The organism is Pseudomonas sp. Z3-8, from assembly GCF_051131975.1.
Lineage (GTDB): Bacteria > Pseudomonadota > Gammaproteobacteria > Pseudomonadales > Pseudomonadaceae > Aquipseudomonas.
The window spans coordinates 3623653-3679846 of sequence record NZ_CP071643.1 but is presented as its reverse complement, the minus strand read 5'-3'; the positions used below and the strand labels follow the sequence as shown (position 1 = coordinate 3679846).

At 59.8% G+C, this 56194-nt stretch carries 52 protein-coding genes and 3 pseudogenes (2 of these 55 running past the window's edge); 31 read left to right on the top strand and 24 right to left on the bottom strand.

The window, feature by feature from the left end; all coding sequences use genetic code 11:
- Nucleotides 1–231, top strand: the 3' portion of a protein-coding gene (locus tag J3P94_RS16590; protein WP_305495236.1) for a response regulator. 132 nt of this gene lie to the left of the window's left edge; 231 of the gene's 363 nt are visible here — the last part of the coding sequence; its start codon lies off the left edge, out of view; its stop codon occupies nt 229–231.
- 91 nt (nt 232–322) lie between these two features.
- On the opposite strand, the gene J3P94_RS16585 is transcribed toward J3P94_RS16590, so the two are convergent.
- From J3P94_RS16585 to J3P94_RS16575, 3 genes are all read right to left on the bottom strand, one after another.
- Nucleotides 323–1045 carry an anti-sigma factor gene (locus J3P94_RS16585; protein WP_434568851.1) on the bottom strand — a complete coding sequence of 241 codons (723 nt, stop codon included), beginning with the start codon at nt 1043–1045 and terminating at the stop codon, nt 323–325.
- Nucleotides 1042–1596 (bottom strand): sigma-70 family RNA polymerase sigma factor, encoded by a 555-nt coding sequence (locus J3P94_RS16580; protein WP_434568850.1) that lies wholly within the window; start codon nt 1594–1596, stop codon nt 1042–1044. The genes J3P94_RS16585 and J3P94_RS16580 overlap by 4 nt, the downstream gene beginning before the upstream one ends.
- A 111-nt stretch (nt 1597–1707) precedes the next feature.
- On the bottom strand, nt 1708–2250 hold the full coding sequence (locus J3P94_RS16575) for a DUF3455 domain-containing protein (protein ID WP_434568849.1): 543 nt from the start codon (nt 2248–2250) through the stop codon (nt 1708–1710).
- Between the two features lie 279 nt (nt 2251–2529).
- Here J3P94_RS16575 and J3P94_RS16570 point away from each other — a divergent pair, with 279 nt between their 5' ends.
- The 5 genes from J3P94_RS16570 (at nt 2530) to J3P94_RS16550 (ending at nt 7256) form a co-directional block, all read left to right on the top strand.
- Nucleotides 2530–3213, top strand: coding sequence for a methylamine utilization protein (locus tag J3P94_RS16570; protein ID WP_434574216.1), 684 nt, complete (start codon nt 2530–2532; stop codon nt 3211–3213).
- Nucleotides 3197–5554, top strand: coding sequence for a putative bifunctional diguanylate cyclase/phosphodiesterase (locus J3P94_RS16565; RefSeq protein ID WP_434568848.1), 2358 nt, complete (start codon nt 3197–3199; stop codon nt 5552–5554). The genes J3P94_RS16570 and J3P94_RS16565 overlap by 17 nt, the downstream gene beginning before the upstream one ends.
- A gap of 5 nt (nt 5555–5559) precedes the next feature.
- The gene (locus tag J3P94_RS16560; RefSeq protein ID WP_434568847.1) at nt 5560–6423 is read left to right on the top strand and encodes a DUF3034 family protein; all 864 of its coding nucleotides are present in this window, start codon (nt 5560–5562) and stop codon (nt 6421–6423) included.
- Between the two features lie 11 nt (nt 6424–6434).
- Nucleotides 6435–6842 carry a group I truncated hemoglobin gene (locus J3P94_RS16555; RefSeq protein ID WP_434568846.1) on the top strand — a complete coding sequence of 136 codons (408 nt, stop codon included), beginning with the start codon at nt 6435–6437 and terminating at the stop codon, nt 6840–6842.
- A gap of 114 nt (nt 6843–6956) precedes the next feature.
- Nucleotides 6957–7256: a hypothetical protein gene (locus J3P94_RS16550; protein WP_434568845.1), complete on the top strand. Its 300-nt coding sequence runs from the start codon at nt 6957–6959 to the stop codon at nt 7254–7256.
- 29 nt (nt 7257–7285) lie between these two features.
- Here J3P94_RS16550 and J3P94_RS16545 read toward each other — a convergent pair whose 3' ends face one another.
- Together J3P94_RS16545 and J3P94_RS16540 are read right to left on the bottom strand one after the other, a co-directional pair.
- Complete coding sequence (locus J3P94_RS16545; protein ID WP_434568844.1) at nt 7286–7831, bottom strand: cytochrome b/b6 domain-containing protein; 546 nt, start codon at nt 7829–7831, stop codon at nt 7286–7288.
- Complete coding sequence (locus J3P94_RS16540; RefSeq protein WP_048722823.1) at nt 7831–8097, bottom strand: PepSY domain-containing protein; 267 nt, start codon at nt 8095–8097, stop codon at nt 7831–7833. The genes J3P94_RS16545 and J3P94_RS16540 overlap by 1 nt, the downstream gene beginning before the upstream one ends.
- 97 nt (nt 8098–8194) lie before the next feature.
- Here J3P94_RS16540 and J3P94_RS16535 point away from each other — a divergent pair.
- Nucleotides 8195–8869, top strand: a pseudogene (locus J3P94_RS16535) (ATP-binding protein); the annotation flags it as partial.
- A 108-nt stretch (nt 8870–8977) separates the two neighbouring features.
- Here J3P94_RS16535 and J3P94_RS16530 read toward each other — a convergent pair.
- The 4 genes from J3P94_RS16530 to J3P94_RS16515 form a co-directional block, all read right to left on the bottom strand.
- The gene (locus tag J3P94_RS16530) at nt 8978–10090 is read right to left on the bottom strand and encodes a class II histone deacetylase (protein ID WP_434568843.1); all 1113 of its coding nucleotides are present in this window, start codon (nt 10088–10090) and stop codon (nt 8978–8980) included.
- A gap of 35 nt (nt 10091–10125) precedes the next feature.
- Nucleotides 10126–11289, bottom strand: a complete 1164-nt coding sequence (locus J3P94_RS16525; RefSeq protein WP_434568842.1) for an MFS transporter — start codon at nt 11287–11289, stop codon at nt 10126–10128.
- A 22-nt stretch (nt 11290–11311) separates the two neighbouring features.
- Nucleotides 11312–12193 (bottom strand): transporter, encoded by an 882-nt coding sequence (locus tag J3P94_RS16520; RefSeq protein WP_434568841.1) that lies wholly within the window; start codon nt 12191–12193, stop codon nt 11312–11314.
- A gap of 131 nt (nt 12194–12324) precedes the next feature.
- Nucleotides 12325–13302 (bottom strand): helix-turn-helix transcriptional regulator, encoded by a 978-nt coding sequence (locus J3P94_RS16515; RefSeq protein WP_434568840.1) that lies wholly within the window; start codon nt 13300–13302, stop codon nt 12325–12327.
- A gap of 276 nt (nt 13303–13578) precedes the next feature.
- Between J3P94_RS16515 and J3P94_RS16510 the strand changes: the two genes are divergently transcribed.
- Nucleotides 13579–14901, top strand: a complete 1323-nt coding sequence (locus J3P94_RS16510) for an APC family permease (protein ID WP_434574214.1) — start codon at nt 13579–13581, stop codon at nt 14899–14901.
- A 48-nt stretch (nt 14902–14949) separates the two neighbouring features.
- Here the strand turns inward: J3P94_RS16510 and J3P94_RS16505 are convergent, their stop codons facing one another.
- The 4 genes from J3P94_RS16505 to J3P94_RS16490 all read right to left on the bottom strand — a co-directional run bounded on the left by J3P94_RS16505 (nt 14950) and on the right by J3P94_RS16490 (nt 18745).
- Nucleotides 14950–15996 carry a DUF2955 domain-containing protein gene (locus J3P94_RS16505; protein WP_434568839.1) on the bottom strand — a complete coding sequence of 349 codons (1047 nt, stop codon included), beginning with the start codon at nt 15994–15996 and terminating at the stop codon, nt 14950–14952.
- Nucleotides 15986–17107, bottom strand: coding sequence for an HlyD family secretion protein (locus J3P94_RS16500; protein WP_434568838.1), 1122 nt, complete (start codon nt 17105–17107; stop codon nt 15986–15988). The genes J3P94_RS16505 and J3P94_RS16500 overlap by 11 nt, the downstream gene beginning before the upstream one ends.
- Nucleotides 17108–17180: 73 nt before the next feature.
- A complete protein-coding gene (locus J3P94_RS16495; protein ID WP_434568837.1) occupies nt 17181–17708 on the bottom strand; it encodes a transporter suffix domain-containing protein in 528 nt (175 codons plus the stop codon).
- Between the two features lie 143 nt (nt 17709–17851).
- Entirely contained in the window at nt 17852–18745 is an 894-nt protein-coding gene (locus J3P94_RS16490) for a LysR family transcriptional regulator (protein ID WP_434568836.1), read from the bottom strand.
- Nucleotides 18746–18840: 95 nt separating this feature from the next.
- Between J3P94_RS16490 and J3P94_RS16485 the strand changes: the two genes are divergently transcribed.
- The 5 genes and pseudogenes from J3P94_RS16485 to J3P94_RS16465 all read left to right on the top strand — a co-directional run bounded on the left by J3P94_RS16485 (nt 18841) and on the right by J3P94_RS16465 (nt 25025).
- On the top strand, nt 18841–20007 hold the full coding sequence (locus J3P94_RS16485) for an MFS transporter (RefSeq protein WP_434568835.1): 1167 nt from the start codon (nt 18841–18843) through the stop codon (nt 20005–20007).
- 226 nt (nt 20008–20233) lie between these two features.
- The gene (locus J3P94_RS16480) at nt 20234–21274 is read left to right on the top strand and encodes an ABC transporter substrate-binding protein (protein WP_434574212.1); all 1041 of its coding nucleotides are present in this window, start codon (nt 20234–20236) and stop codon (nt 21272–21274) included.
- Between the two features lie 28 nt (nt 21275–21302).
- A pseudogene (locus J3P94_RS16475) lies at nt 21303–23567 on the top strand (ATP-binding protein); the annotation flags it as partial.
- Nucleotides 23559–24164, top strand: a pseudogene (locus J3P94_RS16470) (ATP-binding response regulator); the annotation flags it as partial. The pseudogenes J3P94_RS16475 and J3P94_RS16470, both read left to right, overlap by 9 nt.
- Entirely contained in the window at nt 24165–25025 is an 861-nt protein-coding gene (locus J3P94_RS16465) for a sensor histidine kinase (RefSeq protein ID WP_434574211.1), read from the top strand. It abuts the pseudogene before it with no gap.
- 58 nt (nt 25026–25083) lie between these two features.
- Here the strand turns inward: J3P94_RS16465 and J3P94_RS16460 are convergent, their stop codons facing one another.
- On the bottom strand, nt 25084–25989 hold the full coding sequence (locus tag J3P94_RS16460; protein ID WP_434568834.1) for a LysR family transcriptional regulator: 906 nt from the start codon (nt 25987–25989) through the stop codon (nt 25084–25086).
- Nucleotides 25990–26076: 87 nt separating this feature from the next.
- Between J3P94_RS16460 and J3P94_RS16455 the strand changes: the two genes are divergently transcribed.
- The 5 genes from J3P94_RS16455 (at nt 26077) to J3P94_RS16435 (ending at nt 31243) form a co-directional block, all read left to right on the top strand.
- Entirely contained in the window at nt 26077–27207 is a 1131-nt protein-coding gene (locus tag J3P94_RS16455) for an alanine racemase (protein ID WP_434568833.1), read from the top strand.
- Between the two features lie 43 nt (nt 27208–27250).
- Nucleotides 27251–27622: a RidA family protein gene (locus tag J3P94_RS16450; protein WP_434568832.1), complete on the top strand. Its 372-nt coding sequence runs from the start codon at nt 27251–27253 to the stop codon at nt 27620–27622.
- A gap of 25 nt (nt 27623–27647) precedes the next feature.
- Nucleotides 27648–28310, top strand: a complete 663-nt coding sequence (locus J3P94_RS16445) for an HAD family hydrolase (RefSeq protein ID WP_434568831.1) — start codon at nt 27648–27650, stop codon at nt 28308–28310.
- A gap of 223 nt (nt 28311–28533) precedes the next feature.
- Nucleotides 28534–29847 (top strand): dicarboxylate/amino acid:cation symporter, encoded by a 1314-nt coding sequence (locus J3P94_RS16440; RefSeq protein WP_434568830.1) that lies wholly within the window; start codon nt 28534–28536, stop codon nt 29845–29847.
- 151 nt (nt 29848–29998) lie between these two features.
- On the top strand, nt 29999–31243 hold the full coding sequence (locus tag J3P94_RS16435) for a serine hydrolase domain-containing protein (RefSeq protein WP_434568829.1): 1245 nt from the start codon (nt 29999–30001) through the stop codon (nt 31241–31243).
- A 140-nt stretch (nt 31244–31383) separates the two neighbouring features.
- Here J3P94_RS16435 and J3P94_RS16430 read toward each other — a convergent pair whose 3' ends face one another.
- Together J3P94_RS16430 and J3P94_RS16425 are read right to left on the bottom strand one after the other, a co-directional pair.
- On the bottom strand, nt 31384–33369 hold the full coding sequence (locus J3P94_RS16430) for a M10 family metallopeptidase C-terminal domain-containing protein (RefSeq protein WP_434568828.1): 1986 nt from the start codon (nt 33367–33369) through the stop codon (nt 31384–31386).
- A 134-nt stretch (nt 33370–33503) separates the two neighbouring features.
- Nucleotides 33504–34430, bottom strand: a complete 927-nt coding sequence (locus J3P94_RS16425; RefSeq protein ID WP_434574209.1) for a DMT family transporter — start codon at nt 34428–34430, stop codon at nt 33504–33506.
- On the opposite strand from J3P94_RS16425, the gene J3P94_RS16420 reads away from it, so the two are divergent.
- Nucleotides 34411–35562 (top strand): LysR substrate-binding domain-containing protein, encoded by a 1152-nt coding sequence (locus J3P94_RS16420; protein WP_434568827.1) that lies wholly within the window; start codon nt 34411–34413, stop codon nt 35560–35562. The genes J3P94_RS16425 and J3P94_RS16420 overlap by 20 nt on opposite strands.
- Nucleotides 35563–35592: 30 nt before the next feature.
- Here J3P94_RS16420 and J3P94_RS16415 read toward each other — a convergent pair whose 3' ends face one another.
- Nucleotides 35593–36495 (bottom strand): bestrophin family protein, encoded by a 903-nt coding sequence (locus J3P94_RS16415; RefSeq protein ID WP_434568826.1) that lies wholly within the window; start codon nt 36493–36495, stop codon nt 35593–35595.
- 367 nt (nt 36496–36862) lie between these two features.
- Here J3P94_RS16415 and J3P94_RS16410 point away from each other — a divergent pair, with 367 nt between their 5' ends.
- The 3 genes from J3P94_RS16410 (at nt 36863) to J3P94_RS16400 (ending at nt 41625) form a co-directional block, all read left to right on the top strand.
- Nucleotides 36863–37303: a hypothetical protein gene (locus J3P94_RS16410; protein WP_434568825.1), complete on the top strand. Its 441-nt coding sequence runs from the start codon at nt 36863–36865 to the stop codon at nt 37301–37303.
- Between the two features lie 168 nt (nt 37304–37471).
- Nucleotides 37472–37804 (top strand): hypothetical protein, encoded by a 333-nt coding sequence (locus tag J3P94_RS16405; protein WP_434568824.1) that lies wholly within the window; start codon nt 37472–37474, stop codon nt 37802–37804.
- Between the two features lie 1109 nt (nt 37805–38913).
- A complete protein-coding gene (locus tag J3P94_RS16400; RefSeq protein WP_434568823.1) occupies nt 38914–41625 on the top strand; it encodes an AAA domain-containing protein in 2712 nt (903 codons plus the stop codon).
- Between the two features lie 285 nt (nt 41626–41910).
- On the opposite strand, the gene J3P94_RS16395 is transcribed toward J3P94_RS16400, so the two are convergent.
- The 3 genes from J3P94_RS16395 to J3P94_RS16385 form a co-directional block, all read right to left on the bottom strand.
- Nucleotides 41911–42171 carry a hypothetical protein gene (locus tag J3P94_RS16395; protein WP_434568822.1) on the bottom strand — a complete coding sequence of 87 codons (261 nt, stop codon included), beginning with the start codon at nt 42169–42171 and terminating at the stop codon, nt 41911–41913.
- A gap of 132 nt (nt 42172–42303) precedes the next feature.
- On the bottom strand, nt 42304–42780 hold the full coding sequence (locus J3P94_RS16390; protein WP_434568821.1) for a M10 family metallopeptidase C-terminal domain-containing protein: 477 nt from the start codon (nt 42778–42780) through the stop codon (nt 42304–42306).
- Between the two features lie 172 nt (nt 42781–42952).
- Nucleotides 42953–43918, bottom strand: a complete 966-nt coding sequence (locus J3P94_RS16385) for an AraC family transcriptional regulator (protein ID WP_434568820.1) — start codon at nt 43916–43918, stop codon at nt 42953–42955.
- A gap of 101 nt (nt 43919–44019) precedes the next feature.
- Here J3P94_RS16385 and J3P94_RS16380 point away from each other — a divergent pair, with 101 nt between their 5' ends.
- On the top strand, nt 44020–45291 hold the full coding sequence (locus tag J3P94_RS16380; RefSeq protein ID WP_434568819.1) for an MFS transporter: 1272 nt from the start codon (nt 44020–44022) through the stop codon (nt 45289–45291).
- Here J3P94_RS16380 and J3P94_RS16375 read toward each other — a convergent pair.
- A complete protein-coding gene (locus J3P94_RS16375; protein ID WP_434568818.1) occupies nt 45263–46165 on the bottom strand; it encodes a LysR substrate-binding domain-containing protein in 903 nt (300 codons plus the stop codon). The two genes, J3P94_RS16380 and J3P94_RS16375, sit on opposite strands and share 29 nt — an antisense overlap.
- Before the next feature lie 239 nt (nt 46166–46404).
- On the opposite strand from J3P94_RS16375, the gene J3P94_RS16370 reads away from it, so the two are divergent.
- The 6 genes from J3P94_RS16370 to J3P94_RS16345 are packed head-to-tail and all read left to right on the top strand — an operon-like array spanning nt 46405 to nt 51681.
- Nucleotides 46405–47250 carry a transporter substrate-binding domain-containing protein gene (locus J3P94_RS16370; RefSeq protein ID WP_434568817.1) on the top strand — a complete coding sequence of 282 codons (846 nt, stop codon included), beginning with the start codon at nt 46405–46407 and terminating at the stop codon, nt 47248–47250.
- A gap of 12 nt (nt 47251–47262) precedes the next feature.
- On the top strand, nt 47263–47925 hold the full coding sequence (locus tag J3P94_RS16365) for an amino acid ABC transporter permease (protein ID WP_305495180.1): 663 nt from the start codon (nt 47263–47265) through the stop codon (nt 47923–47925).
- 7 nt (nt 47926–47932) lie between these two features.
- Nucleotides 47933–48652, top strand: a complete 720-nt coding sequence (locus J3P94_RS16360) for an amino acid ABC transporter permease (protein WP_434568816.1) — start codon at nt 47933–47935, stop codon at nt 48650–48652.
- On the top strand, nt 48622–50124 hold the full coding sequence (gene argH, locus J3P94_RS16355) for an argininosuccinate lyase (protein WP_434568815.1): 1503 nt from the start codon (nt 48622–48624) through the stop codon (nt 50122–50124). Before J3P94_RS16360 ends, argH begins: the two co-directional genes overlap by 31 nt.
- 2 nt (nt 50125–50126) lie before the next feature.
- Nucleotides 50127–50858 (top strand): amino acid ABC transporter ATP-binding protein, encoded by a 732-nt coding sequence (locus tag J3P94_RS16350; protein ID WP_434574207.1) that lies wholly within the window; start codon nt 50127–50129, stop codon nt 50856–50858.
- Nucleotides 50859–50916: 58 nt separating this feature from the next.
- A complete protein-coding gene (locus J3P94_RS16345) occupies nt 50917–51681 on the top strand; it encodes an amino acid ABC transporter ATP-binding protein (RefSeq protein ID WP_434568814.1) in 765 nt (254 codons plus the stop codon).
- 54 nt (nt 51682–51735) lie between these two features.
- Here the strand turns inward: J3P94_RS16345 and J3P94_RS16340 are convergent, their stop codons facing one another.
- The 3 genes from J3P94_RS16340 to J3P94_RS16330 form a co-directional block, all read right to left on the bottom strand.
- Nucleotides 51736–52449: an ABC transporter ATP-binding protein gene (locus tag J3P94_RS16340; protein ID WP_434568813.1), complete on the bottom strand. Its 714-nt coding sequence runs from the start codon at nt 52447–52449 to the stop codon at nt 51736–51738.
- 3 nt (nt 52450–52452) lie between these two features.
- A complete protein-coding gene (locus J3P94_RS16335) occupies nt 52453–53295 on the bottom strand; it encodes an ABC transporter permease (RefSeq protein WP_434568812.1) in 843 nt (280 codons plus the stop codon).
- A 63-nt stretch (nt 53296–53358) separates the two neighbouring features.
- Entirely contained in the window at nt 53359–54351 is a 993-nt protein-coding gene (locus J3P94_RS16330; RefSeq protein ID WP_434568811.1) for an aliphatic sulfonate ABC transporter substrate-binding protein, read from the bottom strand.
- 303 nt (nt 54352–54654) lie between these two features.
- Between J3P94_RS16330 and J3P94_RS16325 the strand changes: the two genes are divergently transcribed.
- Together J3P94_RS16325 and J3P94_RS16320 are read left to right on the top strand one after the other, a co-directional pair.
- Nucleotides 54655–55602: an ABC transporter substrate-binding protein gene (locus J3P94_RS16325; RefSeq protein ID WP_434568810.1), complete on the top strand. Its 948-nt coding sequence runs from the start codon at nt 54655–54657 to the stop codon at nt 55600–55602.
- A 253-nt stretch (nt 55603–55855) separates the two neighbouring features.
- Nucleotides 55856–56194 carry the start of an LLM class flavin-dependent oxidoreductase gene (locus J3P94_RS16320; protein WP_434568809.1) on the top strand. Its footprint extends 1077 nt past the window's final position, so the window shows 339 of its 1416 coding nt (coding positions 1–339); it begins with the start codon at nt 55856–55858; the stop codon falls past the right edge of the window.

Below are 56194 nucleotides of genomic sequence, written 5' to 3'. Positions count from 1 at the left end.
CGTCCAGCGTTGATTGTTACCGACTTCATGATGCCCGTCATGGACGGCTTGGAGTTCGCCACGGCTGTGCGAGCACTTCCGTCCGTCAATCATTTGCCAATCATCCTCATGAGCGGTGCTCAGGCACACATAGGTATGCAGAGATCGGATTTGTTTGATGCAGTCCTGCCAAAGCCATTCGAGATAGGCGCCATCATCGCAGAAGTGAAAAAGCTCTTGTCTGCGCAGTAGTTCGTTCCGGTAGGCGTCACGAGAGCGAGTCTATCGAGTGCCCACCGATGCCCAGCGTGATCAGCGCGGGCTGCATGATTTGAGGAGGGTGCTAGAGGACTTTCACGGCCCGGCCGATGAACTGCACCGGCCCTGTTGGTTTTCCGGTCGGCGAGCCATTGACACTTTCAAGAGTCAGTTCAAAAAGTTGATGGGGCTCCAACGGCGGTAACTTATCGAGCGGGACCGACAGCGTTTGTCCAGGCCGGACCAAACCCAGGGATACCGGCGCTTTCCAGTCATCCGCCTTGGTCCAGAATTGCAATGCTTTATCGCTGGGGACCTGAGCCACCGCCAGCGGTATAAGTTGAATTTCCTTGGAGTCGGTCGCTTGAATGACCCATCCAGGTGCCTGGTTTTGCGGCGCTACCAGCACCACCAGGTAAGTGGTTGGGCTGACCGCGGTCGTGCGCGTCAGTAGCAGCGTTCCCAGCAGCAATGTTGCAACGATGCCTGCCCCGGCGAGCCCGCGCCATAACGGAAGAAAATTCCACAATGATCTCGACCGTGGGGCATTCGGCGCTCGCTGGCCATGACTGTCCAGGCTGTTCTGGATACGCCTCCAGACTAGGGGCCCAGGTGTTTGCGGTTCTGCCTGCTCAGTCAAGGCAGCCAGGCGCTGCTCCCAGGCATCGACCGCGTCGCGCAGGGCGGGTTCTTGCGCGAGACGCTGTCGAACCTGCTTGCGCTGATTGGCCGGCAATGTCCCCAACACATATTCGCTCGCCAGTTCTTCGATGTTTTCGGGAAGATCATCCTCTGCGCTCGTCGTCATCCCATGCACTCCCGCAACGCCACCAGACTACGTTTGATCCACGCCTTTACGGTTCCCAGCGGTGCGCCCACTTTTTTCGATATTTCGGAATGTGAATAACCGTCCACGTACGCATGAAGTATGCAGTTGCGCCGGGCCGGCTCCAATCGTTCAAGGCAGTTATAGATACGACCTGAACGAGTCAGGTACTCAAACGTGTCGCTGTTTGGCGCGTCAACGGACGCCAAAGCGTCCGAGGCTATTTCACTGTGCTCGTCGAGCTGAATTTGCCTGGCGTTGTCACGCACGACATTGAGGGCCAGATGTCGGGTTATGCTGAATATCCAGCCACGGGCCGAGCCTCTGGTCGGGTCGAAACTGGCGGCGCGAGTCCATATTTTGATGAAGACGTCATGGAGGATATCTTCCGCCAACGCCTTATGGCGCACGATTCGCTGAGCAACGCCCATCACGCGTGCGCTTTCCTGATCGTATAAGGCGCGCAACGCCTGTTGGTCGCCTTGGGCGCAGGCCGCAAGGTGGGCTTCATAGTCGAAGTAAGGTTCGGGCAAGGACAGGTTTCCAGCCATTGGCAGCAACATGACCCCAAGCCCGGAGGCAAGGGGGTATTCATGGGAGAAGAGTAGCCGACTTTGCCCTGACCACTGGCCGTCGAGCGTGATCTATTGGGCAGCCCAGAATATATAGTCGGCTTGATACTTCACTACCTCACGCTTGCCTTTGTTGGCGCTGGAGCATTCGGCCATCGGCGCTACGCCGCCCTTCACGGCCAGCCGCTGGATGTAACTGACCCCGCTCATTGCGCCTTTCCCTTCGGCGGGGTTGGCCTTGACCAGCTGCAAGGGGAGGTCTTTGGGGCTGACCGATGCGACCGCCAATTGGGTTCCGGTGATTTTGGAACCGTCGTTGGCTTGCCATGTTGCAGGTGGTCCGAAATAAGTGCCGATAGCCTTGCCGCTTCGGTCGTTCAGCAGCGCTTTCGGGCCGATGAAAAACCATTCTGTCTGCCCTGTGGCATTGGCCTTGTCACGGCATTCATAAGTGATTTCTCCGACTCCTGCAGTTTCGAGCGCGACCTTGTGCCCGGCCGGGACCTTGATGCTTTCAGGCAAGCCTGCTTGCGCGTAAGCAGCAGGCATCGCGACGAACAGGCAACTGGCAGTCAATGCAGTACCGACAATGCGGAACAATCGTTTAGCGTTCATACAAGCTTCTCCTGAGGATTTGATCAGCGCAGCGGTTCATGGCCGCTACATGTACTACCCTCTGGAACGCGGACTGGATGCACTTGGCTGAATAAAAATATCAACGGCCGTTTCAGCGGGGCTCGCAAGGCCGGCAGTCGGTCATGTCGGGCCTGCCTGTTCAGGTTTTTGCTACGCGGTCGATACCTAGGTAAATGGGCGATCAGTGCGTGACTGCCGATGCCGCCATCAGGAGTCTCGTCACCAGGACGATTCACCCTCGTTTTTAATGGAATGGGCATGTCCAGGAATAACCCGCTTTTTGCACTGCTGTTACTGTTCGCGTGCCCTGTCGGGTGGGCGGGGGTGACCAAGCTTGATGTGGCGGTGCACGAAGGCACAGGCCAGCGGCTGCCCGACGCGGTGGTCACGCTGCAAGGCCCGATCGGTGCGCCGTTGGCGCCTCCCTCCGCCAATATGGATCAGCGCAACCAGCAATTTGCGCCCCATGTGCTGGCGGTGCACACCGGCACCCCGATCAAATTCCCCAACAGCGACAACATCCGCCATCAGGTCTACTCGTTTTCGCCGGCGAAGCGCTTTGAGTTGCGCTTGTACGAGGGCACCCCCTCCGAGCCGGTGCTGTTCGATAAGCCCGGCGTGGTGGTATTGGGCTGCAACATCCATGACCGGATGCTCGGCTACGTCTTTGTCACCGACGATCCGCGTTTTGCCGTCAGCGATGCCCAAGGCAATGTGGTGCTGAACGATTTGCCAGTCGGCGAGTACCGCGTGACGCTTTGGCATCCCCGGCTCAAGGGGATGCAACCGATCGATGCCGGTTCTGTGAAACTTTCTGCGGCCGGCCTCAAGCAGAACTACACCCTGACGCTGGAGCCTTTACCTGAGCAGCCCGCAACCGCTCCGGCTTCGAGTGCCTTCGGCGATACATTCAAGCGAGCGGCTCGTGAAACTGCGCAATAGTTTCCAGGCGCAAGTCGCAGCGGTGATGATCCTGTTGTCGCTGGGGGTGATCGGCGTGTTGTATTTCAGCGTCAATGCGGCGACCCGTTCTGCGGTGCGTAGCCAGTCCGAGGCGCAGTTGAACGTCGGTACGCGCGTCTTCGAGCGGCTGCTGGAAGTGCAGGGCCGACGCTTGGCCGATGGCGTGCAGTTATTGGCGGCCGACTTCGGCTTTCGCGAAGCGGTGGCCAGCCGGGATGCTGCAACCATCCGTTCAGTGCTGGTCAACCATGGCAAGCGCATCAATGCCAGCGACATGATTCTGCTGAGCATGGACGGCGAGGTGCTCGCCAGTACCCTCGACAACATGCCGGAAGGTTCATTGTTCCAGTACGATGGCGCGCTGCGCCTGGCACAACGTGCGCGCCAGGCCATGGTAATCGTACCGTTGCAGGGTAAACCGCATCTGTTGGTGGAAACGCCCGTACTCGCACCTCTGCCTGTTGCCAGGGTGGTGATGGGTTTCAGCATGGACAAGGCCTTTGCCGATGAGTTGCGCTCACTTACCAACCTTGAGGTTTCGTTTCTTGCCGTTGATCAACAACGGCCTGGTGAGCTTGTCAGCACGCAACCAGACGTTCTGCGCGGGCCTGTCTCCAGCTTGATGCTCAACTCGTCCAACCGCAACAGCGCGGTACTGACGGAGCACCTGGATCGCAATTTCCTCAGTCAGTTTCTGCTGCTGGCTGACGGTTCGAACGAATACGATGGGCAAGTAATAGCACTTCTGCAGAGTCCGCTGGACGTGGCCATGCAAGCGTTTGCTCCGCTGGACGAAAAAATCCTGGCGATTACCCTGGTCGCACTGATCGCCTCGTTGGTCGGCGCTTTGCTGTTGGCACGAGGTGTGTCGCGTCCGGTCAAGTCACTGGCCCTCGCGGCGGAGCGCATCGGTCAAGGCGATTACCAGACCCCCGTGGTATTGGAGCGGGAGGATGAACTCGGGGTGCTGGCCAAAGCCGTCAATTCGATGCAAAGCGGCATTGCCGAGCGGGAGCAGCAGCTGGCCCACAACGCCCTCCATGACCCCGTCACTGGCTTGCCCAACCGCGCTTTGGCCATGGAGCGCCTGGGCAGTGCAATTGCCGCCAACCGGCCGATTGCCCTGATCTGCATGGGCATCCATAACCTGCGGGCCATCAACGAAACGGTCGACCCCGAAACGGTCGACCGGCTGCTCCGTCAGACCGGCCAGCAAACCCAAGCCCTGTTGCACCCTGGCGACACCGTGGCGCATCTGATCGCCGAGGAATTCCTGGTTCTGCTCGATGGGATGGACAGCGATGCGGCGGTCGCCTTGGCGGACAGGTTGCAGCAAGTATTGCTCAAGCCCCAGCACATCAACGGCCACGACCTGGCCCTGGACTGCAGGCTTGGAATAGCGGCCTACCCGGCGGATGGGCAAAGCGCGCAGACCCTGCTGGAACGCGCCTCCATCGCCATGAAAGACGCGGCGCAGATGCCGGGTCATCTACAGATTTATCAGCACGGGCGTGATTTGGCCCACCGCCGCCAGATCGCCCTGATTCGAGACTTGCGCCACGCGGCAAACAACGGTGAGCTGCTCCTGCATTACCAGCCCAAGATGGACATTCTGAAGAGTCATGTCCGCCAGGCTGAAGGCCTGTTGCGCTGGCAGCATCCGCAACTGGGCCCGATCTCTCCAGCCGAATTCATTCCCTTGGCAGAACGGACCGGAAGCATTCAGGCGCTGACCCATTGGGTGATCAACGAGGGCATGCGCCAGCTGTCGGAGTGGAATGGGCGAGGGTTACGCTTGCAACTGTCATTGAATATATCCGCCGAAGACCTGATCAGCGACGATCTGCCTGTTCGGGTCGTGGCGTTGCTGCGCACGCATCGGCTACCAGCCGAGCAGCTGGTGTTTGAAGTCACCGAAAGCGCTGTCATGCGCGAGCCCGAGCGGGCCTTGAAGAACCTCCATCTGTTGCGCGATTGTGGCATCAGTCTGTCGGTGGATGACTTCGGTACCGGCTATTCGTCCTTGGCGCACCTCAAGCGACTGCCGGTGCAAGAGTTGAAAATCGACCAGTCGTTCGTCCGAGACCTGCATGACACCAGCGAAGATGCGGTAATTGTCCGCTCGACCATCGAGATGAGTCATAACCTGGGGCTCAAGGTCGTTGCCGAAGGCGTTGAATATGAACACAGCCTGAGGTTACTCGAGCGTTGGCATTGCGATACCGCGCAGGGCTACCTGATCAGCCGACCGCTGACCGCCGCGGCGTTCGAGGCCTGGGTGGCGTTGCCTTTGAATCTTCATTCTTCGCTGGTTCATTGAACATCATGAGTTCACGTTTGTGGCTATCGATCGCCTGTTGCACAGGACTCGCCCTTCAGGTTGTTTCTGCCGACGGCGGGCGTTTGATCGCGACCGGTGGCGCCAGCAGCCTGGAGGGTGCCGCCGGCGGCGGGATCACGCCGTGGGCAGTGCTGGCCGGTTACGGCGAAAAAAACGAATGGGGGGCGACTGCCTTCGCGACCTCGGTCAATCTGCCGGATTATCGGCTGGATGTCGCCGGGCTGGCCGTGGCCTACGACAACCGGGTCGAGCTGTCGTTTGCCCGGCAGCGTTTCGACCTGGGTTCGCTGGTGAACAAGCTGAACCTGCCCGACGATAACCTCGGCCAGGACATCTTTGCCATGAAGGTGCGTTTGTTCGGTGACGTGATCTACGACGATTTGCCGCAGGTTTCCCTTGGTCTGGAGTACAAACACCAGAACAACTTCCTGATCCCGAGCCTGGTCGGCGCCAGGCGGGACAGCGACACCGAAGGCTATCTGGCTGCCAGTCGGTTATTCATGGGCGGGGCGTTTGGCTACAACCTGCTGCTCAACGGCAGCCTGCGCTACAGCCGTGCCAATGAGCTGGGGTTGCTCGGGTTCGGCGGTGACCGTCGCGACACTCGTAGCGTGCTGAAGGAGGGCTCCCTGGCGGTGCTGCTCAATCCGCGCTGGGCACTGGGCGTCGAGTATCGGCAGAAACCGGACAACCTGTCCTTTGCCGGGGAAAGTGACTGGGCTGATCTGTTCGTCGGTTACTTTCCCAATAAACATCTGTCGGTGGTGCTGGCCTACGCTCGGCTGGGCGAAATCGCGACGCTCGACCGCCAGAACGGCACATATCTTTCGGTGCAGGGGAGTTTTTGATGCGCATTGCCATGCTGGTGCTGATCGGGCTGTTGAGCGCCTGCACACAACCCTTGTCCAGGGACGACTCGCTCTATCAAGACCTCGGCGCACAGGCCGGGATCACCCGGATCGTCGAGGGCATGCTGCTGAACATCGCGCGTGATGAACGTATCGTAGAGCGCTTTCGCAAGATTGATATCGAGCGGCTGCGCGACAAATTGATCGAGCAATTTTGCCTAGAAACCGGCGGCCCCTGCATCTACACCGGTGACAGCATGGCCGAGAGTCACAAGGGGCAGAACATCAGCCGCAGTGATTTTAATGCCTTGGTTGAAGACCTGATTGCTGCAATGGATGAACAGCGTGTTCCGGTGCCGGTGCAAAATCGGCTGATCGCACGGCTGGCACCGATGCGCGGCGAGATCATCGAGAAGTAAGGGATTCAATCCATGTTTTAAGCCAGACCTGTCTTTGGCTTTCGTCAGACGCCGGGAACGACCCGCTGCGCCTGTAAGTCTACCTGTATCTACTCATTGGCAAGGTACAGCGCAATGGATAAGACAATCACCGTGGATCAGCTGGCTACCACCGACCTTGGACCATTCAACGAGATATGGCTCGGTGGGACTCATACCCAGCTATGCCTATGGCGTGGTGCCCAGGTTTTCACCCACGAAATGCTCAGCGAGGGCACCCATGATCAGAATGTCCGGCGCCTGTGCTTGCAGTGGGTCAACCCTGACGATCAGGTCGCCGTGGTCAGTGTTGAGCTGATCGCGCGCGAACGGCTGGACAAGATGGGGAAGGAGGGCGAGTTTTATCCGGCTGAGGAGGCGGACACCCATCAATAGTCACCCTGCAAGCTCGGCGTCATTAAATGTTACTGCGCACGTTCGTCCGGCAGGCGCTTCCTGCGACCGGTGAGCATGGATAACGGCAAGTTGTCGCGGACCTGGATACTTTCAAAAACGGCTGCCAGCACATGCACACACACCAGACCGAGCAGCGTGTTGGCGGCGGTTTCGTGCAGTTGCAACGGCCAATCGGCGCCCCAGAGGGCATCGACTTCCTGCATCAGGAAGCCGCTGATGCCGATAGTCAGCAATGCCAGCAACATCGACAACATCACCAGCGCGCCAATCGGCGAATGGCCCAGGCGGTGTTGTGGCCGACCGTTGAGCAACGAGCGCACGTGAGCACCCAGACGTTCTGGCGTGGGCCAGAAGTCCGCCCACCGTGCGCTGCGTGGTCCGACAAATCCCCAAACCGTTCGTACCAGCAGCCAGGCCATGGCGTAATAGCCCAGCCAGACGTGCCAGCCGTCGCCTGCTTCGTTGAAGAAGTAGTTGGCGACAAAGACCCCGGCGATAGACAGATGAAACAGTCTCACCAACGGGTCCCACAGGCGTAAGGATTCGCCTGGCATCAGCCTTTTATCTCGGTCTTCACGGCTTTGCCGGTGACCGGGTCATGGTAGATTTCGACCTTGCGCTTGTCCTTGTCGAAGCCGTAGATCTCGTAGCAGTTGCCATCGGTCACCTTGAACTTGCTGATCTCGTAGCCTTCGGCCTTGAGCTTGTCCTGGAAGGCTTTTTCGTCTTGCCATTGCGAACGCTCCGCGGTGGTGCATTGCGGACCGGCGACAGCCAGGGGGCTGGCGATAATCAGGGACAACAGGAGAATTTTGCGCATGGAAAAGCTCTCAGTGGAGGTGGGAAGTTGAACAGTGCGAAACCAACCTTAGAGTAGCCTTAGTTGGCAACGAGCCGTAACATTTTTGCTGAAATGCGGCCTCGACCTGTTGCAACAACTGCGCGCCGAGCAGCACGATTTACCGGTGCTGGTCCTCACCGCCCGCGACGGCACCGCCGAACGCATCGCTGGGCTCGACGCTGGCGCCGACGACTACCTGGTGAAACCCTTCGACGTCGAAGAACTCAAGGCCCGCGCGCGCGCCTTGCTGCGCCGCAGCCAGGGCCGCGCGCAACCGATGCTTGAACACGCCGGCGTCAGCCTTGACCCGGCCACTCAGCAGGTGCGCTACCAGGATGCGGACGTCATCGTCACCCCCATGGAATACCAACTGCTCCACCAACTGATGGTGCGCCCCGGCAAAGTGGTGACCCGCGAGCGTCTGTCCCGCGCGCTGTATGGGACCAATGCCCTCAACTTTTCTCCCCCAGGGAGCGAGGTGGCTGTGGTGGTGCGCAAGGACGAGGCGGGCAGGGTCTGCTTGAGGGTTGAAGACGCTGGCCCGGGGATCGATGAAGGGGAAATCGGAAGGCTGTTCGAGCGGTTTTACAGTCGCGGCAATGCCAATGGCGCGGGCCTGGGATTGGCCATCGTGCAGATGGGCACAAACAAGATCGGCTGCACGTTACGCCTTTACAACCTGGCGGGCGGTGGCGTTTGTGCGGAACTTTGTCTGAACAGTGACCTTGCAAGCCCAACCTCCAACGCTTGACTCAAGGGTTGGCTTCGCAGCATGCGGGCGTAGAAGTGTCAGGCGCGTATCAAGAACCGATGCCAGTCATGGCATCGGTTTTTGTCTCACGCTCAGGCGTGCCAGCACCTAGGCCAAGCGTGGCTGGGCTAACTCATCGATCAAGTGCCGCTGAAACGCCGCGAGCGCCTCCTTCGGTTGCTGCAGCTGGACAAATTCCAGCATGGGATCGGTGACGGCAGTCCTCACGCCCGCCAGTTCCTCAAGGGTCGCCAGCCCGCAAAACGGTACATACGCTTCTGAGTATCCACCTTCGTGCACCAGGACGAGACGGCCCTGGCACAAGCGCTCGGCGGCTTTACGCACGAGGCAGGTCATCTGCCGGAACGAGTCGCTGTGCAACAGCATGCGGGCCAGCGGGTCGACGGCGTTGGCGTCGTAGCCGCAGGCGATAATGATCAATTCGGGCTCGAAGCGCTCCAGTGCCGGGATCACGATGCGTTCCATCGCGTACAGGTAAGCCTCATGGCCGCTGCCAGGCGGCAGCGGAATATTGATATTCGCACCCAACCCCGCGCCACGGCCGCGATCAGCCTCACCGCCGTAACCCGCCGGGAAACAACCGTCCTGGTGCAGTGAGATAGTCAGCACGTCACCACGCTCTTCGAAGATGGATTGTGTGCCGTTGCCATGATGTACATCCCAGTCGATCACCGCGACGTTGCCCAGGCCACGGCGGGCTTTTGCGGCTTCAATGGCGATGGCAATGTTGGCCAGGAAGCAAAAGCCCATGGCGCTGTCGGCGAGGCAGTGATGGCCTGGCGGGCGCGACAGGGCGTACGCGTTATCGACTTCCCCGACGAGCACGGCATCGACCGCAGCGATGGCCAACCCGGCAGAGAGCTTGGCTATTTCATAACTACCAGGCCCGATGGGCGCGTGCGGCCCCAACTCACCGCCCCCGGCATCGCTCATCGTCTTGAAGCGTTGCAGGTAACCGGGTGTATGAACCCGCAGCAGATCTTCATCGGTCGCCGCGTTGGCGCTGCGTACCTGCAAATGACGGGTCAGGCCGGAAACGTCCAGCAGGCTCTTCAGACGGCGTTTGGTTTCCGGCGATTCAGCGTGGCCCGCAGCGGCAGGAGGTTGCACCCAGCCTCCCACCGGCAAGGTCAAGGCATGCAACCCGGCGCTGTGCCAGAGGCTGAGTTCGTCGAAGAAAAATGCACTTTTTCGGCTCATCGTCTTTCCATTTTCTTTAGGGGTAATAAGGCCACTCATGCGTTTGGGCGGCTGCCGAGCATCAACGCCAGGGAGAGCAGGGTGATGCACGTCCCGCCGATCAGCAGCGATTGGAAGCCGCCGCTGGCTTCGATCAGCCGGCCCGCCACTGTCGGGCCGATAGCCAGGCCACCGCCGATCACCAGGTTGGAGGCGTTCATCAGTTTTCCAGAGCGGTCGAGGTCGGCCAGGCAGGCCAGAATCAGCGGCAGGATGAAGGTCCAGGTGAACTTGAACAGCAGCGCCGCCACGGCAAATCGCATTATTTCGGGTTGACCTCGCAGCAACAGCACTGAGCCGGCCATCAGCGCGTAACCCAGCAGCAACAGCAGCAAGCGCGGCAATCGGTCGCCAATCAGGGAGGCACAGCCCGCTCCGACAATGCCCATCACCGTGGCGAGCGCCAGAACCTTGCCACTGGACTCGGCGGAGATACCTGCCTGGGTGGCGATGGAGCCGATAAAGGTCCACACACCGCCCAGGCAAATGTAGAAGCTCAAGACCCCCAGAATGCCCAGCGCGGCTTTCCACAGCGAGGCGATGGCGACATGCTCGGCGGTTGTTTCAGCCGATGGGCTGCCTTGCGGAAAATAGCGGGCGAGTGGCAAAAATACCGTCATCAACCCTGCGAGGATCACGTAGCACGCCGATAGCCCGAAGTGTTCGAAGAGCCGAGGCAGGATGCTCAAACCGATCGCCCCGACGACCAGTTGCCCCAGCACCCATAACCCATAGACTCGACCGGGATTGACTGTTGACGCGGCGCTGGACAGGCAGATGATCATCAACGAACCGCCCGCCAGGGCACTGCAAAAGCGTAATGCCAGGAGTATCGAGTAGTCGGCAGCAAGCACTGATAAAAGGTTTGCTGCAATGAACACGACACCCGCCAGCAATGCGGCGCGGCGCCAGTCGATACGTTTCAGCCACCACAGGGCTGGCAGGGTGGCCAGGCTCATGGCGCCAAGTTCGGTGGAGAAAAGATCGCCGATCTGTGACGGGCTCAATTGCCATTGAGCCGCCAGTTGCGCCGCGATGGCCGGTGCGGTCATGAGAATGGTCGGGGTGATGGCGGCGAACAGCACGATGGCTGCCAGCAGCGCCCGTTCAGATGATGCGCGCAAACGCCCATCCACCAGCGGTTGGGTCTGAGTGTTCATGGGGAAACTCCGGTGAATGAATTCAGAACACATGGACCAGACGCAGCAGCGCGTCGGTGCCGTGATAGCCGTTATCGGTAGCAACGTTCTGCGAAAGGCCGAACATCACCTGGTTCTGTTTATCCAGCCAGTGGCCGACTTCGAAGCCCACCTGGGTGTAGCGCTTGTGGGTGTCATCGATGCGCTGGTCGTTGATCCGCAGCTCGCCGCCATCGGCGTGGATCAGTCGCAATGCGCCGTAGGTGCTTTGCGTAAAGTCGTAGGACGCGAAGGCCTGCAGGCGATACAGCGGGTCCTGTTTCAGCTCGCTTCCAAAGTAATCGTCGTTCTTGCCGTAGAGCTGGGCTTCGAGGTTCGCCTCCAATACCCATTTTTCGCCGATGCCCTGGGTGTAGTTGTAAACGAAGGTCGCGCCCCAGCGATTGGCACCGGGTGAGACATCAGGACTGTCGTCGTGGTATTCGCCAATTGGCAGAGTGATCAGGGTCAGCAAGCCGCTATAGGTGCGTGAGGCGGGGTCATTGATGATGAACAGCGTGCCGCCGACCTGAGGGTCGCCAAAGCCGCTTTCCCCGGTGTGTTGGCTGGCACCTGGCAGGCGTGCGTTGATGTTGGCAAAGGGCACGATGAACTGCGGAGTGCACAGGGTGCCGCAGACGTCGGTGAAAAACACCTGACGGTAAGGCATGGCGTTGACCTTGAGGTCGGCCTTGCCGGTGCTGTCGGCCGGGCCGTGAAAGTCGTCAGCGCGGCTCGCCGGCAAATACACCACGCCCAGGTTGGTGCCTGAAGGCGCGCCGAAAAAATCCCGGGCATTGAGGTCGGCGGCACTGGCGTGCAGGCTCGACAAGCCACCGATCAGGGCCAATGCGGCATTGCGCGTGAAAGTCTTGGTCATTGGCATTGCATCTCTTCTTTGAGTTGTTGTGCGGCGAATGGCTCGCCTGTCGATGGCAGAGGGGCAAAAAAAGGACAAAGGCGTCCCGTGGCCGTCAAAACGACAGCGAAAAAATCAGCGCAAGTCAGCGGTGCGGATCAGTCGGGTGGGGCATGCAGTAGATGGGCGATGCGGGCCTTGTCCTTGACTCCGAGCTTGCTGTAGATCGCCCGGATGTGGTGGCGCACGGTGTTGGGGGACATGCCCAGGTCGCGGGCAACTTCCTTGTAGGTCTTGCCTTCACCGAAACCCTGGGCCACGGCGTTTTCCCGTGGGCTCAGTTGCATCAGCACCGTGCGGCTGCGAGCGGCCAGCAGGAGCAGGTCGCCGACCGCCGATGCCTCGATCTGCAAGTGCTTGCCTTCATAGCCGTCAGCGTTCATCGCCACCGGCAGGCAAGGGCCGGTCCAGTCCGGCCACTCGCTCAACAATAAGTCGACGAAGCCACGTTCCGCGCAGTGCAGGGTGCCGCGTTGGTCGCACACGGCGAGCGCGAGGTTGCGCGGATGCGTGAGGGCCTCGCGCATCGCCACCAGGGTGCGAATCTGATTGGCGGATACCGCCGCCACCAGGTGCAACATGAGATTGTTCAGCAACAGGCAGTCTTGCTCGGTGAAGCGTGCCGCGTCTGGGGCGCGATAGAGTGCGAGGTGGTCGCTGAGGTGGGTTTGCGGGTCGATGTACACCACGCACAGCAACTCGCCGATGGCGTACGTCTGGCCGAGCCAGTTAAGCCCGGAGCCGCTGGCAGGGTTGCGCATGTCGACAATGACCGCTCGCCCCGGAACATCGTGGGCCCTGGCGACAGTCACATCGATATGGCGAATCGACTGCCAGTCGGACAGGTAGCTGCGGGGCAGTTCATGTAGATAGGAGCTGTGTTCTTCAGGCAGTCCGTCAACCAACGCGCCGCGGCCCCACCAGGCGCTGTCGAAGGGCAACAGCTGGCTGATGCAGCTCAGCGCCGCTTCGTGGAAATGCTCGATGTCCTTGTCCTGCGCCAGGCGCTGAAGCTCCAGTGTCATTGCGCTGAAGGCCTCGAGGAGGCAGGCGTGACCATGATCATGACGGCTCATTCGTATGTACCTCTATGCGACGTTCTTATTGTTGTCGTCACGAAGTCATTGAGGGCCGGAACGTCGTTTGGACGTGGGCAGGGCCTGGGAGCGATTATTGGCCCACTAAAGCAAGACTGCCATCCTACAGATGCATGATAGTGCCTGGCGGGAGCTCTTCCTCTACTGGCAATTTAGTGAACTTTTACCCTGCGAATTTTTCCACTGCTCAGAGGTTGTGCAAGACATGACGCTCGGATGAATCTTGCGAAAAAAATCCCCCTGGCAGAGCCTCAAATGACAGTGAACCGGTCACAACCCAAGCCCTCTTTGCGCCGCGCCATCACGGGGCCGATGCTGTTTCTGTTCATCCTGGGCGATGTACTGGGCGCTGGCGTTTATGCGCTTGCGGGTACCATCGCCGGAGAGGTAGGCGGGGCGATCTGGGTGCCGTTGTTGATCGCGTTGTTCTTCGCCATGTTGACGGCAGGTTCGTACGCCGAACTTGTCTCGAAATATCCTCACGCGGGCGCGGCGTCGGTGTTTGCCGAAAAGGCTTTTAAATCACCGCTGATATCGTTCCTGGTCGGTTTTTGCATGCTCGCCGCCGCGGTGACCAGCGCTGCCGGTCTCTCGCTGGCCTTCGCGGGGGACTATCTTGGCGCATTCATCCAGGTATCACCCCACGTTGCTGCGCTGATCTTTTTGTTGCTCATTGCCCTCCTGAATGCACGAGGGATCAAGGAATCTCTGGGGGCGAATCTGCTGATGACCGTGGTCGAGCTGTCAGGGCTGATGTTGGTCATCGTTGCTGCGGGTTACTTTTTCAGTTCTGGCGAAGCTGACCTGGCAAGGGCGCTGGAGTTCAAGCCTGGGGTCAGTCCGATGCTGGCGGTATTGGGCGCGGCGTTGCTCGCGTTCTATTCGTTCGTCGGTTTTGAGACGTCCGCCAATCTCGCGGAAGAGATCAAGGATGTTCGCAAGGTATACCCACGGGCCTTGTTCGCGGCGCTGATTACCGCAGGGGTGGTTTACATGGCTGTTGGGGTCGCCGCGTCCTCAGTGTTGCCAACGGAGAAACTGCTTGCCACATCGGCCCCATTACTTGAAGTGGTTCGGGCTTCCGGGCTCGACATTTCGCCGCGCCTGTTCGCCTTTATCGCGCTCATCGCGGTGGCCAACGGAGCGCTGCTGACCATGATCATGGCCAGTCGACTCACTTATGGGATGGCCCATCTGGGGCTGTTGCCGGATGTCCTGGGACGGGTCCTGCCGCATAGGCGCACACCGTGGGCAGCGATTATTGCAACGACGCTCGTAGCTATAGCACTGACGCTGACAGGAACGTTGGCGACCTTGGCCCAAACCGTGGTGCTGCTTTTACTGTTCGTGTTTCTCAGCACCAACATGGCCGTGCTGGTGTTGCGCAAGGACAAGGTTGCGGAAGAACATTTTCAGGTTCCCACCTGGGTACCCTGGCTGGCGATCCTGTCTTGCCTCGTATTGCTGAGTCAGCAAGACATCGGTACGTGGCTGCGAGGCGGGGCACTTATCCTGGTGGGGATGCTGCTGTATGTCTTTGCCCGAATGGCTGTGCCGGCTGTTGTAAAACCACACTAGACGACGGCCGCACCGCAAGCGGACGCGCCTCGTGCAGGAGTGGATCACCTACACCGATTGCGGACGAGTCTCCGATACACGCGTTCTTGGCCACAGCAGCGCGGCCAGGCCAATGGCATAGACCACTGCAAACAACACGTAGGCGATTCGGCTGGAAAACAGCTGTGGCGTCTCTGTTGGCAGTGGCGATACACCGAGCCCGAACAGAATAACGAAGGTGATAAGCCCGCCGCCGAATATCTTGCCAGTGGCGTTGCCGATGGAGGCTTTGCCGCCAAACAGCAGGCTTACCAGCAACAGGATCAGCGCCACCAGCCACAGGGTCGGGCGCAGTTCAAACAGCGTGAAGGCCACGGACGCCGCCATTCCGCCTAGCAGGTTGACCAGCACCAGGCCAAGGGCTGTGCGGCTGCTCATGCCCAGGGAAAACTGGCTAAGCAACGAGGCCACCGTGATCGGGACGACGATCGCCGTGGCCAGCCGTGGGTCGCTCAGGCACAGGGCAACCATGGTCAGCAGAATTGTCGCGCTGGCCATGGCCTGGCGAATCACCAGCGTCTGCTCGTGCGGCTGGGCGGCTGCCTGCTTGGCATGTTCACCAGCAGGGTCGGGCAGCAGCGCATGGGCGCCCCAGGCCAGCAGCAAACCCAGGCCGACCGCCTTGACCAGTACCAGCACAATGGACTCGCCCAGATCGCTCTGCGCGATATCGAGCATCGGCACCACAATGGCGATCACCAGCATCAGCGCTGGTCCCGCGCCGCCAGGTTGCCGGCCTTGCGCGGTAAAACAGGCGAGATAAAACAGCCAAAGCAGCGGCAGCAATATCCATGGCCGCTCACCGAACATACCCGTCACACCCACCAGCAGCGCGCCGGTGAGCATACTCACCAGCAACGTAATCAACCCTTGAGACAGCGCTGGCGCGCGGCGGCTGGCCAACAGGAACTGGATGGCGAACAAGGGCGCGAGAAACGGCAGGACGTCGCCCAGGACCAGACCCGCGCACAAGCCCACGGTCACTGCCAGGGCGACACGCAGTCCCTGGCGTTTGATCCGCAGCAGCTCAAGTTCGGCCTGCCCGTCAATTGACATAGTTCAGCCAGGCGCCCAGGCGTGTCATGAATGCCCCCAGTGCGTTAGTCATGGGGTTGTCATCGGTATAGATCACCACGCTCACCTGCGAGCCGTAACGCGGGCCGATCGGGTGCGGTTCCTCCACTATCAGGCGTACCGGAAAGCGCTGCGGGTCGCGCACCCAACCACTCTGGTTGCGCACCGAGGGCAGGGCCGAGTTGCTGCTGCCCTGTTGCGCGACACCCCAGCCGACGCTTTCAACACGGCCTTTGAACACACGGCCCGGCAATATATCGAACACCAGTTCCGCCGGATCGTCGGCCTGCACATGTTCCAGGCTGTTCTCCTTGAACGCGGCAGACACCCATACCGTGCCCCTGTCGATGAAGGTCAGTGCCGGTTGGCCGGCACTGACGACCTGACCGACGGCGAGCTGGAGATGGGTGATCACGCCGTCGGCGGGTGCGATGACTTCGGTGCGCACCAGATCGAGCCGGGCTTTTTCCAGCGCGGCCAGGGCTTGCTTGAACTGCGGATTGTCGTTGCCTTTGGGCCCCAGTTGCTGGCGCGCCCGTTCCAGGTCGGCCTGGGCCTTGCTCACGGCCGCCTCGGCGGAGCCCAGCGAGGCTTTCGCTTCGTCCTGGCGGGCGGCGGCGAACACGCCACGCTCCACCAGTTGATTCACCCGTCGGGCTTGCTCGCGAATGTTGTCGCGCTGCGCTCGCGCCGACACCAGCTGCGCCTGGGCGGCATCCACCGAGGCGGTGCTGGCGCCCACTGCCTGGCCGGCTTCCTCCAGCCGTGCCTCAGCCTCGCTGACGACAAGTCTGTAGGGCTGCGGGTCGATACGAAACAGCACCTGGCCGGTCTTCACCCGGGCATTGTCGAGCACCGTAATTTCTGTCACACGGCCACCCACCTCGGCGGCCATTTCCACCACATAGGCTTGCACCACGGCTTGTGACGTCGAGGGCGTGCGGCGCTCCATGAAAATCGAGAGAGTGAACAGCACGGCGATCAACACTGCAACGCCCAGGGCAATGCGCCTTAGCGGATTGGCTGGCGCAGGCTTTTCAGGAAGCGGTTCGGTTTGTAACTCAGGCTCGACGGAACTGGGCGAATCGGGCATATCGGCACCTGCAAGTCATGGCCATCCAAAAAACAGCTGACAGAGCGCCGGGGGCGGCGACCCTGGCATCGGATCAGACCGCGTCGGCAGCGGTATTGACCCGTGCGGTGCGGATAAACAACGCGCGCAATTTCTCCCAGAAATTGCCCCCCAAGACGAAGAAGCTGCCGATCAACAGGACATCGCCAAACAGTTGCAACGCCCAGCTGTTGGGTCGAAAGCCGGGCGCGAAGGCATCGATATAAGGTTCAAGAAAAGAGCACAGCAACGGCAGGCAGAACATCACCAGGCCAATACGGTGGCGGGTGACGCTGACCTCCTGCTCGGCACTGGGTACAAGGCCCGACACATAACCGAACACCTTCTGCTTGAGCTCTTGAAAACCTGCCTTGCCCATCACCGCGATGACCAGCAGCAACAGCACCTTGTTGATGATGAACAGCGCGCCGGTGATCGCCGCAATGGTGGAGCGGGGTACATCCGCAGCCGCCGCCAGCGGCACCAGCAACCATAACGTGAGCATCAGGCAAAGAATCGCGATGCCTGCCTTGAAGCGCCATTTCGCGGACTTTGACGTGGTCGGAGGCTGTACCGTGCTCATGCTGCCTTACCTTTCTTTGAGTTGTTATGGCTTATGGTCTGGAGCGAAACTGAGCTTAGCAGCTGGATTGTCAACGCATTCAGCGCTGTCGGTATTTTCTGCGCAGGGGCCGAATCTGTTCATGCGTGAGATACAGCTCAACCTCACATCCGATGCTGCTCCAGCAGAAAGTCAACAAACACCCGTACCCGCGCCGGCATCGCCGCACCCCCCACGAAGACGGCATGGATCGGCTCCCGGTCTCCGGGGTTCCAGTCATCCAGCAGCGATACCAGATCGCCGCGTTGCAAATCCTCGGCCACGCTGAACTCGCCGATACGGGCGATGCCAGCGCCTAACCGTGCGAACTGTGCCAGCGCCTCACCACTGCTACATTCGATGTTGCCGCTGACCTTCAGGGAAAACTCTTTGCCGTCGCGGGTGAAGGGCCAGTTGGGTTCGGCGCGACGGAAGTTGAAGCGCAGGCAGTTGTGCCGCAGCAGGTCTTCCGGTACCTCGGGGGTGCCGTGTCGTTGTAGATACTCGGGAGAAGCCACCACCACCTGGCCGGTGTCGCCGATCCTGCGGGCGGTCAGCGGGCTGTCGGGCAGGTGGCCAAACCGCACCGCCACATCGGCCTGGCCGCCGAGAATGTCGACCACTTCGTCGCCAAGGGTGAGGTCGACGACGATGTTCGGGTAGCGGGCGCTGAATGCGGCCACCAGAGGAACGATGGTCTGCCGCCCATGGCCAAGGGCGGCACTGACCCGCAAACGGCCCTTGGGCACGCCCTGGTCAGCGATGGCCTCTTCGACCTCGGCCATATCCGCCAGGATACGCCGGGCTGCGCGCAGGTAAGCCTCGCCTTCGGCGGTGAAGGTGATCGAGCGGGTGGTGCGCAACAGCAGGCGGGTGCCGAGCCGTTGTTCGGTTCGCGCGATGATCCGACTGACTGCCGAGGGCGTCAGCCCCAGTGCACGAGCGGCAGCGGACAAGCTGCCTTCCTGCGCCACCGTGGCGAACATAGCCATTTCACCTGATCTGCCGTTGAAGTCCATTTGTGCTCCGTACGCAAAGGTGCTTGCCAGAAATGCTATCTACCGCTTGCAAAGGCCGAATCGTAGCATTTGCGGCATAGATAAGGAGGCTTCCCATGCGTATCAATCCACCGCTTGTCGCACTCGCCATTGGTGCCTTTGGCATCGGCGTTACCGAGTTCGCCCCCATGGGCATGTTGCCGGGCATCGCCGCGGATCTCGGCGTTTCCATTCCCGCCGCGGGTCTGTTGGTCAGTGCCTACGCCCTGGGCGTGCTGCTCGGCGCGCCGCTGATGACCTTGACCACCGGCAGAATTCCCCGACGCTATCTGCTGATCGGACTCATGGCGATTTTCACCCTGGGTAACCTGATGTCAGCGCTGGCGACCGATTACTACAGCCTGATGGTCGCCAGGGTGGTGACCTCACTGAACCACGGTGCGTTTTTTGGCGTCGGCTCCATCGTCGCCGCCAGCGTGGTCGCCCCGGAAAAACGTGCCGGGGCGGTCGCGGCCATGTTCATGGGCCTGACCCTGGCGACCATCGGCGGTGTGCCGTTGGCGGCCTGGTTTGGCGATTTGTTTGGCTGGCGCACCGCGTTCTGGGGAATTACCGGATTGGGCGTAATGGCTATGGCTGCGTTGTGGTTCGCGCTGCCCAACCTGCCGGCGCCGCAAAGCAGCGGGGTGCTGGCGGAAATTCGGGTGCTGGGCCGTGGCCCGGTGCTCGGGGCGTTGGCCCTGACGGTAGTCGGCTCGGGCGCAATGTTCACCGTCTTCACCTACATCGCTCCGATCCTGACCAGCGAGACCCATGCCTCCAGTGCCTTTGTCACGGCCATGTTGGTGCTGTTCGGCGTGGGGCTGACGCTGGGCAATATGTGGGGCGGCAAGGCCGCGGATCGCTCGATAGACCGGACCCTGATCGTTTCCCTGAGCGTGCTGATTCTCGTCTTGCTGGCGTTCACGGTACTGATGCGCTGGCCGCTGCCGGCCGCGGTTGCCATCCTCATCTGGGGTGTCGCCAGTTTTGCCTTGGTACCGCCATTGCAGATGCGCGTGATGGAAGCCGCCAAGGACGCACCCAACCTGGCCTCGGCAGTGAATATCGGCGCCTTCAACTTCGGCAACGCGATTGGCGCGGCGCTGGGCGGCGCGGTGATCAACGCGGGGTTGGGTTACCCTGCAATTTCCCTGGCCGGCGCGGCAATGGCGGGTCTGGGGCTGCTGATGGTGCTGGCTTTTGCCTGGCGTGCCCGAGGGGTTGCGGCTGCGGCGTTGTGAAGGTGGCGCGATTAGCGGGCTCGGCTGGCTGAAATCCTTTGTGGCCGCGCGAAGCGGGCACGTTGGGACTATGCTCATTGCCACTACCGTCGTTGCACGGGTTTCAGTCGCCGCCAAGGAAAGGAGTCTGTACGTGTCTGATACTTCATGCCCGGTTCCATTATTGAAATGGCCCTTGATCCACAGCGTCCTTTGGCGCCTCGCCGGTTGCGTGACCGGGCTGGCGATGCTTGCCGCCCATCCAGCCCAGGCGGCCGACGGCGGTGTCATCGGCGGCTCTACCGCAAGCTATAGCATTGCCTTCAGCAATTCATACGCAGGCAGCGATTTTCGCAAGGTGATGGTGCGCAACTGGCAGGAAATTGCGTCCCAGGCGCAAAAGGACGGCTTGATCCGCGAGGCTCCGGTGGTCAGCGCCAACAACTCGGCGTCGGAACAAGCGGCCCATATCCAGGACATGATCGTCAATGGCGTGAACGCCATCGTCATCCTGGCCGCGTCCGACACGGCGCTGAACGGGGTGATCCGCGATGCGTGCAATGCCGGCATCGTGGTGGTGGTCATGGCCAGCCTGGTCAGCGAAAGTTGCGTCTATACCGTGGACTACAACTGGTCCGCCATGGGCCGCGTGGAGATGGATTACATCGCCGAGCGCCTCAAGGGGAACGGAACGCTGCTGGAGATCCGCGGCATTGCCGGCGATGCCACCGATAAAAACATCAGCGACGGCATTCGCAAGGCCGCCAGCGACTATCCGGGCCTGAAGTTCGCCAAGACCGTGTACGGGAACTGGACCGCTTCCGTCGCCCGCAAAGAGGTGGCGCTGGCGCTGCCGTCGCTGCCGAGCATCGATGCCGTGGCGACTCAAGGAGGCGACGGTTATGGCGCGGCCATGGCGTTCAAGGCGGCGGGGCGGCCTTTGCCGATCATCGTGATGGGCAATCGTCAGGACGAACTCGCCCTATGGAAACAGGAGCGCGATGCCAATGGCTACGAGACCGTCTCTGTTTCTGCCTCCCCCAGCGTTTCCCAGGTAGGTTTCTGGGTGGCCCAGCAGATTCTGGCGGGCAAGCAGGTGCCGAAGTTCGTCGAAGTGCCGCTGGTGCGTATCGATGCGAAAGACCTGGACGCCTGGCTCGCGACCATGCCGGTGGGCGGCGCCGCCAATCCTTTTTACAGCCAGGCTTCCGTGGCCGCGATGATCGACGCGGCCAACAACAATACGGCGCCGCCGGCGACGCCTTTGCCGGAGGTTACGAAGCAGTAGTGGCGGGGGAGTGGGGAGGCGCAGCGCCATGGTGACATTCAAGCCCGTCACCGACAGGCCCATTGCCGTCAGGATCGGGCTGGCGGTCGCCGCGCTGGTGTTCCTGATGCTGGCGGTGTCGCTGGTGAACCTCTATGGCTTGCGAGGCATGGTCCGCGCGGTGGATTCCGCCAGCCATTCGGCGGAGATCCTGGCCTCGGTCAACGGCGCCACCGGGCGTGTGGAAAACTTCATCGCCACTCGCGATCCTGAGAGCCTGTCCCAGGCCGAAGGCATGGTGGCGACGGCGATCGCCGGCCTCAGCGCCATTCCGGCGGCCGAGGCGCAATCGCTCAAGGGCAGCCTGGAACGGCTCGCCGCGGCGATCACCGCCTTGCGCGCGGCGACCCTGACCATGGATGGCGAAACGGAGAACATGACCGCCCACTACGGTCGGATGCGAGAGGCGACGATCCTCGTCGAACAGGGCATCGCCGATGGCCTGAAGGGGCTCGATGCCCGCACCGCCGGGCACGAGGCGCGGGTGAGCGACATCGAAAGCGCCCACCGCATCCTGGATGTCCTGCGCAACGGCGAACGGATCGTCACCGCCCATGTGGCCAAGGTTTTGGTGACCGAGGATGCGGCGGCTGCCATCGCGGCGCGCAACGCCTGCGCGGCGCTCCTGCCGGTGATCGAGCAACTGCGCGAGGTGATGGGGGCGCCGCAGGAAACGGAGATCCTTGATCAGTTGGCGGCGGCGGTCGCTGCTGCCAGCGTCGCGGTAGAGCACCTTGGCGAGGCTCCCAGACGCCAGGGAGACGAAGCTTTGCGGCAGCTCGCCGCCGTCGGGGATGCGGCCGCGCGCCTCGAGGCGATGCTGGCTGACGCGGATGGGCTCGTCGGCCACGACGCAAGCGATATTCAGGCAGCGACCGGCTTGCTGCACAACGCCGCCGCGTTATCCAAGCGTTTCGCCGAGCGTGTCGCCACGCTGGAAGCGCAGACCTTGTCGTTTCGCCTGTCACCGTCGGCCGAAACCGCCCGCTCTGTCGGCCTGATTCTCGACGAGCTCTCCCGTCTCGCTCGGGTTCTGCCTTCGTCCGTGGGGCTGCAAGCCAAGGCGACGCCCCTGACGGTCAGTGATCAGATTGCCGGCTACCGGGCGGCCTTCGCCAGGTTCCATCAGGCGAGCAATGCCTTGAGCGCGGCGCGCGACGAGGTTCGCAACGAGGCACGGAGCGCCGGCCTGTTGGTTGCGCGCTTTGCGGGTGAAGCGCGCTCCGACGCCTTGGTCCACAACGATCGCGGCATGCTTGCGACGATAGTTGCGGGCACCGTCGCCGTCCTGCTGGCCGGTGCCATCGCCTGGAGCACGTCACGATTTGTCGCGCAGCCCATCGTGGCCCTGGCCTCGGTCATGCGCCGGCTTGCGGCCGGCGACCTGGACGCCGAGATTGCCAGCGCCGCACGCGGGGACGAGATTGGAATCATGACCCGCGCCGTACGGGTGTTCCAGGAGAATGCCCTGCGCATCCGGGTGCTGGAGGCCGAGGCCGAGGCCGAGCGACAGCAGGTCCAGGCCTCTTTGGAGCGAATGGTCGCCGAACGGACCGACACGTTGCACCAACAGACCGACATACTGGAGGCGCAGGCCGTCGAACTCATTCAGGCGCGCAACCAGGCCGAGACGGCCAACCAGGCAAAGAGCGATTTTGTCGCCACGGTCAGCCACGAACTGCGCACTCCCCTGACCCTCATCCTCGCGCCCCTGGAACAGCTCTCGGCGGCGGACACCCCGCCAGCGGACTGGCGTGTGCAGGTCGAACGTGCCCAACGCAACGCATTGCGCTTGATGAACCGGGTGAACGACATCCTCGACTTTTCCAAGGCCGAAGCTGGCAAGTTCGAGCTGTGTCCCTCGCCGGTTGATTTGAACAAGGCGGTGGGGGTGCTGGCCGAGGACGCCGCCATGGTCGCCGAGGGCAAAGGCTGCACCTTGACTTGCAGCATCGATCCCGCGCTCGGCACGGTGTTCCTGGACCCCCGGCACTTCGAGAAAATCCTCCTTAACCTGGTGAGCAATGCCATCAAGTTCACGCCCGGCGGCGGCACCGTACACCTGGCAGTGAAGCCGATCGAAGGCGAGCGATTTGAGTTAGCGGTGCAAGACTCGGGAATCGGCATAGAGCCGGACAAACTGCCGCTGTTGTTCCAGCGTTTTTCCCAGATCGACAACTCCGCCACGCGCCATTACAGCGGCACCGGCATCGGTCTCGCCCTGGTCAAGGACCTGGCCGAACTGATGGGCGGCGAAGTTGGCGTCAACAGCGAGCCTGGACGGGGTTCGCGCTTCTTTGTCCGGCTTCCGCTGGGGGCTGAGCAGAACACCCTGCCGACCGAAGCCAGCCATATGCTTGAGCGATCATCGGCGGGCACAACCAGTACGATGGAGCAGCGCCACCTGCGTTTTGACGATGGCCGCCAGGGCAGTCGCAACGACCTCGCTTCGACGCAAGGCGCAGACGACGAGCCGCATCCGGAACATGCCCTGCGATCCAGAGTGCTGGTGGTGGACGACAGCCCGGAAATGCTCAGTTATCTCAGCGAGCTTCTGCAGAACGACTACATCGTCGCCACCGCAACGGATGGAGAGCAGGCCTGGGCACTGCTGCAGCTTCGACCCATCGACGTGATCGTCTCGGATGTGATGATGCCCAAGCTCGACGGTTTCGGCCTGACCGCCAGGATCAAAGCCAGCGCCGGTTTTGCCCATTTGCCGGTAATCCTGGTGACCGCCCGCGGCGGTAGCGAGGCCTGCATCTCCGGGCTGGAAAGTGGCGCCGACGACTATATCGCCAAACCCTTCTCGCCGCTGGAGCTCAAGGCTCGCGTACGCGCGGCGCTGCGCATGAGCCAGGTGCAAAGCGAACTGCAGGCAAAATCCCGCCAGGCGGGCATGGCCGAAATCGCCACGACTGTGCTGCACAACGTCGGTAACGTCCTCAACAGCGTGAACGTATCGGCAGAACTGGTCAGCAGCCAGATGCGCACCTCCAAGGCCCAGGGGCTGGGCAAAGTGGCGCGGCTGATGAACGAACACGTCCACGACCTGAGCGATTTTCTGACCACGGACAACAAGGGAAGGATGCTGCCCGATTACCTGCTCAAGCTGGCGCAAGTGGTGACGGAAGAGCAGCAGGGCATCATCGAAGAGCTCGGGCAACTCATCAAAGGCATCGACCACATCAAAACCATCGTCGCTGCCCAGCAGTCCTATGCCGTTGCTGTCAGCGTCGTCGAGACAGTACCGGTCTCGGAGCTGATCGATGATGCCTTGCGCATGAGTGCCGGATCACTGGCACGCAAGGAGGTGACGGTGGTCAAGGACATTGCCGACTTGCCCTTGCTGTCGCTGGACCGGCACCGGGTGCTGCTGATTCTGGTGAACCTGATCCGCAACGCCAGGCAGGCGCTGGATGGCGTGAACGATCGCAGCTCCTGCATCACGTTCTGCGCCTCCCTTGTCGACGGATCAGCATTGCGTATCACGGTGGCCGACAACGGCAACGGGATTGCGCCAGAGCACCTAGCGCGGATCTTTTCCCATGGCTTCACCACTCGCAAGGACGGCCACGGTTTCGGCCTGCACAGCTGCGCGCTCGCCGCGCAGGAAATGGGCGGCAGCTTGACCGTGCACAGCGACGGGGCAGGGCAGGGCGCGACCTTTATCCTTGATATTCCCGTTGATGCTGCGCTGAGCAAACGCTAGGCATCCCCCTTGGCCTCCAGCCCACGGTAATAATCAATCTTGGCTTGCGGTGCAAAATCTATTGTCGCCAGAGTGGTTGCGGCCGGAAGTGATCCTGGAGGAAGCGCAGAAACTTGAGCGTTCTTGCGGGCAGCCCTTCGCGTTGATGCGTCAGCGCAACAATATTGGCCTCTGGCAGTTTCCAACCCGGCAATAGTCGTATCAACGTCCCCTCCGCTAGCGCATCGGCAACATCCCATTCAGAACGCATGATGATGCCGTTCCCTTCGCAAGCCCATTGCCGAATAACACTTCCATCGTTGCAGCTCAGCGCTGGGCGAATTCGCACGTTGTGTGTTTTACCCGCGCGCGTGAAATGCCAGAGCGTGACGTCTTCGTTGTTTTCCCGCAGCGCGATGCAGGGCAAGGTAGCGAGCTGGTCGGGATGTTCCGGCAGCCCGTGCTGTTCAATAAAGTCCGGTGAGGCGCATACGTAGCGACGGTTGGGGGCAATGGGATGGCCCACCAGGTTGGAGGTGCGCAGTTCCCCAATATGGATAACCACATCAAATCGGTCAGTCGCTTCGACCATAGGCTGTTCCGACAGACTCAATGCTATCTCTACATCTGGATGCAGGCACTGGAAAGCTGCCACAACGGGTGCCACGTGCAGTCGCCCAAATCCGAACGGTGCGTTGATTTTCAACTTGCCGACGAAGCCACTACGCCGCTCTTGCAAATCCGCCAATAGGGAATCGAACTGCTCGACCAGCTCGGCTCCACGCAGGCACAAGAACTCGCCCTCATCGGTAAAGCGCAGCTGCCGGGCTGACCGATCCAACAATCGAATCGACAGTTTTTTCTCCATTTGCTGAAGTCGCTGGGTCACCGCGGAAGGCGTCAGACCCAGCTTGCGTGACGCGGCCAACAAGCTCTCGCTTTCCCGGATGACCAAGAGAAAGCGGAGATCAACTGTCTCATTCATTAAGAATCACTGAATATTAGAATTAGAAGGTTTAAATTTTAATCTGAAACTGGAGGCTTAGAATAGCGCTATTCCAGGAGACCAGACATGTCAGCATTCACTCATATCGAAACCCCCGCCTTATTGCTGGAGCGCGATCAACTCGATGCGAACATCCAGCGGATGCGCCAAAAGCTGGCAGCATTCAACGTGGTCTTACGGCCACACGTGAAGACCAATAAATCGTTGGAAGTCACCGAGCGATTGTTTGCAGGCGGGCGCGGCCCGATCACCGTTTCAACCCTGCGGGAGGCCGATTTCTTTTTCGAGGCCGGGTACACCGACATCTTGTATGGCGTCGGCATTGCGCCCAACAAATTCGCTCATGCCGCTGCATTGATCGGTAAAGGCGCACAGCTCAAGCTGGTACTCGACAATCTGGACACCGCCAGGTTACTGGCCGAATTCGCCGAAACGTCGGGTCATGTTTTTGATGTTTTGCTGGAAATCGATTGCGACGGTCACCGTTCCGGTCTTGGCCCGCAGTCACCGCTGCTGGTGGAAATCGCGCAGTTGCTGAGCACCAATGGCGTCAGGGTCAGCGGCCTGATGACACATGCCGGCAAGTCTTACGACAGTCAGTCAATCGCTGAAATCGAAGCCAGCGCCCGGCATGAACGCGCGGCGATTATCGATGCCAGCCAAATGCTGACGAATGCAGGCTTCGACCTGTCGATCATCAGTGTCGGCTCGACACCCACGGCACTTTTTACCGAGGATTTATCCGGGGTGACAGAAGTACGCGCGGGTGTATTCGCCTTTTTCGATCTGGTCATGGCGGGCTTGGGCGTTTGTCAGGTGCAAGATATCGCCGTCTCGGTTCTGACGACTGTCATTGGCCATCAGATTGAAAAAGGCTGGATCATTACAGATGCGGGATGGATGGCACTTTCCCGTGATCGTGGTACCGCCAGACAGGCGGTCGATCAGGGCTATGGCATCGTCTGTGACGCCAGCGGCCAGCCCATCGGCGACCTGATCGTCAGCGCCACCAATCAGGAGCACGGGATCATTTCATCGCGGGCCGGGAAGCTTGAAGCCTCAAGCTTGCTGCCCTTGGGCACGCTGCTGCGGATCCTGCCGAACCACGCCTGTGCCACGTCGGCGCAGCACGCGGGTTATCACGTTATCAGCGAGGGGCACAGTGTGGGCTACTGGCCACGCATCGCGGGTTGGTAATTCATTCAGTTGAACTCGCAATCTGATCGATCAAGGGGGGCCAATGAAGTTGATTACAGCAGAGAAGCTGCCTGTACACGGTGGGCATTACTCACACGGGGTCATGGCAGGAAAACTTCTTTTCATTTCTGGCCAGTTGCCGTTTCCGCCTGATGCACAAGAGTTCCCCGATGGCGTAGAAGCCCAGGCTATTCAGGCAATGGCAAATGTAGAAGCGGTGCTTCAGGCAGCGGGTGCTTCGCTTAGTCACTTGGTCAGCGTGCAAATATACATCGTTGATGTTGCTGACTGGCCAACCGTGAATCTTGCGTATTCAACGCTGATGGGGCCGCATCGTCCCGCAAGAGCGATCATTCCGTGTGGTCCACTCCATCACGGGGCTTTGGTGGAAATTTCAGCAGTGGCTGAAGTTTAAATACTTTTCAAGAAGGGCAGTTGTTATGAATTCGATTGAAAACAATCTTCAGCAAACTCCGGTGAAACTCGTCCTGTTCGATTTGCTCACCGCTCTGCTGGACTCATGGACGCTATGGAATTGCGTGGCAGGCTCCGATGAAATGGGCCGCACCTGGCGTATGGCTTATTTGAAGGCGACTTACGGCTGTGGTGCTTACCGGCCTTATGAAACGTTAGTCGAAGAGGCTGCGATCAGTGTCGGACTAGGCAAGGAGGCCGCGCAGAATCTGGAGGCACGCTGGACGCAGTTACAACCTTGGCCTGAGGCCAAACGCGTGCTCACCGAGTTGGCGCCTCACTACAAGCTCGGTGTGGTGACCAACTGTTCGGAGCGGTTGGGGCGCATCGCAGCGGATCTTCTGGGAGTGCCATTTGACGTCATTGTCACTTCTGAACAGGCCGGCTTCTACAAACCCGATGCGGAACCCTACAGGCTCGCCCTGCAAATAGCAGGGGTGGAGCCCGCTCACGCCATATTCGTGGCGGGCTCTGCTTACGATCTGTTTGGCACGCAGCAAGTTGGCTTGCCAACCTTTTGGCATAACAGAATAGGACTCGATGCGCCCGCAGGTGCGCCTGATCCATTAATCATGCGTCCGACACTGGATAGCCTGGTTGAGGATATTAAAAATCTGAGCGGCAAATAAACGTGATGCTGCTCATCGCCGTCATTCTCTGCAGTCCCGATAGAGGGGGCGCTTACAGTGGCGTCTCCACGGGACAGCACGTTGAACCTGCCGCGAACACACGCGACCCATAAGTTCAGTTATTTCTCTTCTTACTTAAAACAAATTCTTCCATCAAAGGAAGGTGTATGTAACGGGTGCTGTGGTCCGAGGACCTCGCACGTGTCCAAAACGAGGTTCCGCCATGTCTGCTGAAACCCAAATCCGCAAACCGTTCTACAAGATTCTGTATCTCCAAGTCCTGTTCGCGATCGCAATCGGCATCCTGATTGGCCACTTCTATCCGGAAACCGGTACCACGTTAAAACCGCTCGGCGATGGTTTTATCAAGCTGATCAAAATGATCATTGCCCCCATCATCTTTTGTACCGTAGTCACCGGCATCGCAGGCATGCAAAACATGAAAGCGGTGGGAAAGACCGGTGGCTATGCGCTTCTATACTTCGAGATTGTTTCGACAATCGCCCTGTTGATCGGGCTGGCTGTGGTGAACTTCGTGCAGCCGGGCGCTGGAATGCATATCGATCCGTCCACGCTCGATGCGTCGGGTATTGCTGCGTACGCTGCCGCAGGCAAAGAGCAGAGCACCATTCAGTTCCTCCTGCATATTATCCCCAACACGATTGTTGGCGCGTTTGCTGAGGGTGAGATTCTGCAGGTGCTGTTCTTCTCTGTACTGTTTGGCTACGCGCTGCATCGCATCGGTGATTATGGGCGTCGGGTGTTCGAGTTCATCGAGAGCATCTCCCAGGTGTTGTTCAGCATCATGGGTGTGGTCATGAAAGTCGCGCCCATCGGTGCGCTGGGTGCGATGGCCTTTACTATCGGTAAGTACGGTGTCGGTTCTTTAGTCCAGTTGGGCTATCTGATGCTGTGTTTTTACTTCACCTGCGTGGTCTTCGTACTGGGGATATTGGGATCGATAGCGCGCCTGCATGGGTTCAGCATTTTCAGGTTCATCAAGTACATCCGCGAAGAGCTCCTGATCGTCCTGGGCACTTCGTCGTCCGAGACCGCGTTACCACTCATGATCGTCAAGATGCAGAAGCTCGGCGCGCATAAGTCCGTCGTGGGCCTGGTCATCCCGACCGGTTATTCCTTCAACCTTGATGGCACTTCCATCTACCTCACCATGGCGGCGATTTTCCTCGCCCAAGCCACCGATACGCCCATGGACATTACGCACCAGATTACGTTGTTGCTGGTCTTGCTAGTCACATCAAAGGGGGCGGCGGGTGTAACGGGCAGTGGCTTCATCGTCTTGGCGGCGACGCTGTCGTCAGTAGGGCATGTGCCCGTTGCTGCGTTGGCCTTGATTCTGGGGATAGACCGTTTCATGTCTGAAGCGCGGGCATTGACCAATCTGATCGGTAATGGGGTGGCGACAATGGTGGTTGCCAAGTGGTGTGGGCAGTTGGACGAAAAGGTGCTTCAAAAGAGGCTGGAAGAGGGCCCTGGAGTGGCGGCTGTCGGTTCGTCGGCAACGCCAGTCGCCTAAGAATCGCAGGGCTGAGGTTGTAAAAAAAGGACCGCTTTAAAGGGGGACAGCATCGTCCTGCAGCCCGGGCGTGATTTCAATGAGTAGGCTATGGTTCAAGCGGGCGCGTGTCTTGACGTGCATGAATAGCAAATCAAAATAAGGATAGGTTATGCACTCATCCGCTATTTTTGGTGTGGCTGCGGCTGGTCGCCCGCTGCTTCTCTCGCTCGGCCTGCTCGCTGCGGGTATCACCGCGGGCGCATGGGCTGAGGATTATCCCCACGCCCAAGAACCGATTGGCACCGTGGAGCAGATCTATGACGGCGCCATGCTCCCCGATCTGGCGGTCAGTACCTACCGCAACATCGACCGGCTGTTCCCTACCCACAGGATCAAAGCCGGCGATCACCCTTATGCGCTGCCGAAATCAGACAAACAGTTGCCCAACGTTCGCTTCACTGTCGGGGACAAAAAGTACGACCTGTATGACTTTGTCGCACTGGACAGTATTACGGCGATGCTTGTGCTCAAGGACGGCAAGATCGTGTTCGAGACCTACCAGCGAGGCAACACCGAGAAAACCCGATGGATGTCGATGTCGATAGCCAAGTCCGTCACCTCTACGCTGGCGGCTGCAGCGATCAAGGACGGCCTTATCAAGAGCCTTGATGCGCAAGTGGTGGATTACGTTCCCGCGCTCAAGGGCAGCGCCTACGAAGGCGTGACCGTGCGCAACGTGCTGATGATGTCTTCGGGCGTGAAGTGGAACGAGACCTACACCGATCCGGCGTCCGATCGTCGCGCGCTACTCAAAGCGCAGATATCGCAGAAACCGCATTCGGCCATGGCCTTGATGGCAAGTTTGCCGCGAGCGGCCGAGCCCGGCACGGCCAACACTTACAGCACTGGCGAAACGCAGGTACTCGGCGAGATCGTCCGTGGCGCTGTGAAGATGCCGCTGGCCGATTATCTATCGCAGAAGATCTGGCAGCCGTTCGGTATGGAGAGTGATGCCCGGTGGTGGCTCGATTCGCCTGACGGCGTGGAAATCGGTGGCAGTGGTATCAGTGCCACGCTGCGCGATTATGGACGCTTCGGGCTGTTTTTCATGAACGGCGGCAAGATCAATGGCACCTCGATTCTGCCCGAAGGCTGGGTCAAGGAGGCGACGCTGCCGACCACCCTCAAAGGCGGCAAGTCCCTGGACTACGGTTATATGTGGTGGACGGCGTGGACCGAGCCGTCGGTGAAAGACGGCGCCTATTCGGCGGTCGGAATCCAGGGCCAGAACATTTACGTCAACCCTGCCAATAACGTCGTGATTGTCACCTTCGGTGCCCAGCCCAAGCCGGTGGACAAAGAGCCGATCGACCCGATGGTATTCTTCGATGCCGTGGTGGCTGCGTTGAAGTAAATTCGCGCATCGAATGACGTTAAGCTTCGCGGCGCGGAAGAACAACTGCGGGGAGTAACGAAGAGCGGCCTGTTCCGTTGGATGACATCCCCGCGTCAGGAGTGCTAACTGCCTAAGACAAAACTATCCAGGGCTGCGTTTCACACTAGGGCGTCAGCCACTCCGATCAACTGAAAGAGGTCCTCCTCCAAGGGCTCGGCGAAGATGATGTTCAAGTCACGGTAACCGGAGTGATCCCCTGCCAGGCTCAACTCGAATCTGGCCCCGGACGCGTCGGCTTCGTAGCTCTTCAAGTAAGTCAGGTTCCTGGCTTCATTAAAAACCACGTCCAACGTGCTGTTGTAACCATTTCCCAATCGAGTAAAGCCCAAGGCGGACAAGTCGATCGTGTCTTCACCCGCGGTATAGTCAATCAGGCGATCAGTGTGGTTTTCGGTGGCGGTACGGTAGCTGTCGCTCAATGCGTCGAAGCGGAACACATCGTTGTTGCCGCCACCCGCCAATAGGTCCCGACCATTTCCGCCAACCAGTACATCATTCCCCAGTGCGCCATTAAGGCGATCATCACCTGCGAATCCTTCGATGATTTCGCCTCGAGCGTTGCCTTGTAAACGATCAGCCCCTTCGGTGCCCATCAGTCTGGCTTGTTGAAACAGGACGTTGGTTTCATTCAGCGTCTGGCCCAGGTTACCGTCGAAGACCACTTCGAAGCGTTCCCCATCCGCGTTGGCCTCGAAATTCTTGAGGTAGGTCCGGGTCCCGCTCTCATTGACGCGTATCGCCAGCGTTCCGTCATATCCATTGCCCAGCCCGAGGAAGCCGAGGGAGGAGAGGTCGATCGTATCGGTGCTGGGGTCGAAGTCGGTGATTCGGTCGCTATGCGCCGTGGTTGCGGTTCGGTAGCTGTCTGCGGCTGACTGGTAACGGAACGTATCGGCCCCGGCGCCGCCCGTCAGCAGGTCACGACCTTGCTGGCCATCGAGCAGATCGTCACCGGCCCCGCCAGAGATCGCATCGTCGAACGAGGCGGTACCGAGCAGGAAGTCATCCTCGCGGCCACCGTCAAGGTGGTGATAGCCATCGTCGGGATTGCCAAAGCCGAGGTCCAGGCTACCGTCGGGGTTCAACTGGACCAAGGCGGCCAGATAACCGTCCGCGCTCGTCCCTTGGCTTCCGCCAATCAATAGCTTGCCGTTGGCCTGCATGATCATGTCGGCGACTGAGAAAGGAGCGCTTTGCGAGCCCCAACTCACCTTACCCTGATCACCGAAACCGGTGTCGAGCGAGCCGTCGGCATTGAGGCGGATGACGCTCGCCACGCCGCCCGAGGCGCCCGCCAGCAGGATTTTGCCGTCATCCTGAATGACAAGGGCTTCTGGGTGAACATCCAAGGCGAGGATGCCCCCGTTCGCAAAGCTGCTATCCAGAGTACCGTCCGGATTGAGGCGGGTCAGGGTATCTCGCCCGGTGACCAATACCTTCCCGTCTCCCTGCAGCGAAACGTCGATCGCGCTGCTGGGGTGAATGCCCACGGACGCTGGCAGGTGCAGGACTCCAGCCTCGCCGAAAGACGAGACCAGGGTCCCCGTCGCGTCGAAGCGGGCGATATGGATCTCCCCAGAGGGATACCCGGCGCTTGCGAAAAAGCTGCCGTCGCGTTGTACGGAGAACGACGCTTGCTGGCCTAGATCTTCATTCCAGTAGAAAGGCACCGTCGCGGTGCCGCCATTCCCGAAACTGGTATCGAGGCTGCCGTCAGCCAAGGTACGGCTTACACCCGAAACCCAGGCATCGCCTACTTTCACGTAGAGCGCCGCCAGGTAGCCCCCTCCCGGCTGCACCGCAGCGTTACCACCGTCCTCGATATCGAGCGACACGGGGAGGAGGGACTTACCGTCTCCACTGAAGTTGCGATCCAGGCTACCGTCGGCATTGAACCGAACCAGGCTTGCGGTGAAGCCTGAATCTTCTTCGCCTCCTAATCCCAGGCGACTATAAGCGCCAAGCCAGATGGCACCGTCCGGATCGACCATGATGCCTGCGACGGTGTCCGAGCCCCATAAAGTTGTGATTACCATGCCGGTGTTCCGCGCAGCTGAAGCGGCGGGCGAAATGCTCTGACTCATGTCCATGCCTCCGGTAGCTATCTGGCGCCGAAAACTATAGACAGGGCTCAATCAGGTTGCCAGGTGAGCTGCGCAATTGGACGTACCCCGAAGCGGATCACCGGATGACGGCCAGCCTGTCCGTCAACCCGTCTTCATGACTGCATCTTCCCCTTGCGATTTCCAGGGGGCGGGCAACTTCTATCATCCCCAGTCTGCCCAACCGCTTTGCTGAGATTCACTACGAGCAGGCCGACAATAGTCAGGCTTGCGCCTAGCAGAAATCCGAAGCTCGTTTGCTCTCCGAGCCACAGATAACCCATTAGTACGCCAAACAGCGGACTCATGAAGGCCAGCACTCCAAGACGAGCTGCGAAGTAGCGACGAAGCATCCAGAACCAGATCAAGTAGCTTGCCACTGACACGATTAATGTCTGGAAAACCAGGCTGGCCACTGCGCCGGTAGAGAAAGTCATCGAGCTTTGGCCTGCTACCAGGCTTAAAGGCAGCAGAAAGAGAAAGGCTCCTGCCAGTTGATAAAACAGGGTCTGGGTTGCCGGAGCTTCACTAAGGCGACTGGTACGCACCGCCACCGTCGTAAATCCCCAAGTAGCGCCCGCGCACAAGCCCAACAGGTCGCCCAGAAGGCTGTTTGCGTTGGTGATTTGAAGGGCTGTCCCGTCCCGTGGCATGAGGAAGGTGATGGCAATCCCTGCGAACGCCAGAGACATACCAGACCATTGAATCGCGCTAAGGCGCTCCTCCGGCAAGCGTAGATGCAGACCAATGGCGGCGAATAAGGGCGCGGTATAAAGGAAAACCGCCATATGTGAAGCACTTGTCCAGCGTAACCCTTGCGCGATAAACAGAAATTCGCTGGCGAACAGAACGGCCACGACCAACCCGGAGCGGCACCAGACACTTGGCAACCACATCTCCCGCATGATCCATTTTCCGATCAGCCAGACCAAGGCTGCAGCGACTCCCGAGCGAACGGCGACCTGCATGATGGGGGCTATGTCACCAGCAACCGCCTTCATTGCCACTTGCTGGGCACCCCAAATGAGGCACAGCACCACCATCACCGCCGTGGCAGCCCCGTCTACAGACTTTCTCACTTATTGGCACCTTTTATCGCTGATGATTTGCACAACCATTTATTCCTCACCCGGTTGGGAAAAGCCGGCCACCTGCCGGATGATCGGCATTGGTTTTTCCTACGGAAATCGGAATTCGTTCTGCGCTGTGGCGAAATTCGATTGTGGGAAAGTACGCAAGCCGCTACAAATCATGTGTTTTCGATCTATAGAAGAGAAAAACTACGTCATGAGAGCTGACACGCCCCTCAGGGCTATCGCTTGCTTCGACGCGGTCATGCGCACTGGCAGCGTCAGCGTCGCTGCAAGCCAGTTGTTCGTAACGCCGGGAGCAGTCGGGCAACAGATTCGCAAACTGGAAGGTTGGCTAGGAACGCCACTGTTCGTACGCAGTGTGCGCAGGCTGCAACCAACGGCGGAAGCTCTGAGCTACTGGGAGCAGGTGAAGCCGGCTCTTCGCCAGCTGGAGACAGCCAACCTGGCTGTCCGGGGCCTTAGAGACAGGCAGGTACGGTTGAGTCTGCCGCCGGCGTTCGCCAAGTCCTGGTTCGCAAAACGGATGCCGTTGTTCACCGAGCGCTATCCAGAAGTGCAACTGCACCTGAGTGCATCTACCGATACCGTGGATTTTAATGACGCCGCCTGCGACCTGGCAGTGCGCCATTTCGATGGATATGCCAGTGACGTGCACGCAGAACTGCTCTTGCCGGACGAGGTAAGGGTCTACTGCAGCCCGGCCTACCGCGAACGGCTCCAGTTGCATGACCTTGATTGTTTGCCGGGAGCCACCTTGCTTTATACGACTTCTCATGCCCACTGGTCTCAATGGCTATCATCGGTCGGCATGTCCCCCGATAGCTTCTCCAGCAGCCTCAAATTCGATCAGTCCGAGTTGGCAATCGACGCGGCGCGGCGCGATCAAGGTTTGGTGCTCACCAGCCCTTGGCTGGTTGAGGACGACATGGAGCAAGGTCTTCTTGTACCTGTCGTTGACGCTGTACTGAAGACTGGCAAGGGCTATTATCTGGTGCAGGCCAAAGATGTGGTGCTGGGCGAGGCAGCCCAACTGTTGCGCCAGTGGCTATGTGAAGTAGCGCGGCGAGTTCAACAACATTGATAACTTGAGGGGCCATTATAGGGTTCTTCTTCAAGCGTTCTCTTCAATCCTGCGCACATCACCCAAGGAATCGCGCTGCATCGACTGCAGGTTCTTTTCGATGGTTTCGCACAGTGCTTCCATCTGGATCTGATGTTCGCTGTGGCGGAACGGGCTTTGCAGATCGGTGCCGATGCGCTCGATGGCCAGCAGCATGAACCCAACCACGGTCGAAGCCAGCGGCGTGAACCAGCCAAGGGATTCCACCAGTCCAACCGGCACAATCAGGCAGAACAGCGAAATAAACAGCCGTGGAAAATACACATAAGGGTAGGGCAGCGGCGTATTCGCGATCCGCTCCATGCCGCCCTGACTGTTGGACAGGTCCACCAGCGTCGACTCAAGACGCGCCAGGCGAATGCTGTCCAAGTGTCCGGCCTTGTATTCGCGTGCCAGCAACGTCGCCGAGCCGGTGAGGATATCGTTGGCAAAGTTATTGGTCGTGCCACTGCGGGCAAACTCTTCGTCCGGAATAAACGCCCGCACTTCCTCGGGACAAGGCTGGCCTTGCAGATGCGCGGCGAGGCAATTCACATAAGCGACGTGGCGACGCAACAAGGTCGACTTGACCGGATTCACCTCGCTGCCGGGGTCGTCCAGCAGCGTCAGCACCTGACGGGCGAAGCTGCGTGAATTGTTGATCATCGTCCCCCACAGCGTCCGTGCTTCCCACCAGCGGTTGTAAGCACTGCTGTTGCGGAAGCTGATCAACACCACCAACGCCGAGCCGAGCAAAGTCAGCGGCATCAGCGGCAGGTTCAATTTGGCGTTGAGAAACAGCATGAAGTCCACCGTAACGGCGATGTCCCAGAGCAACAACCAGAACAAAGCCCAGCCCACGTAGCCCATGGTCTTGACGATCAGACGGTAATTTTTGACGATGGCAGCTTTCAAACGGAAACCTCGTGGCGAGCAGTTAGCTTAAACGCTTAAGCTCGGACGATGCTTGGGGGCAAAGGTTCGGTTGGCGCAGGCAGCATGACATTTTGTCGGTTGATGAGATCGGCGAGAGCGGCCGCATGTTCGGCCGTCCGAGCTGGTTTTGCTGAGGTTGAGGAGCTGAGCAAGGGACCTAAACAGGCCGTAGAACTCCGCGGGCATCCCATCAGCTGAACTCTGGAGATCTGCGGGGTTCGGCGCTTCCAGAGTTTATAGGCTGCTATCAACCCAAAGCAGCCGTTCGACCTGCGCAACAATGAGCTGATAGGGTTGAATCTACCCACTGATGGTAATAGGTTGACCGGATTGTTTTTGGAGCTTGATGATGGGTTTCTCCACAACGCTGTGGGAGTGGTACGGCCAAGATGAATACAAGCGAGTTGTCGCGGTGTGCGAGGCAATCCCGGCTCTTGAGTTCCTGGCACTGACCTCGGACATGCAGCAGGAAACCATCCCGGAGTGCCCTGCATGTGAAGCCTGGTCAGGTATGATCCTTCCGTTGAGCGAGGTTCTTTCAATCTGTGGCAGCGTGTTACCAGAGGAGATCAAGACACGGCTGCAAGGCATTTGGAAGCGATGCAATAGCCTTACTGAGGCTGCATTTCACTGTCATGATCGGCTGATATTTGATCATGACGAGTGGCAGCCGATCAGGACGGCCGCGATAGAGCTGCTGGATCTAATGGACTCGCTGGCAATCAAACCATTCTTGGATGACTTGCTATTGGATTGCATAAACCTTACTCGCGGGATAAAGCGTTGAGCATTTCTGCAATTCTATGATGGTGTTGAACGTACTCAGCCGCGTGCCCTAGAGATTTACCGCTTTTGGCCGATAGCTGTTGAAGCTACCGCTGCTACCATCCTTTCCCCGATCGAGTGCGCGACACATTAATTATCTGCTTTCAGGTCTTCTGGAGATACACTCACGATGACAGAGAACTCGCTAATCTATAAAAATAACCATATTAAACTAATGAGGTTTCATATCGTTTTGGCATTGGTCTATTTTTTTCTTTGTTCACTTTCTGTTTGGTTAAGCTTTGCTGATAAGGACACTCCAATTTGGCTGCCTGTTTTTTGCGGCGGAGCAATTTGCGCTCATTTACTGCTGGCATATGGAAGCAAAAATAGACTTGAGTCTTCAAGAAAAGCATCAGAACTTATAGGCATATTATTGATGTTAGGTTTTCCAGTAGGTACTTTTTTAGGATATTTCTTCTTGCAATGCACGATATGGCATGATCCAGAACAAGAACAATAACAGTCTATGTGAGGATAGGTGTGAGTGAAGGAGGTCCTTTTATTGGATTGACTTGCACGGAGTTATTGAACAAAAGACCTCACCCTCAGTGTAAGGCAACTGACTGCTTATGGCCGGCGGGCGACGATTTTGGCGCAAGACACTATACAGCGGCAAATATCAGTACACTCAGCCGTGCCCAGAGCGTTAACTTTAGGGCGGCGAGGCGTAAGCTGCCCTTGGCCTGGGGCGACTTGTACCGCAAGCTGCCTGTCGCGAATGGTTGCTTTGATCCTAAGCGGGCGGTCGCGACAGCTGTTCGGCCATGAATACCTCAAGTGATAGCCTTGTGACTGGATGCACTCTTTTGCCGGCGTCAGCTACGGTCGTCTTCTGCCCGTCGCGAGACGGAAGAAAACGACCCAATACAGCCGGTTGACACTGGCAGAAGTGGGCCAAAAGCGGAGTTTATCTGCTATGACACCAATGACGAGTTGGTCTGTGAGGTAGGCTGTAAAAATATGATCACCACAGTGAGCCAAGATGATTGCTTAAACTATTTCGTCGTCGTGCATGGCATTGACATTGAGACCTACGAACGACTGGCCGTTCACTTCGAATGTCGTCGTGGCGGCATGCGAGTGACGGACGGAAGCCGGTATATCTCTGTCCCAATCACGATGGCTACCTTAGAGGGCACCCTTGCTTGGGTCAAAACCGAACTCGGGGGGCGCTACTGTGAGCTGTATTTAATAGTGTGCGTCGCAACCAAATTGTCTTGGAACGAGGTTGTCATCAACTCTGAGATAGCTTTGCTCGCTGGTCAAGCTGGTGCGGCGATTAGGTTTGCTTTTAAGCGAGCGTGATTTCATCTCTGCAGTATCCACATTGGGTCGGTAGCCGCGATTGGTGAACGGCTGCTTTTGGCCGCTAGCAGTCCTTATCAAAGGTCTGCATTGGGTCGAAAGCTGCCATTTGCGATGGGCTGCACTCCGCCGGTAGCACGAAACATTAATAAATGCGTGAATCGGCTATCGACCCTGCATGCAATGATGGCAATATGATCGCTCTAGGAGAAATAGCATTCGGCGCGAGGCAAAGCCGGATGTCATGCGCATAGGGATAGGGATATGGTTTCGATTCAGGTGGATGGTGCGGACAAGACCGCAAAGATCAGCGATTGGGCGATTCGCTGGAACGACAAGCACGAAGCTCTGGAATTGACCTGTCACTTCCCCTCCAAGAAAAAATACACCCGCCCACTCAGTAACTGCCAAGTTTCGCCCACCCGCGAGTTGACTAATGTATTGCTGCACAAGCCCGGCAGCATGATCGTCACGCCCATTGCCAAAGCTATGATTTACGGCGAGCGATACGCCGTCGTGCACTACCCAGGCACCGAAAAGCCTTATGTTTACAAGATGGACGGTATCAACTTCACCGCCCCGACATCAATGAAAGACACGCCGATCTTTCGCTATTTCACTACCGTGGCGAATGCCCGACAGGATCATGCTGAGTCGAAGACTGATCGTGAAATTGCCGAAAATGTGGTGCGCCAGCTTGGAAAACTGCCCGCCATCGCTGGTACTGCCTTGCAAGCCTATTGTACGGGGCGCAACGGCACGCTGGCGCCGGGTCAGGGGCTCATCTATCCGTTCGGGCTTAACGAGAGTCAGCTTCAGGCGGTCGAACGAGCGTTCAGTGCGCAAATCAGCGTGATCGAAGGCCCGCCAGGGACCGGCAAGACTCAGACGATCCTCAACATACTCGCCAATATTCTTTTACGTGGGCAGACGGTAGCGGTGCTGTCCAACAACAATGCTGCCGTGGAGAACGTTTACGAGAAGCTGGAGAAGTACGGCCTGGGCCACTTAGTCGCCAAGCTTGGCAGCCAGGACAAACGCGAGTTCTTCTTCGCCGACCTGCCTGCGTGGCCATCAAGCGCGCCCGAGCCTGCACCGTCCCTAGATGAGATCCAGGCCTTGCTGACCCGCTTGAAGCAGCACCTGAAAGACCACAACAGGGCGGCACAACTACAAATCGAGCTGGACGAGCTGGTCATCGAACGGCGCTACCTGCAGCAATGGCAGACAGAAAGTGATGTGCAGGGCACAGGCTCGCTCGATAAGTACGGCCTGACACCCCGCAAGACTGCGGACCTCATGGCCTATTTGGCTTACCTCGGCGAGCAGCGCGTTAATTTCAAAGACCGCATTGAGTTACTGTTTAAATTCAAGATTTTCCGCACCAAGCCATTCGCCGAGGGCGAGGCGCGCATGGCCGTTTTTCATGCACTGCAAATGCATTACTACGACAAGTCGCTACGGGACAAGGAGGCGGAGCTGCGGGCGTGCCGTGAATCGATGGTACGCGCAAATTTCACGGCCCTGCTGAAAGAATTCTCAACAGCATCAATGCACCATCTGAAGCAGCATCTGCAACTTCAGGTACCGCCGTCGGACAGCTTTGATGCCAAAACTTACCGCAGGTATTTCGACGTTTTTATGAAGCGCTTCCCGATCCTGGGCAGCGGCACGCACTCCATCGTCAATTCGATCGCGCCGGGAGCGGTCCTCGACTACGTGATCATCGACGAAGCCTCTTTGCAAGACATCGTGCCGGGCATCCTGCCACTGGGCTGCGCGAAGAACCTGATCGTCGTGGGGGACAACCGCCAGTTGCCGCATATCCCCGTGGCACTGGGGCTTCAAGCGCCCGCCGAGGTCTACGATTGCGAGCACTACAGCCTACTGGATTCGTGCATTGCTGTGTTCCAGGACGCTCTGCCCAGAACCCTGTTGAAAGAACATTACCGCTGCCACCCCAGGATCATCCAGTTCTGCAACCAGCAGTTCTACAACAACGCACTGGTGCCAATGACCGAGGACAAAGGCGAAGCCCCCCTGCGCCTAGTGGTGACAGCCAAGGGCAACCACGCCAGGAAGAACACCAACCTTCGGGAGTTGGATTCCCTGCTGAAGGTGCTTGAGGACGAGGGACAGCCCGTCGGAGTGGACGACGAAGGCCGTGGTTACATCGCCCCGTTTCGGGCGCAAGTCAATCTTTCCGACACGCACCTGCCGACGGATTTCGTTAAGGACACCGTGCACAAGTTTCAGGGGCGTGAGTGCGACGAGATTGTCTTCTCCACTGTGCTCGACAAGAAGCGCTACAACCAGGCGCAAACACGTCTGGATTTCGTCGATGACCCACGCATGGTCAACGTGGCAGTTTCGCGGGCCAGACATCGCTTCACGCTGGTGACCGGCGATGAGGTGTTCACTGATAATAATGGCCACATCGCCGCGCTGATCCGCTACATCAGCTATTACGCGCAGGACGAGCAGATCGTACGCGCGCCGGTGGTGTCGGCGTTCGACTTGCTGTACCGCGAGTACGACCGGTCCCTCGCACGCTTGGACGCCCGCCTGCGATCAGAGGACTCACGCTACAAGTCCGAGCAGATCGTGGAACAGTTGCTGCGCGAAGCGCTGTCAGCCCCGGCGTACCAGGCATTGAAGTACCACACACAGATCCAGCTGGATAAGCTTGCGTCACCGGGTAGCCTCGACTGGACGGGGGCCCAGCGGGAATTCATGAGGCGCGCCAGTTGCGATTTCGTGATCTATTTCAAAGTGGGCAAGAAACCGATAGGGGTGATCGAGGTCGATGGCGGGTACCACGACCGACCCGTGCAGGCAGCTCGGGACGCCATGAAGAATGAGATTTTGGCTAAAAGCGGCATTCCTATTCTGCGGCTGCGGACGGTTGAGAGTGACATTGAGCGAAGAGTTGGCGACTTTATTGGGCAGTGGGCTAGTCCTGCGCATGGCGCATAAACCACTTGGAGGGCTAATTTATTAGTACGCCTGTACCCCGAAATCTGTTTGCGGCACTCAAAAAACCAAACGACGTTGGGGTTACAGCCTTGGCGGTAATTGGCCTGGTGAGTACTGACCTAGAGGTGTGCTACCTCGTTATCAGGTACATCAACTATGAGACAGGCGCTGTTGACGGCGATCATCTTTATCTCTCCTTAGAGGAAGTGTTCGCCTCGACCGCGTCGGATTATGGGGTGGCAATAGATGACTGGCGGACGCTATCGGCCGCAGAGGTCGCTGTTATTAACGCGCAAATTCGGTGAGTGCCTTGGGTTCTTCCTCACCTGTGGTGCCTTTGGCAAAACTTTTCATCTGCGCTAATCGATTGGGATTGATAGCCCTTAAGGTCAGCGGCCCGGTGCTGGAAAGGAGGTTTGGCTCGTATGGAAGAGATTGGCTGGGCCGTGTGAGGCTAGCCATGGTGCGTTTGCAAACCAAGCGGCATCCGGTTTTTTCGCAAGGCTGGGCGCGCTTGCGGCGGCTTGCGAGATCCATCACTTTCATATCGCTTTAGACCGCTCGGAAAGCGGCCCAAGGCAAGGACTAACCAGGTTTACGTTTCACACCAAGGACTCAGCCACTCCGATCAATTGAAAGACGTCTTTCTCCAAAGGCTCGGCGAAGATGATGTTCCAATCACGGTAACCGGAGTGATTTGTACCCATTTCCCAATCGGGTAAAGCCCAAGGCGGACAAGTCGATCGTGTCTTCACCCGCGGTATAGTCAATCAGGCGATCAGTGTGGTTTTCGGTGGCGGTACGGTAGCTGTCGCTCAATGCGTCGAAGCGGAACACATCGTTGTTACCGCCACCCGTCAGCAGGTCACGACCTTGCTGGCCATCGAGCAGATCGTCACCGGCCTCGCCAGAGATCGCATCGTCGAACGAGGCGGTACCGAGCAAGAAGTCATCCTCGCGGCCACCGTCAAGGTGCTGATAGCCATCGTCCGGATTGCCAAAGCCGAGGTCCAGGCTACCGTTGGCATTGAACCAGACAAGGCTGCCGGTAAAGCCTGAATCTTCTTCGCCTACTAATCCCAGGCGACTATAAGCGCCAAGCCAGACGGCACCGTCCGGATCGACCATATACCTGCGACGGTGTCCGAGCTCCATAAAGTCGTGGTTACCATGCCGCTGTTACGCGCAGATGAAGCGGCGGGGGAAATGCTCTGGCTCATGTCCATGCCTCCGATAACTGTCTGGGGCTAAAAATATAGGCATGGCTCAGTCAGGTTGCCACTTTATGGAGCGAAGGGAGGTTTTACGGCCATCTGCCTATCAAGGCCTAGATAACCGACTGCCTCGACTGCCGACTCAACCCAGGCGTCTTGCCCGTAACGCGCTTGAATGCGCGGCTGAAAGCGGCCTGGGAGGTGTAGCCCAGGCGTTGCGCCACTTCTTCGATCGGCAGCCTTTCGAGCGTCAGCCACTGGCGCGCGAGCCGCATCCGCAGTTCGGTGACGTAGCGCAGCGGGGCCATGCCGATAGTCGCCTGGAAACGGTCGGCGAAGACCGAGCGCGAGGTATTGCATTGCTCCGCCAGCTGCGCGACGGTCCAGTCGCGGCCCGGTTGTCGATGGAGCGCGAGAAGTGCATTGGCCAGGCGCTGATCGCGCAATGCGGCGACCAGGCCAGAGGCATTACCGCAGGCGCATTCCACCCAACCGCGAACGACCATGGCGGCCACCACGTCGGCCAGCCGCGCGAGAATGCCGGCGAAGCCGACACGTGCGGCGCTCGCTTCGCGTTCCATGGTGGTCAGGATCGGCATCAGTCCGGGGTAACGCTGGCCGCCGGCATCAATTAGCATCAGGCCCGGCATCAGCCTGCCCAGGCCATGGATGCTGCCCAGTTCAAACTCCATGCAGCCGCTGAACAGAATGGTCGTCGGCGTGGGGCTGGCATCGTTTCCAGTATCCACCGCGCTGACGGCATCGCCGAGGGGAGCGCGGTCCAGGCGATCAATGTCCTGGACCGGCGCGTCCACATGGGACAGCAGTTGGTGCGCCGCCCCATGGGAAATGAACACGGCATTGCCGGCCGACAGCGCATAGGTGGTTCCGTCTTCCATCCGCAGCAGTGCATTGCCGACCGCCAGGAAATGGAACCAGGCGTGTCCGGGTTTGGCAGCGAAGCCCAGGCCGAAGGCTGGACCGGCCTGGATACGCCGGTACTCGACACCGCGCAGGCGCATACCGCGCAACAGCTCGTTGATGAGATCCGAGGAAAGGGCAAGCTGATCGGTAGGCATCGTTCAGGTGTTTCGGTCAAAAAGTCGGGGTTTTCGATCATAGATCATCCGGTTTCGCGCGCCTAGACTGCGGGTCGCAATGAAATTCGGAGATTCGTGTAATGACTGACTGTGTATGTAATGCCGTAGCCGGCAGCCGTTCCGGCGTCGGGCCGGATGTAGAGCCGACTACCCCCGCGTGGATGGCCGTGTTCTCGTTGGCAATGGGCGTGTTCGGATTGCTGACCGCCGAGTACCTTCCGGCCAGCCTGTTGACGCCGATGGCGACGGATCTGGGGGTGTCCGAAGCGCTGGCTGGCCAGGCGGTAACGGTGACCGCCGTGGTCGCGTTGTTCGCTGGCCTGTTGGTGCCAGGCCTGACCCGCGGCATCGATCGCCGCTGGGTGCTGCTGGGTTTTTCCACGTTGATGATCGCATCCAATCTACTGGTCGCCGTTTCTTCCAGCCTCGCGGTGCTGTTGCTGATGCGAATCTTGCTGGGCATCGCCCTTGGCGGATTCTGGAGCATGGCGGCAGCGGTGGCGATGCGCCTGGTACCGGCGGCTTTGTTGCCCCGAGCGCTCTCGATCATTTTCAGCGGCATCGCCATCGGGACGGTGGTTGCGGTCCCGTTGGGTAGTTACCTGGGCGGGCTGTATGGCTGGCGCAGCGCATTCTTTGCAGCGGCGGCGGTAGGTGTGGTGACCCTGGCTTTCCAGTCGTTCACGCTGCCGCGCCTTGCGCCACGCAGGCCGGCACGCCTGCGTACCGTATTTGAAGTGTTGCGGCGCCCGGGCATCGCCATGGGCATGTTCGCTTGCGTGCTGGTGCACAGCGGCCATTTCGCGATGTTCACTTATGTCCGGCCATTTCTCGAAGGGACTACCGGCATCGACGCGCAAGGGCTGTCGCTGATGCTGCTGGGTTTCGGTGTGGCGAACTTCGCCGGCACGCTGTTGGCCGGGTGGCTGCTTGAGCGTCATCCGCTGGCCACCCTGGTATTGATGCCGGCGCTGGTAGGCGTTGCCGCACTGGCGTTGGTGCTGTTGCCGGCCTCGGTGCCGGGCCAGGCGGTGCTGCTGGCAATCTGGGGCCTGGCCTTTGGCGGTGTGCCGGTGGCGTGGTCGAACTGGGTCGCCAGCGCGGTGCCTGATCAGGCGGAAAGCGCCGGGGGCATGGTGGTGGCGTCCGTGCAGTCGGCCATCGCAACGGGCGCTGCCGCTGGCGGTGCGATGTTCAGCCTCGGTGGCAGCGCCGGCGTATTCGTCGCGGCGGCTGTGCTGATGCTGCTGGCTGCGTTGCTGATTGCGTTGCGGGTCCGGGTTCGTTCTGTCCATGGCAGTGCCCAGGCCACGACGGCGCCGCTCATTGCCAATCCGTCGCAACGGCAGTGAGCATTTCATGAATCAGTTGCCCGAACCGTTGTGTCAGCAAGCCTTGCGGCCTGTCTGCCGGTAGCAGCAGATAGGTCGAGAAGCGTATCTGTGGGCGAAAGGGGCGGATTTCGATACCCGTATGCAGGTACTCCAGCGCCACGATCGGGCTGACGATGCTAACGCCCAGGCCCAGACCCACCAACGAGCAGACCGTGGCGGCGTAGGGCGTTTCCAGGCTCAGTTTCCGGTGGCCCCGGTCCTCGGGGAATGCCCGGTCGACCCGGGCACGAGAGCCGTCGTTTTGCGACAGCGAAATGAATTCCTCGCCCTTGAGATCCTCCGGTCCGACGCAGGCCAGTGCGCTCAGGCGATGACCCTTGGGGAATATGCACACGCCTGGCACGTCGCAGATCAACCGGGTCGTCACCCCCGGCATGTCCTCGCCGACGTAGGACGCCAGCCCCAGATCGCAAAATTGCGAGGCAGTCCAATGGGCAACCATCGGTGAGTCATTGGTATGGAGCGAGATCGCGACGTCCGGGTTCTCCTGGCGAAAGCGTTGGATCACGCGAGGCAACACCGTCAGCGACAGGGAGGGAACCGCGGCGATACGCAAGCGCCCCGTGCCGACGCGGCTGATGTTCTGCGCGGCTTTCTCCAGGCTGTGCAGCCCGATGAACGCCCGCTCGACATCGGCGAACAGCGCGGCCCCCTCATCGGTGGGTAGCAAGCGTCCGGCGACCCGTTCGAACAGCTTGAAACCAGCGTTGCGCTCAAGTTGGGCAATCAAACGACTGATGTTGGGCTGGGAGGTGTGCAGGGACTCGGCCGCGGCGGTCATCGAGCCACTCAACATGACTGCGCGAAAGGCTTCGACTTGTTTGAAGTTCATGGCGTCCCATATCAATTTGGTATGAATGACTGATGAATTGTCATTTGTTTGCATGAGCCACAGGCTTTATAAATCTTTCCATCGACGTGAGCGCGAACGCGGGAACGGCGATGCGGTTCGAGCATACGGCAGTCATAAGCATAAAAAAACGCCGCTCTTTATCTCATTTCTGCCCTTGTATTTTCACGGTGTCGTGCCGCCTCAGCCGCTCGATACCGATATGTAAACCAGGAGGCATCATGTCGTTTTCATTCAAGATTCTTGGCAGTGCGCTGGCGTTCTCGGGCCTGACGCTGGGTGGCCTTGCCCAGGCCCAGGCAAGCGGATTGCCTGCGGTTCCCGATGAGATCAAGGAGGCCGGCCAGGTGCGTGCCGGCGTGCGTTGCGACCAACCGCCCTACGGTTTTCAGGACAGCAGTGGCCAGTTCGCCGGCGTCGAAGTGGAGATGGCCAGGCAGATCGCGCTGTGGTCGCTGGGCTCGAAAGACAAGGTGACGTTCACCTGCGTCACGGCGGAAAACCGCGTCCCGCAATTGCTCGGGCGCAAGGTCGATTTCCTGATCGCGACCTTGGGCGTCACCCCTGAACGCTTGCGCGTCATCGACTTCACCACGCCTTATCGTTGGGGCGCCAGCGACGTGGTGGTGAAGAAGGACAGCCCGATCAGGAAAATCGCCGACCTCAACGGCAAGACCCTCGCTACCCTCAAGGGCTCGGTGCAGGCCAAGTGGTTCGAAGACCACATGCCGGGGGTCAAGACCTTGCGCATGAACAGCGCCGCCGATGCGTTGCAGACCTTCCGCCAGGGCCGCGCCGATGCCTACACCCATGATGCGGCGACGCTTGTGGTGGTGGCGGACAATGACAAGGACGCGCGCCTGCTCAACGAGCCGTTCCAGATTTCCGATGCGGCGATCGGCGTGCGCAAGAACGACGAGGCATGGCGCGACTACCTCAGCGCCGCCATCGCGCGCATGCATGAGGAAAAACTGTTCCGTGGCTGGATCCAGCAGTTCGTGCCCCAGGGCATCCAGAGCTACTACATAAGCGTCTTCGAGCAGCCCAAGCCTGCCGAAGCCCTTTGAGCGGACGTCACCATGGACTTTGACTTCAACTATCTATTGGCCCAGTGGCCGGCGCTGCTCGATGGCGTGCAGATGACGTTGCGCGTGTCGGTGCTCGCCATCGGTTGCTCATTGCTCGTGGGTGTCCTCGGCGGCGCGGCGCGGGTGATGAAAGTGCCGGTGCTGGCGCAGGTCGTGGCGTTGTACGTGGAACTGATCCGCAACACGCCGATCCTGGTGCAGTTGTTCTTCATTTTCTATGGGTTGCCCGCCATCGGCATGGGGCTGTCGCTGTTCTGGTCGGGGGTGTTGTGCCTGTCGCTTTGGGCCGGGGCCTATCAGATCGAGAACGTGCGGGGAGGGCTGGCGACCGTGGAGCACGGCATGCGTGAAGCCAGCGTCGCGCTGAGCCTCAAGCCAAGTCATTACTTTTGCCTGGTGGCCTTGCCCATCGCTTTCAGGACCAGTTTGCCGGCGATGTTGAACACCGCCATTTCGTTGCTCAAGAACTCGTCATACCTGCAGGCCATCGGCCTGGCCGAGCTGACGTTCGTCGCGGTGGACCGCATTGCCACGGATTTTCGCGCCATCGAAATGTTCAGCGCCATTTGCGTCATCTACCTGGCGCTGGTGGGGATCCTGGCGCTGTTGACGGGACGGCTCTCGGCCCGCTTGCAACGACCTTTCCAACACTGAGGCCGGTATGAATTTTCTGATCGAAAACTGGGCCTTCGTATGCAAGGGCCTGTGGATGACCTTGCGCCTGGCGTTGGTGGTGCTGCTGTTCACTACGCTGATCTCTGTCGTTCTCGGGGTGCTGGCGACGCTGAAGAATCGTCTGTTGCAGTTGGCGATCCACGGTTACGTCGAGCTGTTTCGTTCGATCCCGTTGATCGTCAATGTGTTCTTCATCTTTTTCGGTGCGCCAATGCTGGGCCTGGACTTGAGCCCGTTCGTGGCGGTGACCACCGGCCTGACCCTGTGGGGCAGTGCCAATGGCATCGAGATCGTGCGCGGTGGCCTGGAGTCGGTGGCGCGCCATCAATGGAAAAGCGCCTGGGCACTGGGCCTGCGGCCCTGGCAAATCTATCTCTACGTGATCGCGCCACAGTCGATGCGCGCCATCCTTCCGGCGTACACCGGCCTGCTGACCATGCTGGTACAGGCCACGTCCCTGGGCGCGCTGGTGGGTGTCGGCGAGTTCCTCAAGGTCGGCCAGATCATCATCGAACGGGACACCGTCATGACCGGTGTGAGCCCAGCGTTCACGGTCTACGGCCTGGTGTTGCTGGTGTATTTCGTCATCTGTTCCCTGCTGAGCTGGCTCAGCCGTTATCTCGAACGTCGGCTGGGTCGCCCAGTGACGCGTGCCACTCCTGAAGAGGTTTCAACATGCAAGCATCCAAAGTCAGCCGGCGTCTGAAGGAAGCCACCGCGCCGGAAGTCAACGAGTACATCTATCGGCCGCGCCTGCAGGGCTTCGCCGAGGGTTTCGAACTGTTGGGCAATATCAACAAGGCCCACATCGTGATGCTTGCCGAGCAAGGCCTGATCAAGGATGAGCACGCCGCCGTGTTGGCCAGGGGCGTGCTCGAAATGGAGGAGGCCGGTCCTGGCGAGGTGGCCCTCGACCCGTCCCGTGAGGATGCCTACTTCAACTACGAGGCCCACCTGATCGGGCAAATTGGCACCGACATTGGCGGGCGCCTGCACACCGGCCGCAGCCGCAACGACATCCTCGCCACGCTCGACCGGCTGCGCTGCCGTGAAGTGCTGATGGACCTGGTCGAGGCATTGCTGGAAGTCCGCCAGACAGCTGTCAACAACGCCGAAGTGTTCGCCGATGTGGTGATGCCGGGTTATACCCATCTGCAACCGGCGCAGCCGATCACCTATGGCTATTACCTGTCGGCGGTGGAACAGGCGTTGGCGCGCGATTGCAAGCGCCTGACCCAGACCCTGGAATCGATGAACCAGAGTCCGCTGGGCGCGGCGGCCTTTGCCGGGACTCCATTCAACATCGACCGGGGGCGCACGGCCGAGCTGCTGGGTTTCGACGGTTATCTGGACAACGCCCTGGATGCGGTCGGCTCCAGGGATTTCATTCTCGAAAGCCTGTCGCACCTGAGCCTGTTGGCGGTGTTCTGGAGCCGGGTGGCCCAGGATTATTTCGTCTGGAGCACTCACGAATTCAGCCTGATCGACTTTCCCGACAGCGTCGCCGCGACGTCGAGCATCATGCCCCAAAAGAAAAACCCCACGGTGCTGGAGTATCTCAAAGGCCGCAGCGGGCATATTGTCGGCCTGCTGATGGGGGCGAGTATCAGCATCAAGGGAAGCAATTTCTCCCATACCGGCGACGGTAATCGCGAGGGCATCCGTGGCTTCTGGGAGGCCGCCGAAGAAAGCCTGCGCTGCCTGAAACTGTTGGATCTGGTATTGCGCACCGCAACGCCGAATATCGAGCTGGCGGTACGCCGGGCGGGCGAGGATTTTTCAACCGCCACCGGCCTGGCCGACCTGATCGTGCAGGAAGCGGACCTGTCGTTCCGCGAGGCCCATCATGTCGTTGGTGGGGTCGTACGCATGGCCATGGATGCGGGCATGCTGGCGCACCAGATCGATAGCGCGATGGTCGATGTCTGTGCCCTGGAGCAGTTGGGGCATGCGCTGAACCTGCCGGCCCAGAAGGTGCGCGACTGCCTTGATCCGACCGCCAACGTCCAGGCGCGGATTTCGGCGGGCGGTCCGTCGATGGCTTCACTCAAACCGAGCCTGCTGCGCGCTAACGCCAGAATCGCCACCGAGCGCCAAGCCAACCAGGCTCGTCGTGATCGCTTGGCGGCTGCCCATGAGCGTTTGCAAGCAGCGACCCGGGCGCAGGCGGGGCTATGAGCATGTTGACGGTACGTGGGTTGCACAAGCGGTTCGGTGACCATGAGGTGGTCAACGGTGTGGACCTGGACGTTGCCGAAGGCGAAGTGGTGGTGATCATCGGTCCCAGCGGCTCCGGAAAATCCACCTTCATTCGCTGCCTCAACAGCCTTGAAGTGCCCTCGGCCGGCAGTGTGGTGATCGGCAATGGCGAGTCGATCAAGGCGGGTGATCGCAAGGCACTGGCGAAGTTGCGGGAGGAGGTGGGCATGGTGTTCCAGGACTACACCTTGTTCCCGCACCTGTCGGTGATGGCCAATATGATCCTGGCGCCGGTCAAGCTCAAGCGCGCGTCCAAGGCCCAGGCACAAAGCGCTGCGCTGGCACTGCTGGACCGCGTCGGACTTCGGCATAAGGCTGACGGGTACCCATCCGAACTGTCGGGTGGTCAGCAACAGCGCGTGGCGATCGTCCGTGCCTTGGCCATGAAGCCAAAGTTGCTGCTGTTCGATGAGCCCACCTCGGCGCTGGACCCGGAAACCGTTGGCGACGTGCTGAACGTGATGAAGGGTCTGGCCGCCGAAGGCATGACCATGATTGTCGTGACCCACGAAATGGGCTTTGCCCGGGAAGTGGCGGACCGGGTGATATTTTTCGACGCAGGGCGGATTGTCGAGATGGGGCCGCCGTCGCAGATATTTACCGCGCCCCAGGAGGCTCGGACACGACAATTCCTGCAAGCGGTCCTTCATTGAAACGCAGATATTCAGGCCGTTGCTCGACATGAGCGGGCCTGCAGCATGGGAGTTTGTGATGAATGAAGCGATCACTGGGCCTGCGGGCGCCGACGGCATGATCCGGATGGAGGCTGTCCACAAATGGTACGGCCAGTTCCACGTGTTGAAAGACATCAACCTGAACGTCAGGCAGGGTGAGCGTATCGTCCTGTGCGGCCCCTCGGGTTCCGGCAAGTCCACCACCATCCGCTGCCTCAATCGCCTGGAAGAACACCAGCAGGGCCGCATCGTGGTCGACGGCGTCGAGCTGACCAACGACCTCAAGCAGATCGAAGCGATCCGCCGGGAAGTCGGCATGGTGTTCCAGCACTTCAACCTGTTCCCGCACCTGACCATCCTGCAGAACTGCACCCTGGCCCCGATGTGGGTGCGCAAGATGCCCAAGCGCAAGGCCGAGGAAATCGCCATGCACTATCTGGAGCGCGTGCGCATTCCAGAGCAGGCGCACAAATACCCGGGCCAGCTCTCCGGCGGCCAGCAGCAGCGTGTGGCAATTGCCCGTGCCTTGTGCATGAAGCCGAAAATCATGCTGTTCGACGAGCCGACCTCGGCCCTCGACCCGGAAATGGTGAAAGAGGTTCTGGACACCATGATCAGCCTGGCCGAAGACGGCATGACCATGCTCTGCGTGACCCACGAGATGGGTTTCGCCCGCACCGTGGCCAACCGCGTGATCTTCATGGACAAGGGCGAAATCGTCGAACAGGCCGCCCCGAACGACTTCTTCGACAACCCACAGAACGACCGCACCAAGCTGTTCCTGAGCCAAATCCTGCATTGATCGAGCTTGCTACGCTGGTCAGGTGATGCCGGCCACTGCTGGTTGAACGCCTGTTCAAATCACATGAGCATGCTGCAATTCAGTCAGCGCCAGCGCCCTGAGCTGCGCCAGCAAGGGGGCGCGTCGATCCCGCGGATGGTCCAGCTGCACCGTCAGCTCCTGGCGAATGCTGCTGGGGCGGTTGTCCATCACCAAGACCCGGTCACTCAGGTACAACGCCTCGTCGACATCGTGGGTCACCAGCAACAGGGCGATGGCGTGCCGCTCGGCCAGTTGCAGCAAGAGGTCCTGCAGTTTCATCCGGGTGAAGGCGTCCACGGCACTGAAGGGTTCGTCCAGCAATAGCACTTGCGGTCGCGAGTACAGGCCGCGGGCAATTGCCACGCGTTGCGCCATGCCGCCGGACAACGCCTTGGGCAAGGCGTCGGCAAAACCGTTGAGGCCAACTTCGTCGATCAACTGCGCGACCCAGGCCTGGTCGTAATCATCGTCATCACTGAAGCCGATGTTCTGTTGCACCGTCAGCCACGGCATCAGCCGTGCTTCCTGAAACACAAAGGCGAGCTGTTCGGTGTGGCTGAGCAGTTCTCCTTCGAAGTCTTTTTCCAGGCCTGCGACGATGCGCAGCAAAGTGCTTTTGCCACAGCCGCTGGGGCCCAGCAGGCTCACGGTTTCCCGGGGCTGCAGTTGCAGGTGGATATTATCGAGCACGGTGGTGGTGGCGAACGTCTTGCGCTCGACGTGGATATCCAGCAGGGCTTGGGTCATGGCTCAATCCTCGCTGCCGTTGAAGGTGTCGCGCCAGGCCAGGAAGCGTTTTTCCAGGCCGGCAAGGATGCCGTCGCTGAGCTTGCCGAGCACGGCGAGCGCGATGATGGCCGCCAGGACGATGTCCGGCCGCGAGGTTTCGCGGCCATCGCTGAGTAGATAGCCCAGGCCTTTGGTGGCGGCGATCAGTTCGGCGGCCACCAGAAACATCCAGGCCAGGCTCATGCCGCTGCGCAAACCGGTGAACAGGCCGGGCAGGGCGGCGGGCAGGAGAATCCGCCGCACCAGACGGCGATGGTTGAACCCGTACATATGGCCGACTTCCACCAGCTTGCGGTCGATGTTGCGAATCGCTGCGACGCCATTGAGGTAAACGGGAAAGAACGCGCCGATGGCGATCAGTACCACTTTCGAGGTTTCGTCGATGCCCAGCCACAGCAGGAGCAACGGTACCCAGGCCAGGCTCGGGATCGAGCGCAGGCCGGCGAAGGTCGGTTCCAGATAGGCTTCGGCTTCCCGGCTCAAGCCAACCCAGGCGGCGAATACCAAGGCCAGGCCGGCGCCGATGGCGAAGCCCAGCAATACCCGCAACAGGCTGGCGCTGATGTGTTTCCACAGCGCCCCTTCGGCGAGGTCGCCGAGGGTCAGGGCGATCTCGCTGGGGGCTGGCATCTGGTAGGAGGGCAGCCAACCGATGCGCACGATGATCTCCAGGAATACGATGATCAGCACCGGCAGGGCCAGCCCCTTGAGACGCAGTCGCCAGTCGGCATTGAACAGGGGCGCCTTGCTTGTTGCGGGCGGGGCCAGGCGCAGGCTGGAAAGGTCTTTGCTGTTACTGCTCATGGCGGTTCTCCGGCAACGTCGAATCCGCGCCAGGCGCGGATCGGTTGTCGCCTGGGCAATCGGTTATTGACGGGCCACGGCCTGTTGGTGACCGGTGTCGAGCAGTTGCTCGATGACCTGGTCAACATTCACCCCGCGACGCACCAGCTCCTCGGAAACCAGGATCGGCGCGGCGGCCTTCGAGGCCAGCACGTCCCTGGCGCTCAGTTGTGGGTTGCCCAGGTCAGTACGCGACAGTTGCAACCTGGCCACTTCCAGCGGCAGGCCCGATTCGTCGGCCAGAAGTTTGGCCAGCTCCTGCGGATGACCTACCGCCCATTCACGGGCCTGTTCATAAGCGGCGAGTACGGTGTTGATGGTCTGCGGATGCTCCTTTGCATACTTTTCGGTGACGCTGACCACCCCGTAGCTGTTGAAGTCGGGGTTGCGATAGAGCAGGCGCGATCCGGCCTGGACTTCGCTGGCGGCCATGTGCGGGTCGAGGCCGGCCCAGGCGTCGACGTCACCTTTTTCCAGGGCGGTGCGCCCGTCCGGGTGCTGCAGGTGGACGAGTTCTACGTCGTCCTTGTCCAGCCCGGCCTGTTGCAGGCTGCGCAAGGTGAACAGGTAGGGATCGGTGCCCTTGGTGGCGGCGATTTTTTTGCCCTTGAGGTCGGCGATTGTCTGGTACGGCGAATCCTTGCGCACCACCAGGGCGGTCCATTCGGCGCGGCTGTAGACGTAGACCGACTTGATCGGGCTGCCGTTTGCCCGGCTCAGCACGGCGGCGAGGCTGGCGGACGAAGCGAAGTCGACGCCGCCGCTGTTGAGGTATTCCAGGGAACGGTTACTACCCTGGCTCAGGACCCAGCTTACCTTGGTCTGGGGCAGGGCCTTTTCCAGATAGCCGAAGTGCTTGAGCGCCAGGCTGACCGGCGAGTAATAGGCGTAGTCCAGATGCACTTCAGCCGGTGGACTTTCTGCGGCCAGGGTCAGGGACGGCAGGCCCAGCACCAGAGCGCAGGCCCTGAACAGGTATCTGGCGCGGGCCAGGGAAAAACGGAGGGCGGGTTTCATCGAGCGGCTCCAGGCAAGGCGGCAGGAAGGCAATGTTCTTATTTCCGAAAGATCGGTAAGCAGGAGGAAATCCCACTGGAATGGAATATTGCAGGCTCTGTGCCACAGCCGCAGCAGGGCGGCTGGCGGGGGCGCGAGGGGGTGGAAGTCTGGAGGGCGATGTTGCCCTATCAACAGTCTGCTGCGGCACTGTTACACCGCAGACAGCGGTCGCAAGTGACTTATGAGCTTATGCCTTAAAAGAATTTATGAGTTGAATTGCAAGAGCGTTAAGTTCTAAGAAATTCAATCAGGAGCCTTTTCATGAAGCCCGGCCAATTCTTGCAACGTCTACTGCTCAGCACATTGTTTGCCGCACCGTTGGCCCAGGCCGCCGAGCCATTGGTACTGCATGTCGGCGACCAGAACTATTACAACGTACGGGCTTCGGTGGAGGCTTCGGGTGTGCTTGAGGGCGCCCCCTATCGCGTCGACTGGAAGCACTTCCAAGCGGCCGCGCCACTGGCCGAGGCGCTGAGTACCGGTGACCTGGACCTGGGGTTCCTCGGCGATTCGGGCTTCCTGTTCCTGGCCGCCAAACAGGCACCGGTGAAGTTGATCGGCGTCTCGCGGCAGAACCCTGACACCATCGCGCTGCTCGTGCCCAAGGACTCGCCGGTCAAGACCATCGCCGACCTCAAGGGCAAGAAGGTCGCCTATTGGCCCGGGGCGTGGAGTCAGCAACTGACACTGCGCGCCCTGGAACGGGCCGGCTTGCCGGAAGACCACGTCGACTTCATCAAGCTGATGCCCATTGATGCAGCTGCTGCCTTGCCCCAGGGCAGCATCGATGCCTTTCCGGTCTGGGAGCCCTACATCTCGCAACAGATCCTCTTCTTCGGCGCCCGGCCGATCCTGACGGCGAAGGACCTCATGCCCGGCCTCAGCGCCATAGCAGCCTCGACGCCGGCCATCGACAACAAGCGTGAAGCCATCGCCGACTTCCTCGGCCGCGTGAAACAAGCCCGCGCCTGGGTCGACAACCACACCGACCAATACGCCGACCTCTGGGCAAAGAAGGCCAATCTTGACCAGGACGTTTCGCGCCATTGGTTGCGCCAGGCCCACATGAGCGTTGGTCCGGTGGACCAGCAGTCCGCCGCCGACCTGCAGAGCACGGCGGACTTCCTGTTCAAGGTCAAGGCGCTATCGGCTCCGCTGGCCACTGCTGGCGTTATCGACACGTCCTTCAACCAAGCCTTCAGCCATTGAACATTGATGAGCGATGGCCGGTTCCGGACCAGGCCGTCGGCTGGGTGTTGGCAAACGGTCCCGAGCGAACGTCCGTACTGTTTGTTATCGAACAATTGATCAACACCGGTGTTGGGAGGCAGTCACCCTGATCGCGCGGTTCCGTGAGTAACCCACTGTAAATAAAGGAATTTACGAACTGGCATGAATCGTGTTGAGACAGCAACGAGAAAGCGCCCGGATGGGGTGCTGAACCCATCGAGCAGGAGTTCCCATGCCACGTGAAATTCGTTTCAATGCCTTCGAGATGAACTGCGTCGGCCACCAGTCTCCAGGGCTCTGGCGACATCCCCTGGATCGTGCCTGGCAGTATAAAGACCTGGATTACTGGACCGATCTGGCCAAACTGCTGGAGCGCGGCAAGTTCGACGGCATCTTCATTGCCGATGTGATCGGTATCTACGATGTGCTCGGCGGCAATGGTGACGCCGCGATCCGCCAGGCGACCCAAGTCCCGGTCAATGATCCACTGGCGCTGATCACGCCGATGGCACTGGTGACCGAGCACCTGGGTTTCGGCCTGACCGCCTCGTTGACCTTCGAGCATCCCTAT

Excerpts from the sequence above, each read along its gene's own strand:
- J3P94_RS16585 (WP_434568851.1), bottom strand. The coding sequence starts at position 1,045 with ATGACGACGAGCGCAGAGGATGATCTTCCCGAAAACATCGAAGAACTG.
- J3P94_RS16575 (WP_434568849.1), bottom strand. The coding sequence starts at position 2,250 with ATGAACGCTAAACGATTGTTCCGCATTGTCGGTACTGCATTGACTGCC.
- J3P94_RS16570 (WP_434574216.1), top strand. The coding sequence starts at position 2,530 with ATGTCCAGGAATAACCCGCTTTTTGCACTGCTGTTACTGTTCGCGTGC.
- J3P94_RS16560 (WP_434568847.1), top strand. The coding sequence starts at position 5,560 with ATGAGTTCACGTTTGTGGCTATCGATCGCCTGTTGCACAGGACTCGCC.
- J3P94_RS16555 (WP_434568846.1), top strand. The coding sequence starts at position 6,435 with ATGCTGGTGCTGATCGGGCTGTTGAGCGCCTGCACACAACCCTTGTCC.
- J3P94_RS16550 (WP_434568845.1), top strand. The coding sequence starts at position 6,957 with ATGGATAAGACAATCACCGTGGATCAGCTGGCTACCACCGACCTTGGA.
- J3P94_RS16545 (WP_434568844.1), bottom strand. The coding sequence starts at position 7,831 with ATGCCAGGCGAATCCTTACGCCTGTGGGACCCGTTGGTGAGACTGTTT.
- J3P94_RS16540 (WP_048722823.1), bottom strand. The coding sequence starts at position 8,097 with ATGCGCAAAATTCTCCTGTTGTCCCTGATTATCGCCAGCCCCCTGGCT.
- J3P94_RS16530 (WP_434568843.1), bottom strand. The coding sequence starts at position 10,090 with ATGAGCCGAAAAAGTGCATTTTTCTTCGACGAACTCAGCCTCTGGCAC.
- J3P94_RS16525 (WP_434568842.1), bottom strand. The coding sequence starts at position 11,289 with ATGAACACTCAGACCCAACCGCTGGTGGATGGGCGTTTGCGCGCATCA.
- J3P94_RS16520 (WP_434568841.1), bottom strand. The coding sequence starts at position 12,193 with ATGCCAATGACCAAGACTTTCACGCGCAATGCCGCATTGGCCCTGATC.
- J3P94_RS16515 (WP_434568840.1), bottom strand. The coding sequence starts at position 13,302 with ATGAGCCGTCATGATCATGGTCACGCCTGCCTCCTCGAGGCCTTCAGC.
- J3P94_RS16510 (WP_434574214.1), top strand. The coding sequence starts at position 13,579 with ATGACAGTGAACCGGTCACAACCCAAGCCCTCTTTGCGCCGCGCCATC.
- J3P94_RS16505 (WP_434568839.1), bottom strand. The coding sequence starts at position 15,996 with ATGTCAATTGACGGGCAGGCCGAACTTGAGCTGCTGCGGATCAAACGC.
- J3P94_RS16500 (WP_434568838.1), bottom strand. The coding sequence starts at position 17,107 with ATGCCCGATTCGCCCAGTTCCGTCGAGCCTGAGTTACAAACCGAACCG.
- J3P94_RS16495 (WP_434568837.1), bottom strand. The coding sequence starts at position 17,708 with ATGAGCACGGTACAGCCTCCGACCACGTCAAAGTCCGCGAAATGGCGC.
- J3P94_RS16490 (WP_434568836.1), bottom strand. The coding sequence starts at position 18,745 with ATGGACTTCAACGGCAGATCAGGTGAAATGGCTATGTTCGCCACGGTG.
- J3P94_RS16485 (WP_434568835.1), top strand. The coding sequence starts at position 18,841 with ATGCGTATCAATCCACCGCTTGTCGCACTCGCCATTGGTGCCTTTGGC.
- J3P94_RS16480 (WP_434574212.1), top strand. The coding sequence starts at position 20,234 with ATGCTTGCCGCCCATCCAGCCCAGGCGGCCGACGGCGGTGTCATCGGC.
- J3P94_RS16465 (WP_434574211.1), top strand. The coding sequence starts at position 24,165 with ATGAGCCAGGTGCAAAGCGAACTGCAGGCAAAATCCCGCCAGGCGGGC.
- J3P94_RS16460 (WP_434568834.1), bottom strand. The coding sequence starts at position 25,989 with ATGAATGAGACAGTTGATCTCCGCTTTCTCTTGGTCATCCGGGAAAGC.
- J3P94_RS16455 (WP_434568833.1), top strand. The coding sequence starts at position 26,077 with ATGTCAGCATTCACTCATATCGAAACCCCCGCCTTATTGCTGGAGCGC.
- J3P94_RS16450 (WP_434568832.1), top strand. The coding sequence starts at position 27,251 with ATGAAGTTGATTACAGCAGAGAAGCTGCCTGTACACGGTGGGCATTAC.
- J3P94_RS16445 (WP_434568831.1), top strand. The coding sequence starts at position 27,648 with ATGAATTCGATTGAAAACAATCTTCAGCAAACTCCGGTGAAACTCGTC.
- J3P94_RS16440 (WP_434568830.1), top strand. The coding sequence starts at position 28,534 with ATGTCTGCTGAAACCCAAATCCGCAAACCGTTCTACAAGATTCTGTAT.
- J3P94_RS16435 (WP_434568829.1), top strand. The coding sequence starts at position 29,999 with ATGCACTCATCCGCTATTTTTGGTGTGGCTGCGGCTGGTCGCCCGCTG.
- J3P94_RS16430 (WP_434568828.1), bottom strand. The coding sequence starts at position 33,369 with ATGAGTCAGAGCATTTCGCCCGCCGCTTCAGCTGCGCGGAACACCGGC.
- J3P94_RS16420 (WP_434568827.1), top strand. The coding sequence starts at position 34,411 with ATGAGGCACAGCACCACCATCACCGCCGTGGCAGCCCCGTCTACAGAC.
- J3P94_RS16425 (WP_434574209.1), bottom strand. The coding sequence starts at position 34,430 with ATGGTGGTGCTGTGCCTCATTTGGGGTGCCCAGCAAGTGGCAATGAAG.
- J3P94_RS16410 (WP_434568825.1), top strand. The coding sequence starts at position 36,863 with ATGATGGGTTTCTCCACAACGCTGTGGGAGTGGTACGGCCAAGATGAA.
- J3P94_RS16405 (WP_434568824.1), top strand. The coding sequence starts at position 37,472 with ATGACAGAGAACTCGCTAATCTATAAAAATAACCATATTAAACTAATG.
- J3P94_RS16400 (WP_434568823.1), top strand. The coding sequence starts at position 38,914 with ATGGTTTCGATTCAGGTGGATGGTGCGGACAAGACCGCAAAGATCAGC.
- J3P94_RS16395 (WP_434568822.1), bottom strand. The coding sequence starts at position 42,171 with ATGAAAGTGATGGATCTCGCAAGCCGCCGCAAGCGCGCCCAGCCTTGC.
- J3P94_RS16390 (WP_434568821.1), bottom strand. The coding sequence starts at position 42,780 with ATGGAGCTCGGACACCGTCGCAGGTATATGGTCGATCCGGACGGTGCC.
- J3P94_RS16385 (WP_434568820.1), bottom strand. The coding sequence starts at position 43,918 with ATGCCTACCGATCAGCTTGCCCTTTCCTCGGATCTCATCAACGAGCTG.
- J3P94_RS16380 (WP_434568819.1), top strand. The coding sequence starts at position 44,020 with ATGACTGACTGTGTATGTAATGCCGTAGCCGGCAGCCGTTCCGGCGTC.
- J3P94_RS16375 (WP_434568818.1), bottom strand. The coding sequence starts at position 46,165 with ATGAACTTCAAACAAGTCGAAGCCTTTCGCGCAGTCATGTTGAGTGGC.
- J3P94_RS16370 (WP_434568817.1), top strand. The coding sequence starts at position 46,405 with ATGTCGTTTTCATTCAAGATTCTTGGCAGTGCGCTGGCGTTCTCGGGC.
- J3P94_RS16365 (WP_305495180.1), top strand. The coding sequence starts at position 47,263 with ATGGACTTTGACTTCAACTATCTATTGGCCCAGTGGCCGGCGCTGCTC.
- J3P94_RS16360 (WP_434568816.1), top strand. The coding sequence starts at position 47,933 with ATGAATTTTCTGATCGAAAACTGGGCCTTCGTATGCAAGGGCCTGTGG.
- argH (WP_434568815.1), top strand. The coding sequence starts at position 48,622 with ATGCAAGCATCCAAAGTCAGCCGGCGTCTGAAGGAAGCCACCGCGCCG.
- J3P94_RS16350 (WP_434574207.1), top strand. The coding sequence starts at position 50,127 with ATGTTGACGGTACGTGGGTTGCACAAGCGGTTCGGTGACCATGAGGTG.
- J3P94_RS16345 (WP_434568814.1), top strand. The coding sequence starts at position 50,917 with ATGAATGAAGCGATCACTGGGCCTGCGGGCGCCGACGGCATGATCCGG.
- J3P94_RS16340 (WP_434568813.1), bottom strand. The coding sequence starts at position 52,449 with ATGACCCAAGCCCTGCTGGATATCCACGTCGAGCGCAAGACGTTCGCC.
- J3P94_RS16335 (WP_434568812.1), bottom strand. The coding sequence starts at position 53,295 with ATGAGCAGTAACAGCAAAGACCTTTCCAGCCTGCGCCTGGCCCCGCCC.
- J3P94_RS16330 (WP_434568811.1), bottom strand. The coding sequence starts at position 54,351 with ATGAAACCCGCCCTCCGTTTTTCCCTGGCCCGCGCCAGATACCTGTTC.
- J3P94_RS16325 (WP_434568810.1), top strand. The coding sequence starts at position 54,655 with ATGAAGCCCGGCCAATTCTTGCAACGTCTACTGCTCAGCACATTGTTT.